The organism is Pseudomonas sp. NFACC14, assembly GCF_900106885.1.
Lineage (GTDB): Bacteria > Pseudomonadota > Gammaproteobacteria > Pseudomonadales > Pseudomonadaceae > Aquipseudomonas > Aquipseudomonas fluorescens_AA.
In genome coordinates this window covers 1-57,671 of the sequence record NZ_FNOA01000002.1, presented here as the reverse complement: position 1 = coordinate 57,671, position 57,671 = coordinate 1, and the positions used below count along the sequence as shown (strand labels likewise).

Here is a 57,671-nt window from a genome sequence, read left to right as displayed (position 1 = left end):
GTTTGGGTTTAAGAGCCTGATCGGCGAACCTTCGCGACTAGCCCCACCGCATCACTGCCAACAGCCACACCCAAGACAACGCGAACGCTATCCAGATGCTCCAGTCGGTGGCGCCGATCACCAGCAGGTGCAGGTAGGCGCTACCGAGAAGACCGATAAACAACCGATCGCCACGGGTGGTGGCAATCGGCAGGAAACCACGCCGAGGGATACTCGGCGAACGCAACTCCCAGGTGGTCATGCCCACCAGAAACAAGGCGATAACCCCGAAAAATACCGCCGTGGGGACGGTCCAGTTCATCCATTCCATCATCGACTCCTCAGACCCGGCCCAGGGCGAAGCCCTTGGCCACGTGGTTGCGAACGAACCAGATCACCAGCATGCCCGGCAGGATGGTCAACACCCCCGCCGCCGCCAGCACCCCCCAGTCGATACCGGACGCCGATACCGTACGGGTCATGACCGCCGCGATCGGCTTGGCATTCACCGAGGTGAGCGTGCGCGCCAGCAACAGTTCGACCCAGGAGAACATGAAGCAGAAAAATGCCGTGACACCGATGCCGGAGCCGATCAACGGAATGAAGATCTTGACGAAGAACTTGGGGAAACTGTAGCCGTCAATGTAGGCGGTCTCGTCAATTTCTTTCGGCACCCCGGACATGAACCCTTCCAGGATCCACACCGCCAACGGCACGTTGAACAGGCAATGGGCCAGGGCCACGGCGATGTGGGTGTCGAACAACCCGATGGACGAATACAGCTGGAAGAACGGCAACAGGAACACCGCCGGCGGGGCCATGCGGTTGGTCAACAGCCAGAAGAACAGGTGCTTGTCCCCCAGGAACCGATAGCGGGAAAACGCATAGGCCGCCGGCAGCGCCACGCCCAGGGAAATCACCGTGTTCAGGCTCACGTAGTACAGCGAGTTCAAGTACCCGGTGTACCAGCTCGGGTCCGTGAAAATCACCTTGTAGTTGTGAAAGGTAAAGTCCGCCGGCCACAGCGTCAGGCTGCCGAGAATTTCAGTGTTGCTCTTGAACGACATGTTCAGCAGCCAGTAGATGGGCACCAGCAGGAACAGGATGTAGATCAACAGCGGAATCAGCTTTTTCTTGCTCATTGTGCGGGCCTCAACGGTTGGCGTCGGAGTGCGTCATGGCGGTGTAGAACAGCCAGGACACCAACAGAATGATCAGGAAATACACCAGGGAAAACGCCGCCGCCGGGCCCAGGTCGAATTGGCCGATGGCCATTTGCGTCAGGGTCTGGCTGAGGAACGTGGTGGCGTTGCCCGGCCCGCCGCCGGTGAGTACGAACGGCTCGGTGTAGATCATGAAGCTGTCCATGAAACGCAGCATCACGGCGATCAGCAGCACGCTCTTCATCTTCGGCAACTGGATGTGACGGAACACTGCCCAGTTCGACGCCCGGTCGATCCGCGCGGCCTGGTAGTACACGTCGGGAATCGCTCGCAGCCCCGAATAGCACAGCAGCGCCACCAACGAAGTCCAGTGCCAGACATCCATCACCAGCACGGTGACCCAGGCGTCCATGGTGTTGGCCGCGTAGTTGTAGTTGATGCCCAGGCCGTTGAGGGTCGAGCCCAGCAAACCGATGTCGGCGCGGCCGAAAATCTGCCAGATGGTGCCCACCACGTTCCACGGGATCAGCAGCGGAATCGCCAGGATGATCAGCACCAGGGACGACCATTTGCCCTTGGTCGGCATGGTCAGGGCGATGGCGATGCCGAGGGGAATTTCAATCAGCAGCACGCACGCCGAGTAGATGAACTGGCGCAGCAGCGAGTCGTGTAGCCGCGGATCGAGCAGCACCTGCTTGTACCAGTCGGCGCCGACGAAGTAGCGGCTGGATTGGTCGAAGATGTCCTGCACCGAATAGTTGACCACGGTCATCATCGGAATCACGGCGCTGAAGGCCACCAGCAGGAACACCGGCAATACCAGCCACCAGGCCTTGTTGTTCTGCACCTTGTTCATGGCTGCACCTCGCTCAACGGTTCCAGCAGGTATTCATCGGCATAGACCATCAGCCATTGGGCCGGAAAACTGATGTACGCCGTGCCTTCCGGCACCGGCTTGTCTTCGGCCAGGCGGACCTTCAGCGGTGCGCCATCGAGGTTGAGGGTCAGGATCTTGTAGGTGCCCAGGTCTTCGACGTGCACCACATCAGCCTGCATCGCGTCGTCGTAAGGGCCATCCCAGACATGCACGAACTCGGGACGGATACCGACCTTCAGGCTTTTGCCTTCGGCTTCGGCGATACGACGTTGCAAGGTTTCCGACAGCGGCAAGTGGGTCGAGGCGAAACCGACACCGCCGGGCTGCGCCGTGACCTCGATCAGGTTCATCCCCGGGCTGCCGATGAAGTAGCCGACAAAGGTGTGGCTCGGACGCTCGAACAAGTCCCGGGGCGTACCGAACTGCACGATCTGGCCGCCGTACATCACCGCGATCTTGTCGGCGAACGTCGAGGCTTCCAACTGGTCGTGGGTGACGTAGACCATGGTGATGTTGAACTGCTCATGGATCTGCTTGAGCTTGCGCCGCAGTTTCCATTTCAGGTGCGGGTCGATCACCGTCAGCGGTTCGTCGAACAGGATCGCCGACACATCGTCGCGCACCAGCCCGCGGCCCATGGAGACTTTCTGCTTCTCATCGGCGGTGAGGTTGCGGGCCTTTTTGTCCAGCAGGTTCTGCAGGTCCAGGACCTCGGCGATTTCCTGCACCTTGGTGTGGATCCGCGCTTCGGCCATGCCCTGGTTACGCAGCGGGAATGCCAGGTTGTCGAACACCGTCATGGTGTCGTACACCACCGGGAACTGGAACACCTGGGCGATGTTGCGGTGTTCCGGGGTCAGGTCGTTGACGACTTTGCTGTCGAACATCACCTGCCCTTCGGAAGGGCTGAGCAAGCCGGAAATGATGTTGAGCAAGGTGGACTTGCCGCAGCCCGAAGGTCCGAGCAGCGCATAGGCGCCGCCCTGCTCCCAGATGTGGTTCATCTCGCGGATCGCGTAATCCTCGGGGCCCGCCGGGGTGCTGGTGTAGCTGTGGGCGAGGTTCTGCAAACGAATTTCAGCCATCAGGCAACCCTCGCGATACGCTGCCCAGGGGCTTGGACCAGCTTGCCCTGGGCGTCGAAAACAAACAGTTTATGGGTCGGAATGTAGATGCGAATCGGCGCATCCACGTCGTACTCATGTACCCCTGGCAAGTGCAGCACCAGCAGGAAATGTTCGTTGCGCACGTGCAGGAACGTCTCCGAGCCGCTGATCTCGGCCACTTCGACGGTCACCGCCAGTTCGAGGTCGTCGTCGTTGCTCGGCACCAGGGAAATGTGACTGGGGCGCACGCCGAAACGGAACTCGCCCTCGCCCACCGGGCGCAGGTCGACGTTCAGCGGGAAGTGCACGAAATTGGCGAAGCTGACTTCATTGCCGGCGATACGACCCGGCATGAGGTTGATCGGCGGTTCGGAAAACAACTCGGCGGCCAGCACGGTTTGTGGCTGGTGATAGACAGAAGACGACTTGCCACTCTGAATCACCCGGCCCTCATGCAGGATCGTGGTCGTGCCGCCCAGGGCCAGCGCTTCGTTAGGCTCGGTGGTGGCGTAGACAGCGATGGTGTGGCGGGCCTGGAACAGCTCGCGCATTTCCTGGCGCAGCTCTTCACGCAGCTTGTAGTCCAGGTTCACCAGGGGCTCGTCGAACAGGATCAGTTCGGCGTCCTTGACCAGTGCCCGGGCCATGGCCGTGCGCTGCTGCTGGCCGCCGGACAACTCCAATGGATGACGTTTGAGGAATTTCTCGATCCGCAGCATCCTGGCGGTTTCCAGCACTTTGCTCTGGATGACTTCGTCGGACACACCGGCCTGGCGCAACGGCGAGGCGATGTTTTCGAAAACAGTCATGGTCGGGTAGTTGATGAACTGCTGGTAAACCATCGACACGTTGCGCAGCCGCACCGGGCGGTTAGTGACGTCGACGCCGTTCATCAGGATGCGGCCACTGTCGGGCTTGTCCAGACCGGCCATCAGGCGCATGAGACTGGTCTTGCCGGACAGCGTGCGGCCCAACAGGACGTTGAAGGATCCGGGTTCGAAACTCAGATTGGCATCGTCGATCCAGGTCTGGCCTTCGACGGTGCGACAGATGTGCTCAAGCTTTAATGACATGGCTCGGCCTTTTTATTATTTGGAGTCAAGCGACCCGAGTTGCAAAGCGAAAGCCGTGCCAGAAATCACAAGCCATTGACCTGGCTTATTTTTTTTAAAAAACCTGAGAAAAACACGTTCGCAGATGAACACAAGTGAACAGCCACGACTGAACAACTGAACAATTCACGGGTTGACAATGAACAATTTTGAACAACACTGAATGAACGTTTTCGGTTAGCCTGGCCATGCCCTTTGTGGGAGAGAGCTTGCTCGCGATAGCGGTGTGTCAGTCACATCAATGCTGCTGATCCACCGCTATCGCGAGCAAGCTCGCTCCCACAAGGTCTGTGTATTACGTGCTATTCAGGCTTGCCCCAGCACAAGGAGTCTGTGCGAGACTTGCCACAACAATAAAAACAGCACCTGCGAGAGTGCCCCATGGCCGCACCTGCTCCTGCCTTGTCCCACGAGGCCATCATCCAGGCCTCCTGGTCCCGTTGCCGCGCCTTTGGCCTGAATCACCAGAGTGTGCCGGCCTTCGATCAGTTGCCCGCCCAAGGCATCGCCCAGTTGCTGGAGAGCCAGCATTCGCTGGTGCAGACCACCCATCAGGAAGTCTTGCCGTATTACGAGAACATCCTGAGCAACTCCAATTGCCTGATCATGCTGGCCGACAACCAGGGCCAAGTGTTGACCTCCTGGGGCACCCAGCGCTTCATCGAGCCGAAACTGGCCCATGGCTTCAGTGCCGGGGCGAGCTGGATGGAGCGTTGCACCGGCACCAACGCCATCGGCACCGCGCTGGCCTGCGAACAGGCAGTGCATATCGAGCACGATGAACACTTCCTCAAGGCCAACCGCTTCATGACCGGCTCCGCCGCGCCGATCTTCGACGCCGAGCGCAAGGTCATCGCCGTGCTGGACGTCTCCAGCGACAGCTACCTGCCGCCGTCCCATACCCTGGGCATGGTCAAGATGATGAGCCAGACCGTGGAGAACCGGCTGATCCTCAATCTGTTTCGCGGTGAACACTTCCAGCTGACCTTCAACACCGGCTTGAACAACCTCGACAGCCAATGGGCCGGGCTGCTGATCTTCGATGAGAGCGGCCAGGTGCTTTCCGCCAACCGCCGGGCCGACAACCTGCTGGGCCTGAGCCTGTCCCGGGTGAGCATTGAAAGCCTGTTCAAGGTTTCGCTGCTGGAACTGCTGAACCAACCCGACGGCCTGCCGTTCGCCCTGCAAGCGTCTGGCAGCAATCGATTCCAGTGCTTGCTCAGGCGCCCGAGCCAGGTGTCGATCAGGGCACGGGTCTTCACCGAGGCGACGCCTGCGCCAGCCCCCGCCAGCAACGCCATCAGCCTCAATACCCTGCACTTCGGTGACAGCCGTGTGGAAAAAGCCGTGCGCCAGGCCGAGCGCTTGCTGGAGAAGGATATTCCGCTGCTGATCCATGGCGAGACCGGCGTCGGCAAGGAAGTGTTCGTCAAGGCCCTGCACCAGGCCAGTTCACGCTGCAAGCAGCCGTTCATTGCCGTGAACTGCGCGGCGATTCCCGCCGAGTTGGTAGAATCGGAACTGTTCGGTTATGAAAAAGGCGCGTTCACCGGCGCCAACCAGAAAGGCAGCATCGGCCTGATCCGCAAGGCCGACCGCGGTACGCTGTTCCTCGACGAAATCGGTGACATGCCCCTGCCGACCCAGGCCCGGCTGTTGCGGGTCTTGCAGGAACGTTGCGTGCAACCGGTGGGCAGCGCCGAGCTGTTCCCGGTAGACATCCGTATCATCTCCGCCACCAACCGCTCGCTGCGCGAACAGGTGCAACTGGGGCGGTTCCGCGAAGACTTGTACTACCGCATCGGCGGCCTGACCCTGGAACTGCCGCCCCTGCGCGAACGCAGCGACAAGCAGGCGCTGTTCAAACGCCTCTGGGAACACCACCGCGAACCGACCCAATGGGCCGGCCTGAGCCGTGAGGTCCTGGACTTGTTCGAACGCCATCCCTGGCCGGGCAACCTGCGACAGGTCAGCAGCGTGCTGCAAGTGGCCCTGGCGATGGCCGAGGAACAGCCGATCCGCCCGGAGCACCTGCCCGACGACTTTTTTGTCGACCTGGAAATGGAGCCGGTGGAAACACCGGAGCCATTGAGGGTGGACCTCAACGACGCCGAAGACTTGAACCGTCAATTGCAGGCCGTGGGCGGAAACATTTCACACCTGGCGCGACGGTTGGGCGTCAGCCGCAATACCCTGTACAAACGCCTGCGACAACTTGAGAGCTGATACAAACCCTGTCCCACAAAGTCTTCGTGGTGAATGCCGATTGCTTGAACACCCGCGAAACCTGTGGGAGGTTCGCTTCACTGACTGGCACCGCTGCAAAGAGGTGCCAGTCAGTTGGAACACCGGGTCAGTCGAACGCGCCATTGAGCACTTCGTAGATGAGGCCGCTGGCGATCGCCACCAGGATCAGGTCCGTGCCGACCTGTTGCCATTCATAACCGTCATAGTGCGGCAACCGCCCCAGCAGCCGGCCATCAAGCTTCTTGGCGATGCCGGGGGGCAACGGTTTGCCGCGGGCCAGGTTTTTCTGGATGCCCGGCGGCAAGGGCGGGCCGGGGCTCCAATAATCGCGATGACCGCCGATCAGGCTGAGCACACCGCCCCGGTCGATGCTGGGACCGTTATGCCAATCGCCACCGGGGTCGCCCTTGCCACTCTGATTGCCTTTGTTGCCGGGATTTCCCTGCCCGCCCTTGTTGCCCTGCCCGCCTTTACCTCCCTGTCCATGACCGGGGCCTTGATCGAATTGAGCATTCCCCTTGCCGTTACCCGGGTCCGCGACAACAATGCCAGGGCCCACCGCCAGGGCGAAACAGGTCACTGCGGCAATCAACGAACGCGATTTGAACATGGCAGTTCTCTCAAGAAAGGGATGTCCCCTGTAAAGATATAGAGACTAACGGTGATGTTAGCTCCATATCACGCTGCGCGCCGCTGGCCGACTGGATTACACCTGAATACAGCGATCAAGGAGTTTCATGCGCAAGGATTACCTGGCTTTTTTCGTCTCGATGTTCCTCTCCCGGCTGGCCGACCAGATCTTGCTGTTCATCGTCCCGCTGATTGTTTTCCAGACCACCCACAGTGTCGCCTGGGCAGGCCTGGCCTTCTTCGTCGAATCCCTGCCGCGCTATCTGGCGTTCCCAATCTGCGGCGCGCTGTGCGACAAGTTTCCGCCGATTCGCATCCTGCACATCAGCCAGGTCTATCGCGCCGTGGCCTGCGGCGTGGCGGTGCTGCTACATGGCGTTTTCGGCGGCATCTATTGGATCGTGGCGCTCTCGGCTCTCTGCGGCGTGTTGACCACCCAGGGCATCATGGCTCGCGAAGTGGTGATGCCGTACATCTTCAGGCACTACACCTACACCAAGACCCTGTCCTACTCGCAAATCGCCGACCAGACCGGCTTGGTACTGGGCCCGCTTATCGCCGCACTGCTGCTTGAGGTGTGGGCATGGCACTGGGTGGTGCTGGCGATTGCCGGGCTGTTCCTGCTGGCGGACCTGGCCATGGGGTACTGGCAGCGCACCAGCTCGGCCACCCTGGAAACCTTCGAACAACATCACGACCTCTGGCTGAACTCGCTGCGCGTTGCCTTCGGCCACATTCGCAACCTGGCGGAACTGAAAAAGATCATCAGCCTGGCGGTGGGCGTCAACCTGATCATCGGCGTCACCCTCGCCACGTCGGCGGCCATGGTCATCGGCCACTACGGCGCGGGCAAGGATGATTACGCCGGGTTGCAGGCGGCCGGTGCGCTGACCACCATCGTCATCCTGTTTCTCCTGGCCCGGGTGACCTTGCCCTTGAAACTGCTGGGTGCACTCTCCTACACGCTGATTACCGTCGGCGCCTTCGTCACCGCCCTCAGCCCGAACACAGGGGGCTATGTCGTCGGTTTCTTGCTGATTGTCGGTTTCGACAAAATATTCAACGTCTACTTTCGCACCCTGCGCCAGCAAGTCATTCCACCCCAGGACTTCGGCAAGACTGTCGGCGTCATCACACTGCTCAACAACCTGTCGCAACCGCTCGCGGGCCTGCTCGTCGCGGTGCTGGCTGCGCCTGCTGGTACGCAGGAGGTGATTCTGCTGCTGGCGGTTATCACCGGTCTGATCGGCGCCGCAGTGGTCTTGGTGAACAGGCATTCAACGCACGGAGCAAGCGTCTACCGCACCGAGACCGACTGATCCGGCCGGAGCGTCGGTTTGTATTATCAGTGACTTATTGTTGAGGCATGGTTGAAACGTTGCCAGCGTCGAGGACGTCTGCCCCGCCATTCGTCACCTGTCAAATGTCGGGGCCAACAAGCGAACCTGTCTGGCTCAGGGTTTGCACTGGCCTGTCTCAGCAGCCAAGAACGACGTAATTCTGACGCGGCGGCAAATTAATCAATGCTTGGTCAGCAAACGGAGATGTACCGTGTCAACTCTCAACGAAATCGCAGCGAACCACGCGAGAATGGCAAAGTTAAAGGAAGAAGAGTCGATGCGGCTGAGTGCGCTTCAGGGGCAGGTGGTGGGGAGTTTTGAAATGCCACCCATCGAGGCGCCGCAGGAGATGTCGCTGCACTTCATGACGGGGGGACAGGATCACTCGTTTGGAGAAGCGGCTGCACTGAGTTTTTGACCAAAGTGTTGATAGGCTCCGTCGCCCGCTTGCGCGCGGGCGACTCGGTTGTTCAGAGCTGCCTGGCTAAAGCCGCCGCAAGTATGCCCGCCGCAATCGCCGGCAACGGTTTTTTCAGGATCAGCATGACGACTGCCGTGGTGAGCAACGCCAAGCGCGCGCCGTTATCTCCTTTAACGGCCAGCGGAGCCAGCACTGCCACCAACACCGAGCCCGACATGGCCGTGATGAACTGCTGCACCCGATAGTTGATCGGCACGAACGACATCACGAAAACACCACCCCACCGAGTCGCCAATGTCACGACGGCCATTATCAATATGACCAGCAAGGTGCCATACCCCGCCGTTTCAACGTTCATTGTTTTTCTCCATCCACAACGCTCCCAGAATGCCTCCCGCCAAAGCTCCCACCACGACATGACTGTTAGCCGGTAAATACCAATAGGCCAACAGCGATGAGCAAGCCGCCACAGTCCAGATGATGAGCATGCGCAGGTTCTTTTTCCCGCCCACGACCATCGCCAACAAGAAACAGCCCATCACCATATCGAGCCCGAAACTGACCGGGTTCTCGATAGCGCTGCCAAAATGAAGCCCCAGCCAACTCCCCAGGGTCCAAGTGACCCACAGTGCAATGCCACCGCCAAATAAAATCCCCAGCCCCGGCTTGCCCTGACTGAACGCCTGCATCGCCATGGCCCAGTTGGCGTCCGAGACAACCAGCATCACACCGTAGCGTTTGGCAACGGGTAACTCCCGCAACCACGGGTAAAGCGTCGCACCCATCAATAAGTGCCGGGCATTGATGGCGAAGACGGTGATCATCAGCGGAACGACCGGCACGTGCTGCCCCCACAGATCCAACGCGGCAAATTGAGAAGCCCCGGCAAAAACCAGGGTACTCATGAGCACAGCTGAGGTGTCACTCAAACCCGTTTGCGCAGCCGCCAGGCCGAAAGCAACGCCGAACACGACGACGAACAGGGAAATGGGGAGCAACTGTTTGAAACCGTCGTATATGTGGTTGAGCGTCAGCGCGTGCAGGTGGGGTTCGACGTTCGACAAGACATGCCTCTTTGGAATATTTGCAACAAAGGCGCCAGTATGTCCGATGCAGGGTTCATGCGACCACCTCACGGCCAATCACGAAGGGCTTGCAGCGTCGATACCGCCCCCGCTGATGACAGGCATCCACCGAAGCCAATAGGTGAAGCGTGTCACAGATCAGACGCCCGCTTGAGCGGCCGGTGCAGAATGTCCAACACAACCGTTTACAAAACGGCAAGATAACCACCCTGGGTGATCTACGTGAGCCCCACCACGATCAAAGCAATCAATGCCCTGGAAACAGAGCACAGGATTTCTTGGAAGAAAGACAAATTCATGGAAAACAGGAGCCTTGCAAATGAGCACCACTGAACAAGTACAAGCCACAGGTAAATACAGCGCCAAATGGCAGGAACGTTTTAATTTCTTTGATACCTACGGCGCACCGAGCGACCCGCGATTCAAAGAGGCAGTCAAGGCCCTCCCTGGTTTCAAGAAGAAACTACTGGTCAGCGCCAACGTCATTGCATTCTTCTTCGGCCCCATTTACCTGTTCGTCCTGGGCCTGTGGAAGAAAAACCTGGCCCTGCTCGGCATCATGGTGGCGATCAATATCGTGCTGAGCGTGATTTTTACTCTCCTGGGCATGGACTTCCCAAGACCGCTGAGTACCGGCCTGAGCGTTGCGTTCTCGATGACCTATGCGCTCATGGTCAACTACTCCTTCTACCTCAAAGAGGTGAAGGGCGAGCAAAGCTGGAACCCGTTCCAAGGCATGCGTTTCTGATTTCACACTTGGAAGCCCGTACCGCATAAGCATACGGGCTTCGTCTTCGTTGTAACGCCGGCATCCCACCTGCTGAAACGTCTTAATTCACTGTTTCAACAGCACCGCATAATTGTTTAAAACTTCAGATGCAGAAAGCGCGGAGACAATCTCGAGCAGTTTCTGATTATGCCCGAGATACAGAGCATTGTATTTCAAGTCGGCCGGAAATGTGAGATTGGCAATGGCGGCCGCGGGAAGTTCGAATGTCACGCTTGCAACCTCGCCATTTGTAGGTAACAGCGTGCCTATCTTATAAAACACTTTTCCGTCAGAGACCTGTACATCCGAACTGCCTTGCGCCCTATAGGTCAACTCAAGCGAAGCCCCCTTCTTCAGAGCGACCAACTCTTCAGCAGATTTTATTTCCACTCTGAAAGGTGCGTGATTGAACGCTCCCAACGCTTGGATAATCTTCCTGAAACTTGATGCTTTTTGTTTCGAGTCGTCATACGGTCCTGACCAGTTCATATCCGGAGACACGATAAGGCTTGCCTCACGAGTAATGTCGTGATCACCGGTCTGACCAAGAAGAATAGACCTGAAGATATCCTTTCCCGCCAACTTGATGGAAAAAATGTCTAGATCCTTTTGGGTCAAGTAGAAGCGAAATAGCAGATCGAGTCTTGCCGGCGCAAGAGAATACGCAGAAATCGGACCTGGGTAATCAGGACGATTGATCACATAGCTTTGGATATTTTTCTCAAGCCAAGCAACCGAGCGTCTGGCCAGCTGTAGAGGCTCAGTCCTTTTAGAGAATTCTGCATAATCGTACAAGGCGATAGTTGCAATCAGATTCCCGTTCAGAACGGCTATTCTTTCAGCCACCGGGTACTCTTCAAACACCACGTCGTCACCAACAAACCTGGTAAATCCCCCCTCATCCAATGGCAGAAGATAAGACAGATAAATTTCCTCAGCCTTGTTTGCGTAATAAGCATCACCGGTTTTTTTCGCCATTTCCACATAGAATTCAAGGGCAACACCTTGGGTAAAAGCAGAAACCCATGGTGCCCTGAGCTGGAAAGGCCATGCATCGATATAATCATCCTGAAAAGCAAAGAAGAGGCCGCCGCCGTTCATCTTTTCAAAATTCTTCAGTTTTTTTTCACACACCGCAGCGTTTGCGAGGTCTCCGGAAAACGCTGCCTCAAGCCCTCGTACTGCCACCTTGCTTGGTGACCTGAAGTTTTTTGTCCTGCTGGACGTCCCTACCAAGGGATCACAATCTTTACTACTTCCAAACGCCCAAGGGTAATTGGGGGAGCCTTCGCTGTAAAAGTTAAACATACTTGATTGTGGCGCTCCCGCTGTAGTGCAAGAAATCGCCATGCAGCAAAGAAGCAGCAGTACTTTTTTTGACTTCAGAAACATAACAATGTAGCGCCTTATGAGAAATTCCATGCCCAAGCACCAAGGTACCCAATCAAGCCAAAATCAGCCAGGAGATAATCGCCGTCTTGCGCACCATACGACCCTCAACAAGCAGGCGAAGGTTAGCGTCGACCTGTTCAGCCGTCCATTAGTACCCCATAGCGTCAGGGACGGATCTCATTGCCAATAGCGGGATCTTCAACTCCCATCCCCGCTGAAGCGCCTGTAGCATGTTGGAATTATAAGTACCCGCCCTCCGCCTCCGTTAAAAACTGCCCCCGCCAAGGCGTTTGATGTGGAAACCAACAACGAAGACGCTATTACTTCACAACAGCAAGACACTCTCGTCTGTCTTCCACACAACTGGCGAGAGCGCTTCAAGCATTACCATACTCGCCAGATCACCGTCGGTTGTTCGGATGCCGCTGTCTTTCGGCTTGACGCTCCCGGTTTACCTGCCCTATTCATCAAGACAGGACCGGCTCGCACCATAGCGAACTGCGTGACGAAACGGTAAGGCTGCGCTGGCTGGCGACTACCGATATCCCCTGCGCCCGAATACTGGATGAGGCGCATGGCCCTCACAGGGACTGGCTACTCTTGGGTGCAGTGCCAGGCACCGACCTACTCTCCGCCCCTTTCGACGAGGTCGCGAAGGTGAGCATCATGGCCGATGCACTGCGCCAGCTGCATCGACTAGATCCCACCCACTGCCCTTTTGACCACAGCCTCTCCCATCGACTGGCAACGGCTCGCGCCCGAATGGAAGCCGGCCTGGTCGACCAAGAGGATTTCGACGAAGAACATCAGGGATTGGAACCTGCCGAATGGCTGAGTTTTTCTAGCGAACAGCACTTCCCATCGGCTTGGCCAGGCATAAAGAAAAGACCAGCAGTTAAGGACTGAAGGGCGATCTGGTTTTGGCTTTGACTTAAGGTAGGCTAATGGGTGCCCTCCTCTAAACTCAACAAAGTGTTAAGTAAGCGATACATATCTGTAAACATTTCAAACACTCCCAACAACATCTGCCATTTTATCTCTAAAAGCATGGCAACCCCCAAAAGCTCGACTACTCTGACGCCTTGACATCTGCAAAAACAATATGAAGGAGCAGAAAATGAAGGCCAGGTCATTGATAATATCCGTATTGCTCTTGACTGGATGCAATGCAAACTGGAATAGCATATATAGAACCCATGATTTCCAGTTGCCTCAGATAGCTAAAGAAAGGCAGAAATCCGTATTCATAGATATTAATCAAAGGGCGATCGTAAGCGGCAACGACACCATTTGTGCGGAACCCAGCCCAGATGCCATGCAAGCCTATGCGGCTCAACTCGCTGCGTCCGGCACTCTTAGCGACCGGGCCAAGGCAGAGTTAGCAGCAGCGGTACAAACCTCGGCGGCCTACATTGGAGTCAGGTCAAAGAATATCCAGCTCTTCAGGGATGAGTTTTATCGACTCTGCGAAGCGCGCATGAACGACACGCTCGATGACGCACAATATAATTTTTTCCTGGCCCGACTACAGCGTTACTCAGTAGCATTGGCAGCCGTGGAAGAACTCAATCAAGGAGCCATTTCTCCGGCCGTATATTTGTCATCCTCCGGAAGCGCATCAGTAGCGGGACTTGCAGCCCAGCGACAAGAGTTGAGCGCTGTTCAGAGTGAGCTAGCGACGGCGAAAAAAAACCTGGCCGATACACCTTCTGAAACAGCCAAGGCGAAAGTAGCTGAACTCATCGGAAAAGAAGCCGAAATCAAGAAGGCTATCGATGCAAACAAAAACAATTCAGTCAGCGGTAACACCGCAGGTGAAATTGGAACACCCGCACAGGGTACGTCCCAGATAACGGCTGACGCCACTCAAGAAATCATCACAGCCGCCCTAACAGTCAACGACCTCCCCTATATGTGTCTAGAGCGTTTGAACGAATACGCTAAACGAAACATGAGTCTGGACGAGTCTGACTCGTGGTCTCAACTCCCAGACGGACGTATTATTTCCAAGGGTGGTCGTCCGTTGAATGAAGCCGATAGAGTCATCGTTTCATATTGCAAATCCATACTTCAAGCGGCGGGATCCAAAGCGCAATTCTGAGCGTTTGAGAGGACAGACCACATAATCAGTTACTCATTCAATCCGCCCACTGCAAAACTGCCTTCATAACATCAGGAGCACACACTTTTTTTATTCAACACCTCAACACTTATTGTGCAGGAAATGCAATCATGAATCTTAAACCTCAAGAATTGCCTGACGACTCAATTACCGAAGACAAACTCGCGCGCCGCCTGTCTGCACGTATTGGCGCTTTATTTAGCTCAGTCTCCGAAATGCTGGAAAATACCGACCTTGACTACTCGGCGATATCTGCTGGGGATACCCTCCTGGCGCAAGGTTTCCGATATGCAGTCGTGGCAGAAACGGCCGAACCTCATCTCGTGACCGCGGGAGGCCTGAAACTTCGCGTACTTCCCGACGTGTCGGAGCGACTATCGTTGGCAGCATTCGGCGCAGACCCCTCTGGCAGCGAAGATAGCCTGCCCGCCTTGCAGAAAGCAGCCATCGCGGCCAACGAAGCGCAATCTACGCTCGTGGCAAGGGGCCGCTTCAAGCTCAGCCACGACGGTCTCGTTGAACTCACCACTGATTGCGATTTCTCTGGCGCCATATTCGATTGTTCGACTTGGTCGGGGCGCTTTGTCTTTGGAAGAAAACACAGCGCAGTGACCTACGGGCCAGACTCGCCCGTCGTCAGGCTTTTGATGGCTTCTCAGGATCTCGAGGTAGGCTCGTCCAGATTCTCGGGCTGGTTCGGCCGTCCAGAAGTCAGCGACAGCTTTGTCATCATCTACACCGAACAGGATTTCTACACCTACCGCTCAGAGACAAAAAAACGGATCGAGTTGAACAGAGTCTACAAAGACGGAGTTGTATCCTCACCGTTAAGGTATTCCCTGGCCGGCGTCGCCATTTCCTCGGTGAAGGTGTTGCGAATGGAAGATCGACGATGCACAGTCAAGGGATTAACGCTGGACATCCGCAATAATACTATTTCAAATGAATATGTGCGCGTGAGCACCAGCTTGCTCGATCTGGATGTACGCTTCATTCAGGATGAGAATATCTATACGCCGAGAAATCCAACTTACATTTATTTTTTTGAATGTTGTCAGGTCAAAGCTCGCACGGAAATGCAATGGGCCATCCGGAACGAAAACTTCAACTACGCTTATAACTTCCAGCTCAATACATGCTACGACATTGAAATAACGCCGCATGCGGACGGTGAAGGATGGGGGGCGACCGGTAACAATCTTTGCCAGCGGGTGACCCTTCGAGATGGCGTGCTCAGCCGTGTGGATTTCCATCAACCCTTCATGGAATGGTTGCGGCTGCGTAACATGGTGGTGGGGCATAGCGGGATTCTTGTAACAGCGCTGGGTAATTTAGACCTGGACACGGTTACCTTCCATGCTCGTAGCATGGCGAGTCGCAGCGACGGGTTTGTAAAAGGAAGAGGTGATACGGGAGGATTCTGCGATGGCGACCTCCTGATGCGTAATATCAAGATCATCAGCAATAGAGGGGTGGGAGACCTGGAGCTTCTCCTGCACACGCAAAGCCTTGGTACGTCAAAGCCCGCAGGGACCCCTATCGAATATCGATTCTGGCGTAGGATCACCGTTGATGGTCTTGAATATCGATCCCAATTGAATGTGCCGCAACGGCTCTGGGTCAGGCCCGGTAAAATTCAACTTACCGACGCATCAATTGCAGTGTGCGAGGAACTCACTGTCCACAATGCTCATGGCTCCGGCTTGAATGTGGATGTCAATCTCGATGACAGACTGCCCTCGAAAGAATCCATGTTCGCGCTCAAGCTCGATCTGGAAAATATCGTTGGGGAAACTATTTCTATACAGGGTAATAATCCGAGTTTTCAAGTGATTGCATCCATCAGGAACTGTCGTGGCTTTGGCCAAGAAGACGGGATCGCCTTCGAGCCAAAGGCCCCAGGCGAATATACGTTGACCGGTGGATGCGTCTCGAGAATCGACTGTTCTGGCACTCGTCCTTCCACTGCGCCCGCCCAGCTCCAAGCCTATGGCACCGTTATTGTGGATGCCAACGATGATCATGACTTGATCACTGCTGGCCAGAATTGCGATATCCGTTTAATAGACTGCACATTCAGGGTGCCCGTGCAGGACCGGCTTGCCACGTTACTGGGCGCCCTGTTAGAGCGTCCCAGGTTCTTCATCAATGGCGCTAGAAAAGTCTGGCCTCTCGGTGAAGACTTGCATGGGAAGCCAGGAAACCTCGAACTACCTCATCCCCCACGTGAAGGGCAAAAAATCAGATTGGTCATGGGATACACCAGTAATTCGACCGCAACCGAAGTGGAATTGCTTATACCGGCTGTGGGAGGGCGAACGGTCTTTGCCGGCTTTCATGAGGACGATGAGCCTGGCTTGGGCATCTTGCACCGCACTGCCGAGGCTACTCTCGCTGTATCGGGGCGTGTCTGGTTCAGGTATATACGGCTCGGGTGACATGAAGCTCGTCACACGGCAGGGTGTTTAAACGGCTTTGTCAGTTTGCGCGACGTTCATCGGATGTTGGATACAGAACTCTGGTGCGGCTGCGCCGAAAGCGGAACATCGAACACCCGATCGAACCCCCACTGAAAAACCAGCGAGTAAAAAAAGAAAAAGGCAAAGAGCCCCAGGTTGGTCACCAGTGCCAGCCACAGACTGATGCCTAGCCATGCCCCAATCACGGGAGTCAGTATCAGCGTCAAGCCGCCTTCGAACCCCAGGGAATGGAGCAGTCGCCGCCGCCAGTCGCGATGGCGACTGTACTGGCGACGCTCCCACCACTCGAACAGACCATTGAAAATCATGTTCCAGGCCAGCGCGACAGCGGAAATCACCAGCGACAACAGGGTTGAATAGCCCATGCCCTGGTCGTAGATCAGCGCCAGCGTAGGGGCCACGAACAATACACCGCCGGCTTCGTAGAGCACGGCCTGAAGGATTTTGCGGGGCGTACCTTGCATAGGTGGTCTCCTGGTAACGGTGCGGGACCACAGCCTGGCAAGTTGAGCGTCGGCGGACAAATGAGCTAAATTGAGCCACGCTCAACTCGAGTAACCCTCTCGCCCATGTTTGCCAAACTGCCCCTCACCGCCTTGCGCGGCTTCGAGTCTGCCGCACGGCTGGGCAGTTTCAAGGCAGCGGCCCAGGAACTGAATGTCAGTCCGGCGGCGATTTCCCATCAGGTCAAAAGCCTCGAAGCCTTCCTCGGCGTGCGCTTGTTCGAACGCTCCAGCCAAAGCGTGCGCCTGAGCGCCGACGGCGAGCGCCTCCACCCGTCACTGCACCGCGCCCTGCTGGATATCCAGCAGAACCTGCAGGCGCTGTCACCGTCGTCTGCCGCGCGGTCCCTGGTAGTGAGCACAACACCGGCGTTCGCCAGCCTATGGCTGATTCCACGGCTCGGGAATTTTCATCGGTTGCACCCAGAGATCGACATCAGTCTGCACAGCAGTAACGAGGTGGTGGATCTGCGACGGGATGCCAGCATCGACCTGGCGATCCGAGCCCTTTTCACACCTGACCCACAGCTGTTCGAGCAGCCGTTGCTGGACGAGTATTTTGGCGCTTACTGCCGTCCCGATTGGCAACCGCCCGCATCAGCCTCGCCTATCGAGTTGATTGACGTGCCGTGGCTGAGCAGCGCGAGCGTCGCGGTTGACTGGCCAGCCTGGTGCGCCGAGGCGGGCACCTTGGGCTGGCTGGATAAGGCGCGCTTCAGGCGTTATGACGAGGAACAGCATGCACTGCAGGCGGCAATTGCCGGGCATGGGCTGGTGCTTGCCAGCAACGTGCTGGTGGCCGAGGCTGTCTCGCGTGGAGACCTGGTGGGCTATCGGCCTGAGGTTCGCCTGGTGGGCGCGCGATATACCGTGGTGTGTGTACCGGGGAGGGAGCGGCAAGCGGTGGTTCGGGCGTTTAGTGAGTGGTTGCTTGAACAGAGTAATGGCTGAATGGAAAAGACCCTACTCTGGAGGCCCACCTCTCGATCTGTGCCCCTCTTATCTCAGGCTTTCCGCCGACTGGCCCCATTGCCTCGGACTGCTATGCTGAGAAACCAAGTCATCAATGTAGACTGGAGAATGATTGGCCCCAAATAAATGTGCTGGATTCAAACCATGACGCGCGCCGAACGCTAGCCAGCACGGACTCTGGCAATGCGCAGGGTGTCGCGTATTGATTTTTTCTTCCGTAAGCAAGCCGTGACAGTGAATCATCGGCGGAAAGAATGAAAAACAATAAAGTTGCTGGATTGCAGCTTAGAGAATACAGAGGACGTATGAATTTTCGATTCGACATACAGGCACTCAGGGGCCTTGCTGTTGCTTTTGTAGTAATAGACCACTTAGGTTTCGAAATATTGAAATCTGGATTTCTGGGTGTAGATATATTTTTTGTTATTTCCGGCTATTTGATTACCGGCATCATCGCCAGCAAGATGCTCCACAAGGACTTCAGTCTCTCTGAATTTTATTACAAGCGTGCAAAACGACTGATCCCTGCAGCCTATATCACAATCCTGGCGACGTGCCTAGGTGCTTATTATGTATTAACCCCAATGGAAATCAGGGGCCTACTCCATCAGGTTGCCGGCGCCGTAACCTATACAACCAATCTTGTTCTATTGAGCCAAACTGGATATTTCGATGCGGACGCATCGACAAAACCACTGTTGCACTTATGGTCTCTTGCTGTGGAAGAGCAATACTACCTGATATTCCCGCTACTACTTATGCTCACCGCTCCTCGACACTGGTTAAAAATTGTTATTGCCTTACTCAGTGCCAGCCTTATGGCGTGCGTGTACTTAAACCAAACCCACCCCTCAGCGACATTTTATCTCCTCCCCACGCGTGCCTGGGAGCTTCTAATTGGTTCAGCCGGCTATCTCGCCGCTCAAAAATACACCATAAAAATTCCCACTCCATTTTTTTCAGCGGCAATCATTGCAATTCTGGTGGTGCCCACTCTGGAACTTAAATTGGGGCATCCAGGCCCAGCCGCGATTATAGTATGTCTTTCAACGCTGATCATTCTCTGGACCAATAGCACGCTGGCAAATACTTCACCTTTAATGAGCCCGCTTGTCAGGCTCGGCGACATCTCCTACTCACTCTACCTGGTTCATTGGCCAGTCATCGTTTTTGCACATGCGGTGGTCCACGGCACATTCACCACGCAGATGCAGATATCCTTGCTCTTGGCATCGCTCCTGTGTGCGACAGTCCTTTATATTTTTGTCGAGCGACCTAGCCGTCAGGCAAAAATTTCTCGATCCGGGCTTGCGTGGACGATCAGCATCGGGGCGGTAGTGCTACTTTCAACTCAATATACCGCAACCCGATACAACAATAACAAAATAGACTTCGAGAATATTTTGCGCCCCAATTATGGCCTGGATAAATCCTGCGATAACTACATATTCAAGGATAACGAAAAATGCCGAACATCGAACTCAGTTCGCAACATGGTCTGGGGGGACTCTTACGCCATGCACACCATCGAAGGCATCAAGAACCACAGAAAAGGAGGAGTTTCACAGGCCACGTACAGTGCTTGCCCACCCTTCTTGAATACCGCGCCTTATAACCCAACACGAGAAGATGCGGAGCAGGTAGCCAAATATTGCATATCGTTCAACGACAATGTGTTATCGGCGATCAAGAACAACCCGAATATTAAAACCGTAATACTCGCAGCTTCCTTCTGGCAATACACTGTCCCCACCAACAAAATGCTGACAAGGGACAACGAAGGTAAAACCCACATAGTCCCTACAAGCCTGGATCAAGTGCAAGCAGACTTGGGAAACACCATACAAGAGCTAAAACTACTCGACAAAGAAATTATTGTAATCGGACCGCCGCCCTCAGTCGGCAATGAGAACATAAGCTGCATGCAGAGACAGCTATCGGACAACTCAACCACACAAGCAGATTGCACGATACCTCTAAAAAATTACAAAGATTACAATTCAGGGGTTCTCACGCTTCTCGATACCATCGAAAACAAATATGCGATACAGGTCATCCGCTTAAGCGACGCATTATGCGACGAGAAAGTTTGCCGTACCGTTGTGGATGGCGTGCCCATGTACCGGGATTCGGGACACCTCTCATACGTCGGCTCCGCAAAAATCTTTGATATTTTGGCGAACGCGAAAAGCCTCTGGTAACTACGGACACCACCACACGTCATCACCCGCCAGGCCCAGCCTACCCGCTGGGCTTTTCATTCCGATGGGCAGGTGCATCGACTGCTTGGTACTCGATTGGAAAATGTGAAGAGCGTTTCGCCTTGTAGACCCAATAAGTTGTGCCGTGAAACTCTAGAGACTGCCCTGGAAGCCTGGAAGGTAAAGTCGGTCGAAACAGAACGCGCCTTCGTCTAGCCTTCAGACAAGAGGTGGGGTCGCTCCACATTCTGTTCGGATATTGAGAAAGGCATGCCAAGCATCTACAGCGTCATGATGCCGCTGGGTGGCATCCTCCCAAAAAGGACCGGATACCTCTTTGGCAGAAACCAGCATCATCATTTTTATCGTCGCGGCATCCAGCTCTTTGAGAAGCTCATGGGATGTAGCCCTGAATTCTTCAAACGACGTCATTGAATTTGCCTCGAGCGGTGTTCACCGCCATTGAGAAATATATATTCCTCGGGCAGTGGAGTCTCCCACACGGCATTAATTCCAAAGGGTCGGACCGCCGGTCAATTCATTTCGAAGCCAGCCTTACCGGGCCGCCCCCTGGCCGCTCACGACTTTGAATCCCCCTGTAATCAGTCCATCTCATAGCCGTGGCCCACACCCGCTTTCTCCTTCAATGAAGAACCCTGCGACTCTCTCCAATCCTGATCCGATCGAGCGCCCTGTTCAAAGCATCCAAGGCATCGATCAGGGCTTTCGCCTCGGCTTCCCGCCCATCGCCCCACAGACGCTCGGCCATTTTGTTCAGTGCCTGGATAGCGCGCTCAATGTCAGCAGCAGTCGGCGCTTTACTTTCCTGAAGTTTCTTTGGCATTGACTGACCTTCTTTCGGGCGTTGCCGCATGGAAATTGGGATAGACCACGATTTTTGAGCTATTGGCCCTTCTCACGATCATGTTCGGGTACGGAAGCTTTGCCTCGACGATCTCGGTGAACCGGCCAACGATTTGTTGTTCTGGTTCGCAGTGATCCGCCTTCGCCGCATGAGCCTATCGCAGATGGCCGGCGGTAGATCGATAGGGCGAGTGGTAGTCTTGCCATCATCCGCCTTGCCGAGCACATGCCGATAAGCGCAATGTCGCGGCGTCGGCTAATCTTCGATTTTTGGCAAGGAGCCAACCTGATGAACTTCAGAACCGCTTGGGCGTTTCTCGTAGCCACGTCAGTTTCGGGCTGTGGAACCATCAATACCACCTTCCGCGACGACATCATCGCAAGCAACAAGCTGGCCCGCTGGAACTCGCACTGCGACTCGGTGCCAAGAATCTATAGCGGCGCTGTTTTTGACTACTGCACGCTTGATGCTGCACCTCGTCAAAGCACTGGCTTCGACGGACATCCCTCTGCATCGCTCATTGTGCTGGATATGGGACTGTCCGGGCTCGCTGACACGCTTGTTTTGCCCTACACGATTTACTTACAAAACAAGCACGGGGATATCAAGAAGGCGATTGTTGAATAGCTGTCCTTGACAGATATCGCACAGCATCGGCCTCTCCATATCCGGGTCCGAACAGTGCCAGCAACAACGTCAGGGGGCATCCGACGTTTCCTGAATAGAGGACTGTTTCTTTTAAGCAATTAATTGTCCTGAGCGTACCTGGCTCGGCTTTTCATAAAAGTGTCCAGCGCAGAAAAAATCTGTCCCTTCTCCCTCACGAAATCAGCCCTTATACAGACACTTATGGACAAGTAACGGCCTTTCGAGACTGCTTCTTGGTCCACAGAAGACGACCGTTGATTCTTCCATCAGACCATGACTCGGTAACCAGAGCGCAATTGCCGCTCAGGTTCTCGACAAACGTCCTTGGATAACCTTCAGGCTTATCTCCACCCAGACGCATCCAGTTTGGATCTGGTGAGGTCACTGATTGATAAGGCATGCAGGCTACCAGTGTGACCAGCGAGAGTGCCAAAACTACTTTTTCCATATAAATCCCAATCATTTGGCAATAGGCTAGTCATCCAGCCATCAAACACACCAGTCGTCTGAACTCGAATTCACAACCCTCTCGCTCTTAGTGACAGCACTATTTAGCACCCTGACCATTCGCTTTTCGTCTTTTTGGAGCGAGTGTGCTGCTCGAAGCCATCGTCCGTGAAGGCGCCCAATGAGGGAGCGGGCAAAAAACGCGGAGTGTAGATCGATCGGATGCTTTCCCAGTGTGAGTTACGATGAGGACTTGCTGAAAGTGCCGCCATACCACTCACCTCAATCGGCGGAAACCAGAAAGCTGGTGACAGGCCGCAATTTGAGTTCACGTGCAATCGGACCGTCTCATCATCGTGGTCTGGCCCTGTTTTCCTTCCATCCGGAGCCCACAAGACCATTGTCGCGAGTGACGATGAGGAGATGGGGAAAGACTTCGACTTGAACTCATGCTCACTTTCCAACCCACTGTAACGCCCCCCTGGTGATGCTCGCCCCCTACGGGCTCGGCCAGCGAAGAAGGCACGGAAACGACGGAAGGGGTTTAAATCGGACCAGGCCATGTCCAAGCGTGCCTGCACCATCTCATTTTTCGCCTGGACGATCTGCCCTGCCAAACTTAGCGCCCTCCTTTTGAACTCCCTGTGAAGCGCCTGCTCCTCGGTCTCGTTTCCCAGTGGCTTAACTTTCATCTCGGAAAATGTGAAAAGCGTTTTGTCGCTGAGCACGTAAAACGTGCCGCGACATTTTTGTATATTGCCCTGAAAGATAAAATCGACCGAACAGAACGCATGTTCGTCCATGTCTATGTAGTACAGCGGCTCACCCAGGAGATTTCGAACTATTCCGTCCTGGTGAATCCGACCCAAGGGTGCCCCATCGCTGCCATTGCCTTTGAAGACCAGGTAGCGGCCGTTCGTGTAGTTGTACGGCATTAGCACTCCCAGTTGCCGATTCGCTGCATCCATGACCCTCTCCACAACGCTATCAGAGAAAAAGGGGTAGATACCTTGCGCTTTTGAATCTGTCGCAAATCTTATGCGTATCAATAGGCGCCTGCATTCACTCCGTTAGCATCCGCGCTGCTGCGAGTTCTAAAGATAATTATCTTGTGGTGCTTCGTGTTTAGCACTTGAAAAGCACATTGCACCAGGTACACCACCCTTCAGCTGCGCTTCGGTTCATTGGAAAACGGAAGGGAGAATGACGTGTATCGGCAACCGTCAAAACCAGTGAGAATTTTATGAATCTACGCCGAAGCTCGTCGGCTGGAACGCTCATGCCCGCTCCATCGACTATTTGAAGCACGCCGCCCGTCACCCTGCTGTCAATCCGTTGCCACTCACACTGCCAGCCTGTCACCCACGTGAAATCTCGAACTTGATAGTCGCCAGTGGCGCTTTGGCATTGAGCGAGTTTCTTGTTGGAAAGGTCAAAGACAAAAAACAGGGGGCTTGGATAGCCGAGCATCTGAGTATCGTCAAGGCTCAGACCTTCTTTCAGGTTGATGGATGCTACAAGTGCTTTCGCTCGTCTCTTGCGCCATATCAAGTACCCTATGGCGAGGCAAAAAATAGAACAGGAAGCCACGAAGAGCTGACGTCCTTCGACTGTAAGCTGATCGGGCCAAAACCGTACCACGCCCCACAAGATTCCTATCGTCGCAAGCCCCGATACCCAAGCGGCGGGGATCACTATGCTGTTAGCGAGGCTAGCCCCGAGCGTCCTCAAACAGCTTTTCATAACTGTATCCTTATAGGAGAGCTCGCAGGTTATCACTCACAGAGCGCTAACTTATAAGACTTGGCCCGCAATGCGTAGGTACGTGCCTTGAGCAGAGCTTCGTTTGCTTGGTTGCGCTGGGAACCTCACCGTTGGCTGGCTAACCTCTTCAGCCGTCCAGAGCCATCATCGACGTATGCAATTACGCCCAGAAACGCGGCGAGCTCACAGGCGAGCTGTTTCTGCTGATTGACTTTTTTCCCGACGACACGGCGAGCGATTAACAAGCGCCCGTTTTCATACTCGACATAATTACTGTAGGACGAGCGAAAAACAGCCGCGTGGCCGTCGGGCTTGAGCACTATTCGCAGCGGTGTACGTTTCGTTAGCCGATACCATCCGAGGAAAGCCACACCAGACGATCGCACAATCAGTGAAACACGCTCGCTGATATCCCTGCCCAGTTGATATACCCACCACATCACAACAAGGCTTGCGAGGATGATGCCCGGCCATTGCCTCCCAGGTAACGACAGCCCGGTCGATAAGCTGATGCAGAAGACTGCCGTGATGCCCCAGGGTGTCTGGCGAAGCAGTGGGACAAAGAGCAAACGACCGATGCCGATCTGCGGCCGGATGACGAAAACCTCGTTGGAGCCGAGTGATGTCATCCGTAATTTTCTATCGCAGTCTGGGCACGCAGCCATTCACTCACCAGCCTGAAGATCGACTTGGAGAACGGGAGTCTGCTGACTGTTTAGTCGCCAGGCTCTTCGTATGGAACCGAAGGTCTTCCAGAGCAACCGGTAAGTGCTGCAGCAAAAAAGTTACGAAAGCGACAACCCGCATGACCATGTCCTTGTACTCGATAAATCCAAAAAAAAACCGGCGCTATGGCCGGGCTTTTTGTGCACTCCTACGTACGCAAGAATGACAGGATGAATAGATGATGGCTTGTTGGCTCACCGGGAGTCAAACAGCTTTTGTGTGATCGCAACGAACGTCAGGGACGCCTTGGCAACGCTCGGTCAGAACGAGGCATTCATAAGGATGGCCCTGGCTGTTCTGATGACGACGCAGTGACGTCCTGATCGTCTGACGCAGCTTTCGGAGGGATCCAATAGGCATCTCTCACCTCATCTAAAGCCCGCCATGGTTCAGTGCCGAACCTCGCATTTGGACAGTCCGACTCATGACTAAACATGAGATGTCTGTCCAGCTCGGACTGTTCCATGCCGCAGCTTTTGCATTTCACGATCTGATTCTGAAGGGCCCATTTTTCGTGCCAGGAGATGAGCTTTTCGAGGGGTGTCATTTTCCAACATTCCGTCAAAACCTGTACAAAAATATAATTTATGTATAGGTTTTTCGCTACCCCCATCTCTCTAAATCCCTCTCGTTGGCTGCGCTATGTCGACGGAAAACCCAGCGTACCGCAGCTCATAAGATGGATTGAGGAAGGGGAACTGATCGGAGAGATAAAGGGGGATGTGCACTAGGATTTGCAGAAACGGCTCGAAGTTCAGCCGATGGGAGTCGTCGTTCCGATTGACTCGATTGAGCAATGCGGTGTGACTCATCCCCATCAGGTTGGAGGGCCGATTAACACAGGAATATCGATAAAACCGTCCTTACGCCAGACCTTAAGCAACATATTGGAACCAATCGGCATCTTACCCATGGCAACTAAAAAATCGATGTCATCGTCTACGGATATTGCATCAATGCTCACTATCACATCCGCAAATCTCAGACCGGCTTTTTCAGCGCTCCCATTCGGCATAATCTTTTCTACGGAGGTACCTTTAAGTGGCATGCCGAGGCGCGCTGCTTTAACAGGATCAATGCTACTGATCGCGGCACCAATTCGCCCATGGCCAGCAGTGCTAAGGGGTGGACAATCTCTGCCGTTCAAAATCTGACTTATGGCAGTTTTCTTACCCGCTCCCAAAGCCCGCCTTTCCGGCGAATCTGCTGCCAATAACTCCTCGCTACGAACATATGCCAGACGGAGGTATTCACAAGACTTCCCTTCATATTTCTCGGGTGTTTCTTGAGCTAATAACTGGGCAAACGATGTCTGTGGGAGACCAGAAACAAGGGACGTCGACCCAAAGCCAGACCCAATGCTAGGAGGCGGGCTAACAGTCGAGGCTTTTGGCTGAGGAGCCGTTACACCTGGCTGATGTGAATTGGCTGATGGCTGCGTTCCAGTTCCATCGCTCGAGCGAGAGCGGGCGCTCGGTGGTAGTCGTGACTCAAGCTCTTTTGCAGCTTCAGGGTGCTTAGCGACATAGTCAACAGTTGCTGCCTGGTCGAAAGTGGTACCCGCTAGACAGCCCTGCTCTCGCTCAACCTGTTCTACCGACGCCAGCCGCCAACGGCCATGTTTTTGCACATAATCAGCGTGCTCACCTGTATACGAAATTGAGGACTCCGCATGTTCTCGTTGGAGGGCAAGCTCAGGACAGGATTGGCCGCGAAAGTTAGCTGGCGCCAGGCCCACGCTTTCTGGCGTTTCGCTCGCGAAAGAAGCTTCCGCGATACTACCCGTGACCATCTCAACGACGCATCCAGAAAGATTGACTACAACTAACGATAACGCAGCGAACCTGACGGCCTTGTTCATATCTCGCCCATTGATGATGCTAATACGACATCATTGTCGAACAGCACCCCATTAGCAATACCGGTAGCGGCTTAGGTCCGAGATTGGTTGCTTGTCGAAATCCAGGCCTCCCGAGGGCTGCCCTGGCTGCAGTATATTTTAAGCAATAAAAAACCCGGCGCGGTGGCCGGGCTTTCTCTGCGGTGTCGCGCTTGAAAAGCTGAACACGTTGCCATGAAAACAGAGCCATTCCATATGGACAACTCTTTTTTACGCGGCCTCCCTCACCCGCTCTAGGACGCATATTACCTGATTTGGTCAAGTCACGACTCGACGCCAACGAAACACCTGTTCGAGTATCTCTCGACGATCTCATTGGCGAGGCCGAGGCAGATATCGCCAATGGCCGTTGAGTACGAAGTCGAGTGGGACCCGAAGGCGCTGAAAGAACTGCGAAAGCTCGACGGCACCATCCGCCTCCAGTTCTTGCGAAAGCTCCAGGAACAGCAAGCCGGGCCACGAGTGCCAGGCGATGCAATTCACAGCATGAAGGATTGCTACAAGATCAAATTGCGCGGTGCCGGCTATCGACTTGTGTATCGTGTTGAGGATGAACGGATTGTCATCCTGGTGCTGGCCGTCGGCAAGCGGGAACGAAGCAGCGTCTACGATTCGGCCAAGAATCGGGATCCTCAAGGACAGGCCACGATTTGAAATAACTTACTTGCCTCTCACAATCATGGCCGCCCCCCGGTTTTCTTAGTTTTTACAGGCCACCTGCGGAGGCGCAGCAGGCGTCAACTTTTGGGGAATCACAATCGAAGTACCAGGCAAAGTGGTAACTTCGAGAACCGCTAACATGCAAATAAGCGCTTGTTCGCCATCTTTGCTTGGCCTGCTATCCACCCCTACCACAGCTTCGTAGTCTTTTCCTGGTTCCAGCTTGTAAACGAGCGCATGACCATCACAGGACCGGTAAGAGCTGCCATTGCCCGCAATGGTCGCGCCCCGGGTTGCAATTTGGAATGGCAAATCCGCCCTGACGCGATACTCGGTCACGACTTCTTTGTAAGCCCCTTCCCCCATCCGAATTGCAGGGATGTACTGGATAAGACTGGGCCAAACTCTTTTCGGTATGCCAATGCTCGCCGACTTCTGGGGATACTGCGGATAGTTGATGCTCGCCGTACCGTCCTGCCCGAAACGTCCGGCTTCAGCCATCTTATGCCGGGTGGCGGGAGCACAACTGCCGACGATGCTATCTCCATACACATCGGAGTTCGTGATAACACGAACACGCGCCATTCCCTCTGATTGAGTCGGCTCTTCGTATGGAACTGAAGGTATTCCAGCACAACCAGCAAGTGCTATAGAAAGAAAAGTTACGGAAGTGACAACCCGCATGACCATGTCCTTATGTGAAAGCAAAAAAGGGCTCACCTCTCGGTGAACCCCTTCTAGACCGCCCAGCAGAGCGGATTTTGTTTGGTAGGCGCGATTGGACTCGAACCAACGACCCCCACCATGTCAAGGTGGTGCTCTAACCAACTGAGCTACGTGCCTGCTGTGAGGCGGCATTCTACGGAATTCCAAAGGGGTGTCAACACCTTTTTTTCACCTAACCCTATGAATATGCAAAATATTTAATTTCGTCGATGTCACGAAGATTCGGGGGTGGCTGGCGGCCGATTTTTATCTCGGGTAGGATCGCTGCATTCGTAAAAAATATAAAACAGAGGTTCCAGAATGGCGAACACACCGTACCCAGAGTCTTATTACGCCGCGTCGGCCAACCCGGTTCCTCCGCGCCCTGCCCTGCAGGATGACGTCGAGACGGATGTTTGCGTGATCGGCGCTGGTTACACCGGCCTGTCCTCTGCGCTGTTTTTGCTGGAGAACGGTTTCAAGGTCACGGTCCTTGAGGCGGCGAAGGTGGGCTTTGGGGCTTCGGGTCGTAACGGCGGGCAGATCGTTAACAGTTATAGTCGCGACATTGATGTAATCGAGCGCAGCGTCGGTCCTCAGCAGGCGCAGTTGCTGGGCAATATGGCGTTTGAGGGTGGGCGGATCATTCGCGAGCGGGTGGCGAAGTATCAGATTCAGTGTGATTTGAAGGACGGCGGTGTATTCGCCGCCCTCACCGCTAAACAGATGGGCCACCTGGAGTCGCAGAAGCGTTTATGGGAGCGTTTCGGGCATACCCAGCTAGAGCTGCTGGATCAGCGGCGTATTCGCGAGGTGGTGGCTTGCGAGGAGTATGTGGGCGGTATGCTGGACATGAGCGGTGGGCATATTCATCCGCTCAACCTCGCATTGGGCGAAGCGGCGGCGGTGGAGTCCCTTGGCGGAGTGATTTATGAACAGTCGCCGGCGGTGCGCATCGAGCGTGGCGCCAGCCCGGTGGTGCATACGCCACAAGGCAAGGTCAGGGCCAAGTTCATTATCGTGGCGGGCAATGCCTACCTGGGCAATCTGGTGCCGGAGCTGGCGGCCAAGTCCATGCCTTGCGGTACCCAGGTAATCGCCACCGAGCCATTGGGCGATGAGTTGGCTCATAGTCTGCTGCCTCAGGATTATTGCGTCGAAGACTGCAACTACTTGCTCGATTACTACCGGCTGACGGGCGACAAGCGTCTGATCTTCGGGGGCGGCGTGGTGTATGGCGCGAGGGATCCGGCGAACATCGAGGCGATCATTCGGCCGAAGATGCTCAAGGCATTCCCGCAGCTCAAGGACGTGAAGATCGATTACGCCTGGACCGGAAATTTCCTGCTGACACTGTCGCGTCTTCCCCAGGTCGGGCGACTGGGGGATAACATTTATTATTCCCAGGGCTGCAGCGGCCATGGCGTGACGTACACGCACCTGGCGGGCAAGGTCCTGGCCGAGGCGCTGCGTGGTCAGGCTGAGCGTTTTGATGCGTTTGCGGACCTGCCGCACTATCCTTTCCCCGGCGGTCAGTTGTTGCGTACGCCGTTTGCGGCGATGGGTGCCTGGTATTACGGGTTGCGGGATAAATTGGGGTTCTGAAACTGCCAACAACAAGGGCTGCTTCGCAGCCCTGCGGGGATAAATCCCCTCGCCACAGCAAGCTCCCTCGCCACGGGCTTGGCCCAATATCATTTCGCCAAAAACAAAAAACCCCGGTCTTTCGACCAGGGTCTTTGCTATCGACTAGAAGTAGCTTTGCAGCTTTCTTCTTAGCTTCAAGGCGTTCAGTGGGCCTCGAAGCAGATATGGCGCAGCGGACGGGACTCGAACCCGCGACCCCCGGCGTGACAGGCCGGTATTCTAACCGACTGAACTACCGCTGCGTATCGCTATGGACTTGCGTCCAGTTAACTCGTCTGATCAAAACCCTTGGGCTTCAATCTCGAATCAGGCGAACCTGCTTCTTCAGATATGGCGCAGCGGACGGGACTCGAACCCGCGACCCCCGGCGTGACAGGCCGGTATTCTAACCGACTGAACTACCGCTGCGCGTCGGTGGAGGCTTTTGACAGCTTCCATTTTGCTTTCGCAAAACTCTCGTAAAACATGGTGGGTGATGACGGGATCGAACCGCCGACATTCTGCTTGTAAGGCAGACGCTCTCCCAGCTGAGCTAATCACCCTTTGCTTCGTTGAGGCCGCGAAATTTACGCAGGTACCGAAGCTAAGTCAATAGCAGGGTTGAAGTTTTTTCAAAACAGTTTCAAACGGCACCTGCAACCACCCTCACTCATAAATCATTTTCTTGGTCATGCCACCGTCCACCACGAACTCCTGCCCCGTGACAAAACCGGCATTGCGCGACAACAGCCACGCCACCATCGCCGCCACATCCTCTACCGTGCCGACCCGGCCCGCGGGATGCTGGGCGTGATCGGCGTCGGTCAGCGGCTGTGCGCGACGTTGTGAGGGATCCCGCGCGTCGATCCAGCCAGGGCTGACGGCGTTGACCCGGATCTCCGGTCCCAAGCTGATTGCCAGGGCGTGGGTCAAGGCCAGCAGGCCGCCCTTGCTCGCCGCATAGGCTTCGGTGTCGGGCTCCGATTGCGCGGCGCGGGTCGAGGCCAGGTTGACGATGGCGCCGTTGTGCGCGCGCAGATACGGCGCGCAGTGCTTGGCCAGCAGCATCGGCCCGCCCAGGTTCACCGCCAGGACCCGATTCCAGTAAGCCAGGTCGAGGCTTTCCAGGGTGATGTTGTGCGGGTCGGCGATAGCCGCGTTGCACACCAGCGCGTCGAGCCGCCCGAACTGCCCGAGCACCTCGGCGATACCGGTGGCGACCTGCGCCTCGTCCGCCACGTCCATGGCGATGAACCAGGCATTGTCGCCCAAGGTCTTCGCCACCTTGGAACCGCGCTCGCGATCCAGGTCAGTCAGTACTACCTGCCAGCCTTCACAGATCAGCCAGGCAGCAATGCCCAGACCGATGCCCCGCGCGGCGCCCGTAACCAGTGCAACCCGGCCATGAGTGCCGCTCGGCGGCGTAGCCAGCTCAATCACAAGGCCGCCAACCCGCGGGTCAGGTCGGCTTGCAGGTCCGCGACGTCTTCCAGGCCGACCGCGACGCGGATCAGGCTGTCACGAATACCCGCCGACTCACGTTCCTGAGGCGACAGGCGCCCGTGGGACGTGGTGCTCGGGTGGGTGATGGTGGTTTTGCTGTCACCCAGGTTGGCCGTGATGGAAATCAATCGGGTCGCATCAATGAAGCGCCAGGCGCCCTCCTTGCCTCCCTTGACCTCGAAGCTCACCACCGCACCGAAACCGCGCTGCTGACGCAAGGCCAGGTCATGTTGCGGATGGCTCTTGAGGCCGGCGTAATGCACTTTCTCGATGCCGTCCTGCTGCTCCAGCCACTCGGCCAGGCCCTGGGCATTGGCGCAATGGGCCTTCATGCGCAGGCCGAGGGTTTCCAGGCCCTTAAGGAAGATCCAGGCGTTGAATGGGCTGAGGGTCGGCCCGGCGGTACGCAGAAAGCCCACGACCTCTTTCATCTGCTCGCCACGACCGGCCACCACGCCGCCCATGCAACGGCCCTGGCCGTCGATGAACTTGGTCGCCGAATGCACCACCACGTCCGCGCCCAGCTTCAGCGGTTGCTGCAGTGCCGGGGTGCAGAAGCAGTTATCGACCACCAGCATAGCGCCCTTGGCGTGAGCGATTTCCGCCAACGCGGCGATGTCCACCAGCTCGGCCAGAGGGTTGGAAGGCGATTCGACGAAGAGCAGCTTGGTATTGGCCTTGATTGCCGCATCCCAACCGGACAGATCCGCCAGGGGCACGTAATCGACTTCCACGCCGAAACGCTTGAAGTACTTTTCGAACAGGCTGATGGTCGAACCGAAGACGCTGCGCGACACCAGCACGTGGTCGCCGGCGCTGCACAGGCTCATCACCACGGCCATGATCGCGGCCATGCCGGTGGCGGTCGCCACGGCTTGCTCGGCGCCTTCCAGGGCGGCGATACGCTCCTCGAACGCCCGCACGGTTGGGTTGGTGTAGCGCGAGTAGACGTTACCCGGCACCTCGCCAGCAAACCGCGCGGCAGCGTCGGCGGCCGTGCGAAACACGTAACTGGAGGTAAAGAACATCGGATCGCCATGTTCGGCTTCCGGTGTACGGTGCTGACCCGCGCGAACCGCCAGGGTATCGAACGCTACACCTTCAAGGTCGCTGTCCAGCCGACCGGCATCCCAATCCTGACTCATGCTGCCACTCCTTAATCGGTTAAACGCAAACCGGCCCCTCGGGGCCGGTTCGTACTCAGTTGTTGTACAGATCGATGATCGCACTGACCGCCTGGGTCTTGGCCTTGGACGCATCGTTACGCGCGTTCTCGATCTTGTTCAAGTACGCATCGTCGATATCGCCGGTGACGTACTTGCCATCGAATACCGCGCAATCGAACTGTTCGATCTTGATCTTGCCGCCGCCCACCGCTTCGATCAGGTCCGGCAGGTCCTGGTAGATCAGCCAGTCGGCGCCGATCAGGTCGGCCACGTCCTGGGTGGTGCGGTTATGAGCGATCAGCTCATGGGCACTCGGCATGTCGATGCCGTAGACGTTCGGGTAGCGCACGGCTGGGGCCGCGGAGCAGAAATACACGTTCTTGGCGCCGGCTTCACGGGCCATCTGGATGATCTGCTTGCAAGTGGTGCCACGGACGATGGAGTCGTCCACCAGCATCACGTTCTTGCCGCGGAACTCCAGCTCGATGGCGTTGAGCTTCTGGCGTACGGATTTTTTCCGTGCGGCCTGGCCCGGCATGATGAAGGTCCGGCCGATGTAGCGGTTCTTCACGAAGCCTTCGCGGAACTTGACGCCCAGGTGGTTCGCCAGCTCCAGGGCGGCGGTGCGGCTGGTGTCCGGGATCGGGATGACCACGTCGATGTCGTGTTCCGGACGCTCGCGCAGGATCTTGTCGGCGAGTTTCTCGCCCATGCGCAGGCGCGCCTTGTAGACCGAGATACCGTCGATGATCGAGTCCGGACGCGCCAGGTAGACGTGTTCGAAGATGCACGGGGTCAGGGACGGGTTGGTCGCGCACTGACGGGTGTGCAGCTTGCCGTCTTCCGTGATGTAGACCGCTTCGCCCGGGGCCAGGTCGCGAATCAGGGTGAAGCCCAGCACGTCCAGGGACACGCTTTCGGAAGCGATCATGTACTCGACGCCTTCGTCGGTGTGACGCTGGCCGAACACGATCGGGCGGATGCCATGGGGATCGCGGAAACCGACGATGCCGTAGCCGGTGATCATCGCCACCACCGCATAGCCACCCACGCAACGGTTGTGCACGTCGGTCACGGCGGCGAACACGTCTTCTTCGGTAGGCTGCAGCTTGCCACGCTGGGCCAGCTCGTGGGCAAACACGTTGAGCATCACTTCTGAGTCGGAACTGGTGTTGACGTGGCGCAAGTCAGATTCGTAGATCTCCTTGGCCAGTTGCTCGACGTTGGTCAGGTTGCCGTTGTGCGCCAGGGTGATGCCGTAAGGCGAGTTGACGTAGAACGGCTGAGCTTCAGCCGACGTCGAGCTGCCCGCGGTCGGGTAGCGCACGTGGCCGATACCCATGTGACCGACCAGGCGCTGCATGTGACGCTGGTGGAACACGTCACGCACCAGGCCGTTGTCCTTGCGCAGGAATAACCGGCCGTCATGGCTGGTCACGATACCGGCAGCGTCCTGGCCGCGGTGCTGGAGCACGGTTAGCGCGTCATACAGCGCCTGATTGACGTTCGACTTACCGACGATACCGACGATGCCACACATGCGACGCAACCCCTACTTAATGGATCTGAACTGAACAACACTCACTGCGGCGTTTTGGCCGTCGGCAAGAGGTGTTCCTTGAACGGTATTTCAGCGGGTACGCTGATACCGCTGGCAAGCCACTGACTGCTCCAACCCAGGATCAGGTTTTTGGACCAGTCTGCGACCAATAGAAATTGTGGCACGAGCCGGGACTCCTGCCACCACGTATCCTGCTGCACCGGCCCCAGGCTCAAGAGCCCGACGGCCACGACCACCAGCAACGCGCCGCGCGCCGCGCCAAAGGCCATGCCCAGGAACCGATCCGTCCCGGAAAGCCCGGTAACGCGAATCAGTTCGCCGATCAGATAATTGATCATTGCGCCAACCAGCAAGGTGGCGATAAACAAGATGGCACAGCCCGCGATCACGCGGGCCGAGGGAGTTTCGATGTATCCGGCGAGGTACTGGGACAGCGAACCACCAAACATCCAGGCTACGACTCCCGCGATGATCCAGGTCAGCAGCGAGAGGGCTTCCTTGACGAAGCCGCGGCTCAGACTGATCAATGCGGAGATGGCGACGATCGCAACGATCGCCCAGTCAACCCAGGTAAATGGCACGGTGCAGCCTACATACGGATAAGGCGGCGCATTTTAGCAGAGCCCAGGGCTGTCGGTAAGCTGCGTGATTCAAATCAGCTAAATCGCCGTCAACCACGCTCTGGCTGGAAGCGCACGACGAACCCCTTGAGGTTTTGCTGGCGGCTGAGCAGGTCACGCAGGCGGTCGGCCTCGGCGCGCTCGATCAGCGGACCAACAAACACCCGATTCTTGCCATCGGCAGAACGGATGTAGGCGTTATAGCCCTGGCTGCGCAAGGTTTTCTGCAAGTTCTCGGCACTTTCGCGACTGGTCAGGCTGGCCAATTGCACCGACCAACTGACTGACAGGCCATTGGCATCCACACGACTCTGGGTCGTGTCCGGCTTGGCCGGAGCGGCGGTGATCGGCTGGCTCGGCGCCGGCTTGATCGCCGGTGCCGCTGGAACAGGCACGGGTGCGACAGCCGGTTTGCTCGGTGCGGCGGGAGCCGGCGTGGCAGGCACCGATGCAATCGGCGTGGAAGGCGCGGCAGGTTGCCCAGCCAGTTCCTCGTCGCTTGGCACCGGTTCCTGAGGCAACGCCTGGGGCTCGGGCACGGCTACCGGATCGACCTGCACAGGCGGCACCGAAGGCGCCTGGGGAGCGGCTGGGGCGTCGACCGTGACCTGGCGCTGCTCGTCCTGGCGGGAAAACAGCATCGGCAGGAAAATCACCGCCAGGGCCACCAACACCAGGGCCCCGACCATGCGCTGCTTGTACGCCTTATCCAGCAATGCCATCTGCAGCTTCCTCCGTGGAGTGCCGGGCCAACCATTGAAGGGCCTCGGCAACACAAAAAAATGATCCGAACAGCAGGATTTCATCATCAGCCGTCGCCAGGGCGCACTGCCCTTCCAGGGCGGCGGCCACACTGGCATAGGCTTGCACCGGAGCACCGTGACGCTGCAAGGCCCCCTGCAGCTCAGCCGCCGTACGCGAGCGTGGCGAATCCAGTGGCGTTACCGCCCAGTGCTGGACACTATCATCCAACGCCTCGACAACGCCATCCAGATCCTTATCGGCCAGCAGCCCGAACACCGCCAGGCGCCGCCCTGCCACGGGCCGCCGCGCCAGGCGCTCGGCCAGGTACTGCGCCGCATGGGGGTTATGGCCGACGTCCAGCAACAGGTTCAAGCGTTTGCCTTGCCAATCGAACTGACGGCGGTCGAGGCGACCGACCACATGGGTCGCCTGCAGCGCCTGGACGATTTGCCCGGCTTCCCAGGGCAAGCCCAGCAACAAGTACGCCTGGAGCGCCAGTGCGGCGTTTTCCATCGGCAGGTCCAGCAGCGGCAGGTCGCGCAACTCTACCGGATTGCCGCGCAGATCGCTGCCGCGCCACTGCCAATGCTGCTCGGTCATCGCCAGGTCGAAATCCCGCCCCCGCAGAAAGAACGGGCAGCTCAGCTCGCGAACCTTGTCCAGCAATGGCTGGGGAGGATTGAGATCGCCACAGAGCGCAGGCGCGCCTTGGCGGAAGATGCCGGCCTTCTCGAAGGCCACGGATTCGCGGGTATCGCCCAGGTAATCGGCATGGTCCACGCCAATGCTGGTGACCAGTGCAATGTCGGCGTCCACCAGGTTGACCGTATCCAGCCGTCCGCCCAGGCCGACTTCCAGCACAACCGCATCGAGACCGGCACGGGCAAACAACCAGAACGCCGCCAGGGTGCCCATCTCGAAATACGTAAGGGTTGTATCGCCTCGCCCGGCTTCCACCGCGGCAAAGGCTTCGCACAGCTGGGCGTCAGTGGCTTCGACGCCGTTCACTTGCACCCGCTCGTTGTAGCGCAGCAGGTGCGGCGAGCTGTAGACACCGACGCTCAGCCCCTGGGCCCGCAGCAGCGAGGCCAGGAAGGCGCAGGTGGAACCCTTGCCATTGGTGCCGGTGACAGTGATGACCCGGGGCGCCGGCTTGGCCAGTCCCATGCGGGACGCTACCGTTTGCGAGCGCTCCAGCCCCATGTCGATGGCCGATGGATGCAACTGCTCGAGGTAGGCAAGCCAGTCGCCCAGGGTGCGTTGGGTCATAGCCCGGCAGGCACTGGCGGAACCACGATCGGCTCGACCGGTGCGGCGACGAATGTCGGCGTCGGCAGGCCCATCAGTTGCGCCAGCAGATTGCCCAGGCGCGGACGCAGCTCCTGGCGATGGATGATCATGTCGATGGCGCCGTGTTCCAGCAGGAACTCGCTGCGCTGGAAGCCTTCCGGCAGCTTTTCACGCACGGTCTGCTCGATCACACGCGGGCCGGCAAAGCCGATCAGCGCTTTCGGCTCGCCGACGATGACGTCGCCCAGCATGGCCAGGCTCGCGGAAACACCGCCGTAGACCGGGTCGGTCAGCACCGAGATGAACGGAATGCCTTCTTCACGCAGACGCGCCAGCACCGCGGAGGTCTTGGCCATTTGCATCAGGGAGATCAGCGCTTCCTGCATCCGCGCACCGCCGGAAGCGGCGAAGCAGATCATCGGGCAACGGTTTTCCAGCGCATGGTTGGCGGCGCGAACGAAACGCTCACCGACGATGGCGCCCATGGAACCGCCCATGAAGGAGAACTCGAAGGCCGAAACCACCACCGGCATGCCCAGCAAGGTGCCGCTCATGGACACCAGGGCGTCTTTTTCACCGGTCTGCTTCTGGGCAGCGGTCAGGCGATCCTTGTATTTCTTGCCGTCGCGGAATTTCAGGCGGTCCACCGGCTCCAGGTCGGCACCCAGCTCCACACGGCCTTCCGCGTCCAGGAAAATATCGATACGGGCACGCGCGCCGATGCGCATGTGGTGGTTGCACTTGGGGCAAACGTCCAGGGTCTTTTCCAGCTCGGGACGGTACAGCACCGCCTCGCAGGATGGACATTTGTGCCAAAGACCTTCAGGCACCGAGCTTTTCTTCACCTCGGAACGCATGATCGAAGGGATCAGTTTGTCTACCAACCAGTTGCTCATGCTTTCTTTCTCCAGTACCGGCGGCCCGAACGCTCTGGTTCGCGGCCCCGCGTATGCCCTTGAGCTAAATTCATTGTGCGGCGAGGGTCGAACGGCCACCACGGTCAGCGCGAAACATGACCTGCGTGCAGCCCAATCCCCTCAGCCATCCCGGCAACCGCTGCACTGCGGTTGCCCCTACGCTATCGGCCCACCCGGAGGCGGTGCCTGCCTGCTTTGTACAGTGCAGGTATGGACGGCGGCAGTCTGCCAGCCGTCACATTGACTACTGGCTGTTGCGAACAGCAGCCATGAACGCACGAATCTTTGCCGGATCCTTGATGCCCTTGCCCTGCTCCACCCCGCCGCTCACATCCACCGCATAGGGGCGAACCTGGCGAATGGCCGCGGCGACGTTTTCCGCCGTCAGACCACCGGCCAGGACGATCGGCTTGTTCAGGCCTTGTGGCACCAGCGACCAGTCGAACGCTTCGCCGGTACCGCCGTGTACGCCTTCCACATAGGTGTCCAGCAAGATACCGCTGGCACCGGCAAAGGCTTCGCAACCGGCGGCGATGTCGTCACCGGCCTTGACCCGCAACGCCTTGATGTACGGACGATGCCAGCCTTCGCAATCGGCCGGGGTTTCGTCGCCATGGAACTGCAACAAGCCCAGCGGCACCGCATCGAGGATCTCGCCCAGCTCGCAACGACTGGCATTGACGAACAGCCCTACGGGCGTCACGAACGGCGGCAAGGCCTGGACGATCGCCCGCGCCTGCTGCACCGTCACCGCCCGCGGGCTCTTGGCGTAGAACACCAGCCCGATGGCATCGGCCCCGGCCTCGACCGCCGCCAACGCGTCCTCGACGCGGGTGATCCCGCAAATCTTGCTGCGAACGACGGACATGGTGGCTAAAACCTCAGGCAATTGCGTGAAAGTCCCGGATGGTAACAAATGCTGCGGAGGGCGTCAGCCGTCGAGTTCCGAGAAGCCGGTGAGGAAATGTGGCCCGATGTAACGCTCCGGCAGCTCGAATTCATCGCGATACTCGACCTGTACCAGGTACAGGCCAAACGGATGCGCCGTGACACCACCGGAACGGCGGATGCGACTGTCGAGCACTTCCTTGACCCACTCCACCGGCCGCTCGCCGGCGCCAATGGTCATCAGCACGCCGGCAATGTTGCGCACCATGTGATGCAGGAAGGCGCTGGCGCGGATGTCGAGCACGATCATCTTGCCGTGCCGGGTCACGCGCAGGTGATGCAGCTCCTTGATCGGCGACTTGGCCTGGCACTGGCCTGCACGGAATGCGCTGAAATCGTGGACACCGACCAGGTATTGCGCGGCCTCGGCCATGCGCTCGACGTCCAGCGGGCGGTGGTTCCAGGTGATTTCTTCGTTCAGGTGCGCCGGACGGATCTGATCGTTGTAGATCACGTAGCGATAACGCCGGGCGATGGCCTTGAAGCGTGCATGGAAATGCGCCGGCATCACCTTGGCCCAACTGACGCTGACGTCATGGGGCAAGTTGATGTTGGCGCCCATGACCCAGGCTTTCATCGAGCGCTCGACCTGGGTGTCGAAATGCACCACCTGGCCGCAGGCATGCACGCCGGCATCGGTCCGGCCGGCGCAATGCAGCGACACGGGCGAGTCGGCGACTTTGGACAGCGCGTTTTCGAGGGTTTCCTGCACCGTCAATACACCGGACGCCTGGCGCTGCCAGCCACGGTAGCGCGAGCCTTTGTATTCAACGCCCAAGGCGATCCGGAAAAAGCCGTCGGCCGCCATTTCGGCGGCCGGGTTGTCTATGTTTGCCAAGGAATTACAGCCTGCTGAGTACGCAAAGGCGGGCATTATAAAGCCGGCGGGGCGGGATGCCAGTGTAACCGGTGGTCCTGGGTTGGTTCGACGGGGCGCCATCGCGAGCAAGCTCGGCCCCCACAAGGGCTTGCCCCCAGATCCCTGTGGGGGCAGATCCCTGTGGGAGCCGAGCTTGCTCGCGATGAAGCCAGCCCAGTCACCATAACGCCCGCTGCAAACAAAAACGGCAGCCTCACCGGCTGCCGTTTTGCCTAACTACTGACTTACACCAAACGCGACAACATCTCCTGCGCTTCGCTCTTCTGGGTCGCATCGCCTTCGCTGAGGACTTCGCCGAGGATGTCGCGGGCGCCGTCGTGGTCGCCCATGTCGATGTAGGCCTGGGCCAGATCGAGCTTGGTCGCCACCTCGTCGGTACCGCTGAGGAAGTCGAAGTCGGGCTCGTCTTCAGCACCAACCAGGGCATCTTCAGCGGTGAAGGTCGGCTGGGCCAGGCTGTCGGACAGGCGATCCAGTTCGGCGTTTACATCGTCCAGCTCGGATTCAAAGGCATCCTTTGGCCGGTCATGGGCATCCATCTCGTCGGCAAGGGACAGGTCAAAATCTGCCGGCAGCTCGAGATCGTCGGCCGGCGCATCGTCCAGGGCCGGCATTTCGGTTGCTGGAACGTCCAGGCCCTTGAGATCGTCACCCAGGTCCAGCAGGAAGTCTTCATCATCGAGCGCCGCGACCGGGGTCGGCGCGTCGGCACCCAGGTCCAGGTCGAATTCCGACAGATCGTCCAGGCTTTCCTTGGCTTCAGTCTGCTGCTTGAGCACCGACTCGAAACTCAGGTCGTCGTCTTCCGGGAATGCGTCCAGCTCGGCGACAGGCTCCGGCGCTGGCGCGACCGGAGCTTCCAGGTCATCCAGGCTCAGGTCGAAGGCACTGTCCAGTTCCTCGTCGGTGGGCGACTTGTCTTCCAGCAGATCCTTGACGTACTGCGCGTCCAGCTCCGCAGCCACTGCCGCCGCGGCCAGGCCGGCGGCGGTAGCGACCACCATGGCCGGGAAACGGCTTTTCAGCTGTTCGACCTGGGCGAAGTTGTCGCCATTGGCCACCAGTTGGCGTTCCTGGGCGACAAAGGCGTCGCGGTCGCCCTGCTGACCGTAGACTTCCATCAATTTCAGGCGCAGGTCGCTTCGCTGGGGTTCGGCCTTGATGCCCTGCTCGAGCAGGTCAGCGGCCTGGTTCAAGCGACCTCGGTCCATATGGGACTGGGCCTGGGGCAGCACGTCGTCGAAGCGATCGGCGGCCGGAGCCACCAATGGCGCGGCGATAGGCGGCGTGACCACCACAGGCGCGACCACCGGGGCCGGCTTGGGTGCTGGCGCGGGGGCCGGCGCGGGTTTTGGCTCAAGCTTTACGCTAGGTGGTGGAACATCAATGCCCTCGAAGCTGCTCGGGGGCAGATCGAACTCCGGGGAGAAGTCAGCCTCCTCCTCGAGGGCTCGGGCCATGCGCAAGTGTTTTTCCGCTTCCTGCTGGGCCTTGCGTCGACGGGCGAGCAACAACAGCAGCAACAGTAAAAGCAGCGCGCCACCGCCAATCAACCCCAACAGGATCGGGTTGGTCAGCAGGTCATTGTATTTTTGCTCGTTGGACGCGGCAGGCGTCGGCTCGACCGGTGTGGCAGGTGGCGTCGCTTCCGGGGTCGCTTCTGGCGCAGGTGCGGCAGCAGGTGCAGTCGCCGGGGCCTGTGCCGCCGGCGCTGGGGTCAGCTCCGCGGACATCGCCGCAGGCGCCTCGCCAGCAGGCGGAACCGCGGCACCTTCGGCCTGCATCTTGGCCAGTTGATTGTTCTTCAGCTCGATCAGGCGCTGCAGTTTGTCCAGTTGGCTCTGCAGATCCGCCATGCGGCTTTTCAGTTCTTCGTTATCCCGGCGAGCCGAATCGAGGCTTTCCTGGGTAACCGCAAGCTTGTTGGTCAGCGCCTGGGCATCGCCAGCAGCGCCCTTGCCCTTGCCACCCGCTTTCGCCGAATCGGCCGACACCAGGCTCAAGTTGTCGCGACCGGCCGCCTGTGCCGGCGCGCCTTCGCCACGGCCACGCCTGGTGGCATCCAGTTGCTGCTTGCCAGCACCCGCCACGGCACGACGCCCCGAGCGCCAGGCGGCGTTCTGCGCAGCCACTTCGGCGATGGCCTGGGGCTGTGGCAGCGCCGTGCTCTGCACCGGGTCCGGCAGGCGCAACACCTGGCCGGTCTTGAGCAGGTTGATGTTGCCGTTGATGAACGCGTTAGGGTTCAACGCCTGGATCGCCAGCATGGTTTGCTGGACCGACCCACCGTTGCGTACCTTGGCGGCGATTTCCCACAGGGTATCGCGCGGCGTGGTGGTGTATTGGGAAGGCTTGGTGGCCCCGGTGACTGGCGTGGCCACGACCTGGGGCGGTTTCGCCCGGGCCGCGTCGGCGGCCTGTGGCGAGAATTTGGAGGGATCGAGCAATACGCTGTAGTCGCGCAGCAGACGGCCGTTGGGCCACATCACCTGCACCAGGAACTTGACCATGGGCTCGGACAGCGGGCGGCTGGACGTGACCCGCAGGACACTCTTGCCGTTGGCGTTGATCACCGGGGTGAAGCTCAGGTCATTGAGAAAGGCCTGGCGGTCGACCCCGGCCTTGGCGAAGTCGTCGGGCGAGGCCAGGCTCGGCACGACTTCGGCGGCGGTCAGTTGCTGGACGTCGAGCAACTCGATCTCGGCGACCAGGGGCTGGTTCGGCGTCGACTTCAGGGTCAATTCCCCGAGCCCGAGCGCTTGCGCCATACCGGAGGACAGCGCCGAGGCGGCCGCTATTGCTAACACCAGTTTGCGAACTTGAACCATAGCCTCTTCCTTTGTTTGAACATTCCTCGGCCAGCGAGAAGGTATTGATGCCGCTGCCGTAAGGCATTGCGCGCAGCCCCGAAGCGACGGTGCGCGCGATCATTTCACTCATGCCCCGGGAAAGTCCCCCAGAGGGATGTTCGCCTTCAGCATTCCGGCCAAGCATAGCGCCCAGCTAGAATCATTCGACAAATTGATGCCAAGTATCTTTTACAGCAAGTCTTTTATCAACAACTCAGCCACCTGCACGGCATTGAGTGCCGCGCCCTTGCGCACGTTATCTGACGTCAGCCACATATTCAGTTCCGTCGGATCGTCGATCCCACCGCGTACACGACCAACGTAGACCACATCCTGCCCCACCGCATCACCCACCGCAGTCGGGTAGTCGCCCGCCTCCACCAGTTCGATACCGGGCGCCGCTTCCAGGGCCGCGTTGACCTTGGCCAGGTCGACGGCGTTCGCAGACTGCACGGTCACGCTAAAGCTATCGCCAAAAAACACCGGGGCTTGAATGCAAGTGACGGAAATCTTTAACAAAGGTTGATTCAGCACCTGGCGCAACTCACGAACCAGACGCTTTTCCAGCGACGTATGGCCCTGCTCGTCCGGAGCGCCGACCTGGGCCAGCAGGTTGAACGCCATCTGCCGGTCAAAGAACTTCGGTTCCAGCGGACGGGCGTTGAGCAGCTCGGCGGTCTGGCGCGCCAGCTCGCTCACGGCCACGCGGCCCTGGGCCGACACCGCGAGGCTGGCGGTCAGGCTGATGCGTTGCAGATCGAGGCACTCGCGCAGTGGCGCCAGCACGACCGCCAGGGCCGTGGCCGATGCGCTGGGGCTGCTGACCTGCAACGGCTTGCCCAAGCCGGCCAGGACCTGGGCGTTGGCTTCCGGCACGATCTGTGGCGCCTGCTCGGGCGGCAAGGCCCCGGACAAGTCGATCAGCGCACAGCCGGCCTCCGTGGCCCGCGGGGCGAAACTCAGGGTCACCGCCGGGCCGGCGGCGAAGAACACCAGTTGGACTTTACTGAAGTCGAACTCGTCGACCTCACGCACCCGCACGTTTTTGCCGCGAAACATCACCGAGCTGCCTGCCGATTCGCTGCTGGCCAGCAGGTGCAGGTTGCCGACCGGAAAGTCCCGCTCTTCGAGAATCTGGACGAGGGTTTCGCCGACAGTACCGGTGGCGCCGATCACGGCAATATCAAAGGACTGGCTCATGGGTCTACCTCAGGTAAAACGTGGGGAGCGGCACTTTATCGGGTGGTGGGTACGCAGGCAATTGGCTAGGGAGTTGCAGTACCTGGACTGGCCCCATCGCGAGCAAGCTCGCTCCCACAGGTTTTGCGGTCACTGAAAATCCTGTGTGGGAGCGAGCTTGCTCGCGATGAGGCCAGCCCTGACACACAACCGTCTCCCAATAAAAAACCCGCGCCTCTCACAAGGCACGGGTTCTTTCACAACAACAGTCGATCAACGCTCGAGCAGGATCCGCAGCATGCGGCGCAGCGGTTCGGCCGCGCCCCACAGCAGCTGGTCGCCGACGGTGAAGGCACCGACGAACTGCGACCCCATGTTCAATTTGCGCAGACGGCCCACCGGTACATTCAGGGTGCCGGTGACCTTGGTCGGGCTCAGCTCCTGCATGCTGGTTTCGCGATTGTTCGGCACCAGCTTGACCCAAGGGTTGTGCTGGCTGATCAATCCTTCGATGTCGGCGATCGGCACGTCTTTGTTCAGCTTGATGGTCAGCGCCTGGCTGTGGCAGCGCATGGCGCCGATGCGCACGCAGATGCCGTCCACCGGGATCGGGCTCTTGAAGCGACCGAGGATCTTGTTGGTTTCGGCCTGGGCCTTCCACTCTTCCCGGCTCTGGCCGTTGGGCAGTTCCTTATCGATCCAGGGGATCAGGCTGCCGGCCAGCGGTACGCCAAAGTTCTCGGTCGGATAGGCATCGCTGCGCATCGCCTCGGCGACCTTGCGGTCGATGTCGAGGATGGCACTGGCCGGGTTGGCCAGGTCATCGGCGACGGCGGCGTGGGTGGCGCCCATCTGCTTGATCAGCTCACGCATGTTCTGCGCGCCGGCACCGGACGCGGCCTGGTAGGTCATGGCGCTCATCCACTCCACCAGACCGGCTTCGAACAGGCCGCCCAGGCCCATCAGCATCAGGCTGACGGTGCAGTTGCCGCCGATGTAGTTCTTGGTGCCCGCGTCCAGCTGCTGGTCGATGACCTTGCGGTTGACCGGGTCGAGGATGATCACCGCGTCGTCCTGCATGCGCAGGCTGGAGGCGGCGTCGATCCAGTAACCCTGCCAGCCGGCTTCACGCAGCTTGGGGAACACTTCGCTGGTGTAGTCGCCACCCTGGCAAGTCAGGATCACGTCGAGGGTCTTGAGCTCTTCGATGCTGTAGGCATCCTTGAGCGCACCGGTGTCCTTGCCCACGGACGGGCCCTGGCCACCGACATTGGAAGTGGTGAAAAACACCGGCTCAATGAGATCGAAATCCTGCTCTTCCAGCATTCGCTGCATGAGCACGGAACCGACCATGCCGCGCCAACCGATCAGACCTACACGTTTCATCGCAACTACACCTATACAAAAGTGGGCCACCGTCGAAGCGGTGGGCCCGAAAGATTACAGATTCCGCAGCGCGGCGACTACTGCATCGCCCATTTGCTGCGTACCGACTTTGGTACAACCTTGCGACCAGATATCACCGGTGCGCAAGCCTTGGTCCAGGACCACGCTGACGGCTTTTTCGATCGCGTCGGCGGCATCGTTCAAGTTGAAGCTGTAGCGCAGCATCATCGACACCGACAGGATGGTCGCCAATGGGTTGGCAATGCCCTGCCCGGCGATGTCCGGCGCCGAACCGTGGCATGGCTCGTACATGCCCTTGTTGTTGGCGTCCAGGGAGGCCGACGGCAGCATGCCGATGGAGCCGGTGAGCATCGACGCTTCGTCGGACAAGATGTCGCCGAACATGTTGTCGGTGACGATCACGTCGAACTGCTTGGGCGCACGCACCAGTTGCATGGCGGCGTTGTCGACGTACATGTGGCTCAGCTCGACGTCCGGGTAATCCTTGGCCACCTGCTCGACCACTTCACGCCACAGTTGGCTGGAAGCCAGCACATTGGCCTTGTCCACCGAGCACAGCTTCTTGCCACGCACGCGGGCCATGTCGAAGCCGACCCGGGCGATACGGCGGATTTCACTCTCGCTGTACGGCAGGGTGTCGTAGGCCTGGCGCTCGCCATTATCCAGCTCACGGGTGCCACGCGGGGCGCCGAAGTAGATACCGCCGGTCAGCTCACGCACGATGAGGATGTCCAGGCCCGAGACGATTTCCGGCTTCAGGCTCGACGCATCGGCCAGTTGCGGATAAAGAATCGCCGGACGCAGGTTGCCGAACAGGCCCAGTTGCGCGCGAATCTTCAGCAGGCCACGCTCAGGGCGGATGTCGCGTTCGATCTTGTCCCATTTCGGGCCGCCCACGGCGCCCAGCAGCACGGCATCGGCGGCACGGGCACGGTCCAGGGTTTCGTCGGCCAGGGGCACGCCGTGCTTGTCGATGGCGGCGCCGCCGATCACGTCGTGGCTGAGTTCGAAGCCCAGGCCGTACTTGTCGTTCGCCAATTCCAGGACCTTGACCGCCTCGGCCATGATTTCCGGGCCGATGCCATCACCTGGGAGAATCAGAATCTGCTTGCTCATGCTTTCCTCGTTTGCTCTGTCGACACCGGCCTGGGTTGCGCACCCAAGGCCAGGCCGGGAAAAATGCTATCGCTCGGCCCACAGCACCAGTACATCAGTACTGAACGAACCATCGGCCTCAATCTCAAAATATTCTCGCACTTCATCGCCCATCGAACGCTGCAGCTGGAGAATCGCCCCGCGCATCACCTCGGGTGTCCGCATGCGTTCGACCCAGGAGTGGTACTCCAGGCGCAGGCGCTGGCGCGAGGTGCTGCGGGTGTGCAACCCCGCTTCGCTGACCTGGCGCAACCACTCGTCGGCCGAATAATCGCGCACATGGCTGGTGTCACGCAGCACTTCGATGCTTTGCAGGTAGGTGTCCAGCAACGGCGTACCCGGCGACAGGATGTCGATGAACGCCATCGCCCCGCCCGGCTTGAGCACCCGTCGCACTTCCCGCAACGCCAGGCCCAGGTCGCTCCAATGATGCGCCGAATAACGGCTGAACACGAAGTCGAACTCAGCGTCGGCGAACGGCAGGCGCTCGGCGGCGCCCCGTACCGTGCTGATGTTGTCCAGGCCACGCTCGGCCGCTGCTGCGGTCACAACGTCCAGCATCTGTTGGGACAGATCGTAGGCCACCACTTCACCGGCCAGCGGCGCCACGTGGAAACTCACATGACCGGCGCCACAGCCCAGGTCCAGCACACGGGCATCGCCACGACCGGCCAACGCAGCCTGTAGCAGCGCGAACTCAGCGCCCTGGGCGTGCACGGCACTGCTCAGATAGGCCGAAGCCTGTTCACCGAATTGCTTTTGTACAACCTGACTGTGGGCGGTGCTGGTCATGGGATGTCCTTGTATTTGATTGCCTGGGCGGCCCCCATCGCGAGCAAGCTCGCTCCCACAGGGGATTTGGGTGCTCACAAAACACCTGTGGGAGCGAGCTTGCTCGCGATGAAGCCGGTACTGCCTACATCAATCCATCAAGCATCGCGAAACAACCAAGGCTGGCTCGCCCGGTGCCTGGCCTCGAACGCGGCAATCGCCTCGCCGTCCTGCAGCGTCAAGCCGATGTCATCCAGGCCGTTGAGCAGGCAGTGCTTGCGGAACGCATCGATCTCGAAACCCAGCACCTTGCCGTCGGGACGGGTCACCGTCTGGGCGGCCAGGTCGATCTGCAGTTGATAGCCAGGGTTGGCCTCGACCTGCTGGAACAGCTCATCCACGTCAGCATCGCTGAGGATGATCGGCAGCAAGCCGTTCTTGAAGCTGTTGTTGAAGAAGATGTCGGCATAGCTCGGCGCGATGATGCTGCGGAAACCGTACTCTTCCAGGGCCCATGGCGCGTGCTCGCGGCTAGAACCGCAGCCGAAGTTCTCCCGGGCCAGCAACACGCTGGCGCCTTGATAACGCTCGGCGTTGAGCACGAAATCCTTGTTCAACGGCCGCTTGGAGTTGTCCTGGTACGGCTGGCCGACATCCAGGTAGCGCCATTCGTCGAACAGGTTCGGGCCGAAACCGGTGCGCTTGATGGACTTCAGGAATTGCTTGGGAATGATCTGGTCGGTGTCGACGTTGGCGCGATCCAAAGGCGCGACAAGACCGGTGTGCTGGGTAAAAGCTTTCATGCTGCGCTCCTTCAGATCAATTCGCGGACGTCGACGAAACGGCCGTTGACGGCCGCCGCGGCGGCCATGGCCGGGCTCACCAGGTGCGTACGGCCACCGGCGCCCTGACGGCCTTCGAAGTTACGGTTGGAGGTGGAGGCGCAATGCTCGCCCGACTCCAGTCGGTCAGGGTTCATCGCCAGGCACATCGAGCAGCCCGGCTCACGCCATTCGAAACCGGCCTCGAGGAAAATCTTGTCCAGCCCTTCCGCTTCGGCCTGGGCCTTCACCAGGCCCGAGCCCGGCACCACGATGGCCTGCTTGATGGTCGAGGCCACCTTGCGGCCCTTGGCGATCACCGCCGCGGCGCGCAGGTCTTCGATCCGCGAGTTGGTGCAGGAGCCGATGAACACGCGATCGAGCTGGATGTCGGTGATCGCCTGGTTGGCGCTCAAGCCCATGTACTTCAAGGCGCGGACGATGGAGTCGCGCTTGACCAGGTCCATTTCCTTGGCCGGATCCGGTACGTTCTGGTCCACGGCCAGGACCATTTCCGGGGAAGTGCCCCAGCTGACTTGTGGCTTGATCTGCGTCGCGTCGAGCTCGACCACCGTGTCGAACTTGGCATCGGCATCGGAGACCAGGTCTTTCCAGGCCTCGACCGCCATGTCCCATTCCGCGCCTTTGGGCGAGAACGGACGGCCCTTGACGTATTCCACGGTTTTTTCATCGGCGGCCACCAGGCCGACGCGGGCACCGGCCTCGATGGACATGTTGCAGATGGTCATGCGGCCTTCGACGGACAAGTCGCGGATCGCGCTGCCGGCGAACTCGATGGCATGGCCGTTACCGCCAGCGGTGCCGATCTTGCCGATCACGGCCAGGACGATGTCCTTGGCGGTCACGCCGAACGGCAACTTGCCTTCGACGCGCACCAGCATGTTTTTCATTTTCTTGGCGACCAGGCACTGGGTGGCGAGCACGTGCTCGACCTCAGACGTGCCGATGCCATGGGCCAGGGCGCCGAAAGCACCGTGGGTCGAGGTGTGCGAGTCGCCGCAGACCACGGTCATGCCAGGCAAGGTCGCACCCTGCTCCGGGCCGATGACGTGGACGATGCCTTGGCGCACATCGTTCATCTTGAATTCGACGATGCCGTATTCGTCACAGTTATCGTCGAGGGTCTGGACCTGCAGGCGCGAAACCTGGTCGGCAATGGCTTCGATGCCGCCCTTGCGCTCCGGCGTGGTCGGTACGTTGTGGTCCGGGGTCGCGATGTTGGCATCGATGCGCCACGGCTTGCGCCCGGCCAGGCGCAGGCCTTCGAAGGCTTGCGGCGACGTCACTTCGTGAATGATGTGACGGTCGATATAGATCAGCGCCGAGCCATCGTCGCGCTGCTTGACCAAATGCGAATCCCAGAGCTTGTCGTAGAGCGTTTTGCCGGCCATCAGACGGTTTCCTCATCAGCTTGTTTCTATGCCCCGGGCCTTGAACGAATCAATAACCCCTTGGCTTGTGAGGCTGATCCTATGGGGTTACATTAAATAACTCAAATTCATATTTTTCATGCTTTGCATAACCAACTGGAATCCGACCGGAACCGCCATGGACCTCGCCAACCTCAATGCCTTTATTGCCATCGCCGAGACGGGCAGTTTCTCCGGCGCCGGCGAACGCCTGCACCTGACCCAGCCGGCCATCAGCAAGCGAATTGCCGGCCTCGAACAACAACTCAAGGTGCGCCTGTTCGACCGCCTGGGCCGAGAGGTGGGCCTGACCGAGGCCGGCCGGGCCCTGTTACCGAGGGCCTACCAGATCCTCAACGTGCTGGACGACACCCGTCGCGCCCTGACCAACCTGACCGGCGAGGTGACCGGGCGCCTGACGCTCGCCACCAGCCATCACATCGGCCTGCACCGCTTGCCACCTTTATTACGGGAGTTCACCCGGCGTTATCCCCAGGTGGCGCTGGATATCCAGTTCCTGGATTCGGAAGTGGCCTACGAAGAAATCCTCCATGGCCGGGCGGAACTGGCCGTCATCACCCTCGCCCCCGAGCCCCACACGCTGGTCAGGGCCACGCCAGTGTGGGACGACCCCCTGGATTTCGTGGTCGCCCCGGAGCATGCGTTGCTGGAAAACAGCGCGGTGAGCCTAGCGGACATTGCCTTGCATCCGGCGGTGTTCCCGGGCGGCAACACCTTTACCCACCACATCGTGCAACGGTTGTTCGAGGCCCAGGGCCTGACGCCAAACATCGCCATGAGCACGAATTATCTGGAAACCATAAAGATGATGGTTTCCATCGGCCTGGCCTGGAGCGTTCTGCCGCGCACCATGCTCGATGAACAGGTTGCGCGCATTCCTTTGCCGGGCATACAGCTCAGTCGCCAGCTAGGCTATATCTTGCACACCGAACGGACGCTATCGAATGCCGCACGGGCTTTCATGGCCTTACTGGACGCACAAATCGATTTGCCAGGGACAGAGGCATAGGTTGTGCCGCGCCTGTAGGGCCTTGAATGCTTGTGCTTAATGCCCAAAACCGCTCAAGGTTCGCTAGAAATGCCCAAACCTGCTGACCATCTCCCGCCCCTGCCGCGCATTCAGGCGCTCGACCCGAAGCGGTCCGAGCAAAGCTGGGACAGCGCGCCACAGTTGCTGGCCGCCCTGAACGGTGCGCGGCTGGGCGCCTGGTCGTGGGACATCGACAGCGGCCAGATCAGCTGGTCCCGCGGCACCCAGGCGTTGTTCGGCTTCGATCCGCGCCAACCCTTGCCAGCGGACGTGGACTACCTCGACCTGCTGTTGCCCGAAGACCGGGCCAGGGCCGTGCGCGCCTTTCACGCGGCAGTGTCCGGAGCGCCGCTGGACCAGGCGATGCATCACCGCATCGTCTGGCCCGACGGCAGCCTGCACTGGGTGGAAATCAGTGGCAGCGTGCTACCCGACAAACATGGCCGGCCGCGCATGATCGGGGTGATTCGTGAAATCACCCATCAGCGCGAGCGGGAACAGGCGCTGCGCAGCTCGGAAAAACGCTTCGCCACGCTCTTTCATCTGTGCCCGAACATGGTCTTGCTGACCCGCCAGGAAGACGGGCTGATCAGCGAGGCCAACCAGTATTTCGAAAGCCTGTTCGGTTGGCCGGTGCATGACGTGATCGGCCGTACCACCCTGGAACTGGGCCTGTGGGTTGACCCCAAGCAGCGGGCGGAACTGGTGGAGGCGACCAAGGCCAAGGGCGAACTGGTCAGCATGGAGGTGGAGTTCCGGGCCAGCAACGGCCAGATACATAACGGCATTCTGAGTGCGCAGAAAGTCGAGCTAGAAGGCCAGCCGTACCTGCTGAGCACGTTCCTCGACACCACCGAGCGCAAGCTCGCCGAACAGGCCCTCAAGGACAGCCAGGAACGCCTGGACCTGGCCCTCGACTCGGCGCAACTGGGCACCTGGGACTGGCACATTCCCAGCGGCATGCTCTACGGCTCGGCCCGGGCCGCGCAGCTCCACGGCCTGGAACCCAAGCCGTTCCACGAATCATTCGATGCGTTTTTCGAGGGGGTTCCCACAGAAGAACGCAACAACATGCGCAACGCCTATCGCAGCCTGCGGGAAGGCCCGGCGGGCAACTATCAATTGACCTACCGCGTGCAACTGCCCGATGGCACCTCGCGCTACCTGGAAAGCCGCGCCCGCCTCTACCGCAACGACGACGGCAGCCCCTCGCGCATGGCCGGGACCTTGTTGGACATCACCGACCAGGTGGAGCGCGAACAAAGCCTGGCCGCCTCGGAAGAGAAATTCGCCACGCTGTTCCAGGTCAGTCCAGACCCGATCTGCGTCACCCACCAGGACAGCGGGCGCTTCCTTGAGATCAACTCCAGTTTCACCCAGACCTTCGGCTGGACCACCAGCGACGTGATTGGCCTCAGCGCCGACGAAATCGGCCTCTGGGATGGTTCGGGCAGCAGTCTGCAACGCATCGAACGGGTGATCCGCGAACAATCGCTGAACAATGTCGCCATCGTCGTTCACCACAAGAATGGCCAGCCACTGACCTGTGTGATTTCCAGCCGGCAAATCAACGTCGGCAACCAGCCGTGCATCGTCACGACCTTGCGCGACATCACGCAGCAGCAACGCTCCGAGGCCGCCCTCAAGGCCAGTGAAGAGAAATTCGCCAAGGCGTTTCATTCCAGCCCCGACGCCATCACCATCACCGAACACCAAAGCGGTCGCTACCTTGAGGTCAACGACGGCTTCTGCCGGTTGACCGGCTACCGCGCCGACGAAGTGATCGGGCATACGGTCTACGAGATAGGAATCTGGGCCGAAGAAAAGCAACGCGCCGCCCTGCTGGCCGAATTGCAACTCAAGGGCCGCGTGCACCACCAGGAGATGCTCGGGCGCAATAAACGTGGGGAACTCCTCACGGTGGAGGTCTCGGTCGAGCCCATCACCCTCAATGAAACCGAGTGCCTGCTACTGACCGCCCGAGACGTGAGCCTGCTGCGCAATGCCGAAGCCCAGATCCGCCACCTGGCCTACCACGACTCGCTGACCAACCTGCCCAACCGGGCCTTGCTGATGGACCGCCTGAGCCAGCAGATCGCCCTGCTCAAGCGCCACAACTTGCGCGGCGCCCTGCTATTTCTCGACCTGGACCACTTCAAGCACATCAACGATTCCCTCGGTCACCCGGTGGGCGACACCGTGCTGAAAATCATCACCGCGCGCCTGGAAGCCAGCGTACGCCTGGAGGACACCGTGGCGCGGCTGGGTGGCGATGAGTTCGTGGTGCTGCTCAGCGGCCTGGAGGGCTCGCGAAACGAGGTCAGCAAGCAAGTACAGGCCCTGGCCGACACCCTGCGTGAACTGCTCTCGGAACCGATGTTTCTCGATGGCCAGCGGTTGCAGGTCACGCCGAGCATCGGTATCGCGTTGATCCCCGACCACGGCTCCACCCCTACCGATTTGCTCAAGCGCGCCGACATTGCGCTGTATCGCGCCAAGGACTCGGGACGCAACACCTCGCAGATGTTCCACACCACCATGCAAAAAGCCGCCAGCGAACGGTTGCGCATGGAAACCGACCTGCGCCTGGCCCTGGCCCGTGGCGAGTTCAGCGTGCATTTCCAGCCTCAGGTCGATGCCCGGGACAACCGCATCATCGGCGCCGAAGCCTTGGTGCGCTGGCATCACCCGGACCTCGGCGCCCAATCGCCCAACGAATTCATCAAAGTGCTGGAGGACAGTGGCCTGATCCTCGAAGTCGGGACCTGGATCCTCGATGAAGCTTGCGACGGCTTCAAGCAATTGATCGCCAAGGGCAAGATCGATCCGCAGCAATTCAGCCTGTGCGTGAACATCAGCCCGCGACAATTCCGCCAGAGCGACTTCGTCGAACGCATCGAAAGTAGCCTGGCCACCCACGGCCTGCCCTGCTCGCTGCTGAAACTGGAGATCACCGAAGGCATCGTGATCCAGAACCTGGACGACACCATCGCCAAGATGCGCCGGCTCAAGAAACTGGGGGTGAGCTTCGCCATGGACGATTTCGGCACCGGTTATTCGTCGCTGACCTACCTCAAGCGCCTGCCGGTGGACACGCTGAAAATCGACCAGTCATTCGTACGCGACGCCACCAGCGACCCCAACGACGCCGAAATCATCCGCGCCATCGTCGCCATGGCCCGCAGCCTCAACCTGGTGATGATCGCCGAGGGCGTGGAGACCCTGGAGCAATTGCATTTTTTGCAGGGACTCGATTGCCATTTGTACCAAGGTTACCTGCACAGCCGGCCGTTGCCGCTGGAGGCGTTTGAGCGGTTGTTGCCGTGAAGCGAGTTGGCTCCCGCTGGGCCCTGCAGGAGCTGGCGAAGCCTGCGATCTTTTGATCTTTCACTTGAGATTCAAGTGTCTAGGGAAAGATCGCAGCCTCGTTACACTCGACAGCGCCTACGGACGCAGTCCAGCGCCACAGTCACTCTCAGTGTTTCAAAATGAAAAAGGGCGCCATCAGGCGCCCTTCTTCAGTTGCGATGCATCAGTTTTGCAGCGCGGGTTGCTGCTGCGCACCGTTGATCGGGATGCGCTTGGCTTTCGCCTCTTCCGGAACCACTCGCAACAGGTCGATGCTCAACAGACCGTTACGCAGGCCGGCGGACTTGATCTCGATATGATCGGCCAACCGGAAGGACAGCTTGAACGCACGCTGGGCAATGCCCTGGTGCAGGAAGGTGACGCTGTCGTTGCTGGCTTCACGCTTGCCGCCACTGATGGTCAGCACACCTTTTTCCACTTGCAGGTCCAGGTCTTCTTCCTGGAACCCGGCGGCGGCGACCACGATGCGGTACTCGTCATCACCATGTTTTTCCACGTTATAGGGTGGATAGCTGCTGCCTGGTTCGTTGCGCAGGGCGCTTTCGAACAGATCGTTGAAGCGATCGAAGCCCACCGAGGAACGGAACAGAGGGGCCAGCGAAAATGCAGTACTCATGATTCAAATCTCCTGAAAAATTCAGCAAGTTTTTTTGTCTCCGCGACCCGAATTCGGCATCGCGTAACCCCTATCTAGGGTCCACCAAAAACTTTTCAAGAGGTTTTTTCGAATTTTTTTCAGGCCGCTTCGGTGCGCCGCACACCCAATACATGACCCACCGCGTCCAGGTCGGTTTCCCGGCGCAGCACGGTAAACAACTCCACCGCTTCGGGGTAATTGCGGGTCAGCATCGCCAGCCACTGCTTCAACCGGCCCGGGGCCTGGCGCGGCGTCAACTGTTCGACCACTTGCTGCCAAAAGTCATGGAGCATCGGCTGCAACTCGGCCCAGGACATCTCGACCACGTCCTCGCCAGCCCGGGCGGCAGCGATCTGCCGGGCCAGGTCAGGGCGGGAAACGAGGCCGCGACCGAGCATGATGTCTTCGACACCGCTGATTTCGCGGCAACGGCGCCAATCCTCCACGCTCCAGATATCGCCATTGGCGAACACCGGCACCTTGACCACTTCCTGCACGCGGGGGATCCACTCCCAATGGGCCGGCGGCTTGTAGCCATCGACCTTGGTCCGCGCATGCACCACGATGTGCGCCGCGCCGCCTTCGGCCAACGCCGTGGCACAGACCAGGGCGCCGTCCGGGCTATCGAAACCCAGGCGCATCTTGGCGGTGACGGGAATGTGTTTCGGCACCGCGCGGCGCACGTGTTCGACGATTTCGTTGAGCAGTTCCGGTTCCTTGAGCAACACAGCCCCGCCCCGGGACTTGTTCACGGTCTTGGCCGGGCAACCGAAATTGAGGTCGATCACCTCCGAGCCCAACTCGCACGCCAACGCCGCGTTTTCCGCCAGGCACACCGGATCGGAGCCGAGCAACTGTACTCGCAACGGCACGCCGGCAGCGGTCTGGGCACCGGTCAGCAACTCAGGGGCGAGCTTATGGAAATAGGCCGGCGTGAGCAGACGATCGTTGACGCGGATGAACTCGGTGACGCACCAGTCGATACCGCCAACACGGGTCAGGACGTCCCGCAGGATGTTGTCGACCAACCCCTCCATGGGCGCCAGGGCAATTTGCATGGAAACACACACTCAACGAAAAAACGTGTGGCAGTTTACCGGATTTTGCCCATGACATCGGAATTCACCACCAATCCCTGTGGAAGCTGAGATTGCTCGCGATGACGGTGGGTCAGATTGCGCAAATGTTGAATGCAGCGCCGCGATCGCGAGCAAGCTCGCTCCCACATGGGTTCCAGGGTACTCATGGAACTGAAGTCCACCACCAAACCCTGTGGGAGCTGAGCTTGCTCGCGATGACGGTGGGTCAGATTGCGCAAATGTTGAATGCAGCGCCGGTATCGCGAGCAAGCTCGCTCCCACATGGGTTCCAGGGTGTTCATGGAACTGAAGTCCACCACCAAACCCTGTGGGAGCTGAGCTTGCTCGCGATGACGGTGGGTCAGTCCACGAGGATGCCGGACGGTTCCAGGGCGGGGCCATACCCCTCGATGAATTCCTGCGGCATGCGCTTGGGCCGGCCAGTGGACAGTTCGATGCAGACGAAAGTGGTCTGGGCCCGCAGCAACGTGGCGTTGTCGCTGGGACGGACCAGCTGGAAATGCCGGGTCATTTTCAGGCGCTGGTCCCAGTCGACGATCCAGGTCGCCAATTGCAGTTCGTCGCCTTCATAGGCGGCCGCCAGGTAATCGATTTCATGCCGCACCACCGCCATGGCCCGATCCAGGCGTCGATACTCCACCAGATCCAGGCCCAGGCGCTGGGAGTGGCGCCAGGCACAGCGCTCGAGCCAGGTGACGTATACCGCGTTGTTGGCGTGGCCCAGCCCGTCGATGTCTTCGGCATTGACCTGAAGATCAATGATGAATGGCGTTGCCCGATCCCAGCCCATGACCCTCTCCCGGTCGAATTTGGATGGGGCAGTGTAACGGATCCGAGCTCGACCGCCATCGCGGGCAAGCCTTGCTTCCACCGCTCAGGCCGATTGCCGGGCTTGCAGGCTGCGACCGGCCAACAGCGATAACACCCCATCAATGACCCGAGGATCGGCCAGCACCCGCTGATGCCCGCCCTGTGGCAGTCGCAGCAGCCGACTGTCGAACCAGGCCTCATGAATCAATTGCGACTCCTTGACCGAGACCGATGTGTCGTCCTCGGCATGGACGATCAACCCCGGCACGTCCAGCTGGTAATGCGCCACGTCCATCTTCGAGGCAGGCATGCCCACGTCGCTTTCCACCTGGCGAATGAAGGCCGAACGCGCCTTGGGCGGCAGGCCCATCATCCGGGAGAAACCGCGCAGCACCCCAAGAATGCGAGCGGGCGCGGCGATGCTGACCAGCGTTTCGGTACGCAACCCCAACTGAACCGCCAGCATGGCGCTGGCACCCCCCATGGAATGCCCGATCACCGCCTGCAACGGCGGCAGCTCGGCGGCGGCTTCGAGCATGGCCCTGGCGAACAACAGGACATTCGCCTCGCGCCCCGGCGAACGACCGTGGGCCGGACCGTCCAACGCCACGACCATGTAACCAGCGCCCACCAGAGCCGTGATCAGCGCCGCGAACTGGGTTGGCCGCCCTTCCCAACCGTGCATCAACAAGACCACCGGGCCTTTGCCCCAGCGCAAGGCCGAGAGACCGAAACGCAAGGTGATACGCTCGGACGTTGCCAGCAACGGCAGTTCCCAATCCCGCGGCGGCAAGTTTCGAGGGCGCATGAACAGCGAACGCATCTGCTTCGCCACCAGGCGCGGAGCCACCCAGCCAAGCGTGCCATTGACACTACGTACCCAGCTCAACCTGTCCATCGCTCATCTCCAGGGCTCGCGCCTCAGCTCAACGCACCGCCGTCTTGGCGGCGCGCAGCAAACGATCCGATAACTCTCCCGGGCCCAATGCCCGCGCCAGGGCCAGGCCACCGACCATCAAGGCGATGTCGGCCAGGGCCTTGTCGGCGTCCTCCGGGCTGGCCGCCAATTGCGCGACCATCAATTCGATATGCTCATTGAGCACCTCACGAAACGCATCCGGCAGTCGCCCGAGTTCGCCCACCGACGCCGGAATCGGGCAGGCTTGCTCGGTGGAGTCGCGGTGCTTTCGGGACAGATAGAACGCGGCGACCAACGCCCGCCGCTCTTCGCCTGTCAGCTCACCGTCCATATCGGCGATCAAGCCGCGACGCCGATTGAGCAATTGCTTGAAAGCCTCCAGCATCAAGGCATCCTTGCTTTCGAAATGGGCGTAAAAGCCGCCCACCGTCAGCCCGGCCGCGCCCATCACCTCGCCCACGCTCGGCTCTGCCGGCCCACGCTGGATCAGCGCATCGCTGGCAGCCTTGAGAATGCGTTCACGGGTTTGTGCCTTTTTATCGCTCATCGTCGCCTCCGAATATTACGACTGAAATATTATCCATGTAATAATTTTCCGCAAGCGGAAATATTCACCGCTGGTCAGAAGACTTTTTCAAAGGATAAGGAAATTGGCCAAACGCCAGACAAACAAAAGGGCCATTCAAGAATTGAATGACCCTTATAAAATCCCGCAGAGCGGGTAATCGTGGCGTCCCCTAGGGGACTCGAACCCCTGTTACCGCCGTGAAAGGGCGGTGTCCTAGGCCACTAGACGAAGGGGAC

51 protein-coding genes, 5 tRNA genes and 1 pseudogene are annotated in these 57,671 nt (G+C 58.8%); 14 read left to right on the top strand and 43 right to left on the bottom strand.

Going from position 1 to position 57,671, the window contains the following annotated elements; genetic code table 11:
- Positions 1–37: 37 nt before the first annotated feature.
- Genes BLU85_RS04785 through BLU85_RS04765 form a run of 5 tightly spaced genes read right to left on the bottom strand, consistent with a single transcriptional unit; the run spans position 38 to position 4,198 of the window.
- Positions 38–310 carry a DUF2160 domain-containing protein gene (locus tag BLU85_RS04785; protein ID WP_024776455.1) on the bottom strand — a complete coding sequence of 91 codons (273 nt, stop codon included), beginning with the start codon at positions 308–310 and terminating at the stop codon, positions 38–40.
- Between the two features lie 10 nt (positions 311–320).
- Positions 321–1,121, bottom strand: a complete 801-nt coding sequence (locus tag BLU85_RS04780) for a carbohydrate ABC transporter permease (protein ID WP_092203748.1) — start codon at positions 1,119–1,121, stop codon at positions 321–323.
- Between the two features lie 10 nt (positions 1,122–1,131).
- Positions 1,132–1,998 carry a carbohydrate ABC transporter permease gene (locus BLU85_RS04775; RefSeq protein ID WP_030142069.1) on the bottom strand — a complete coding sequence of 289 codons (867 nt, stop codon included), beginning with the start codon at positions 1,996–1,998 and terminating at the stop codon, positions 1,132–1,134.
- Positions 1,995–3,104, bottom strand: a complete 1,110-nt coding sequence (locus tag BLU85_RS04770; RefSeq protein ID WP_092203751.1) for an ABC transporter ATP-binding protein — start codon at positions 3,102–3,104, stop codon at positions 1,995–1,997. The genes BLU85_RS04775 and BLU85_RS04770 overlap by 4 nt, the downstream gene beginning before the upstream one ends.
- On the bottom strand, positions 3,104–4,198 hold the full coding sequence (locus BLU85_RS04765; RefSeq protein WP_072406974.1) for an ABC transporter ATP-binding protein: 1,095 nt from the start codon (positions 4,196–4,198) through the stop codon (positions 3,104–3,106). Before BLU85_RS04765 ends, BLU85_RS04770 begins: the two co-directional genes overlap by 1 nt.
- Positions 4,199–4,618: 420 nt before the next feature.
- Here BLU85_RS04765 and BLU85_RS04760 point away from each other — a divergent pair, with 420 nt between their 5' ends.
- Positions 4,619–6,463 carry a sigma-54-dependent Fis family transcriptional regulator gene (locus BLU85_RS04760; RefSeq protein WP_092203753.1) on the top strand — a complete coding sequence of 615 codons (1,845 nt, stop codon included), beginning with the start codon at positions 4,619–4,621 and terminating at the stop codon, positions 6,461–6,463.
- A gap of 127 nt (positions 6,464–6,590) precedes the next feature.
- Here the strand turns inward: BLU85_RS04760 and BLU85_RS04755 are convergent, their stop codons facing one another.
- Positions 6,591–7,094: an anti-virulence regulator CigR family protein gene (locus tag BLU85_RS04755; RefSeq protein WP_092203755.1), complete on the bottom strand. Its 504-nt coding sequence runs from the start codon at positions 7,092–7,094 to the stop codon at positions 6,591–6,593.
- Between the two features lie 127 nt (positions 7,095–7,221).
- Between BLU85_RS04755 and BLU85_RS04750 the strand changes: the two genes are divergently transcribed.
- Positions 7,222–8,433: an MFS transporter gene (locus BLU85_RS04750; RefSeq protein WP_092203757.1), complete on the top strand. Its 1,212-nt coding sequence runs from the start codon at positions 7,222–7,224 to the stop codon at positions 8,431–8,433.
- 232 nt (positions 8,434–8,665) lie between these two features.
- Entirely contained in the window at positions 8,666–8,872 is a 207-nt protein-coding gene (locus BLU85_RS04745) for a hypothetical protein (RefSeq protein WP_092203759.1), read from the top strand.
- A gap of 52 nt (positions 8,873–8,924) precedes the next feature.
- On the opposite strand, the gene BLU85_RS04740 is transcribed toward BLU85_RS04745, so the two are convergent.
- On the bottom strand, positions 8,925–9,233 hold the full coding sequence (locus BLU85_RS04740) for an AzlD family protein (protein WP_092203762.1): 309 nt from the start codon (positions 9,231–9,233) through the stop codon (positions 8,925–8,927).
- Complete coding sequence (locus tag BLU85_RS04735; protein WP_092203765.1) at positions 9,223–9,939, bottom strand: AzlC family ABC transporter permease; 717 nt, start codon at positions 9,937–9,939, stop codon at positions 9,223–9,225. Before BLU85_RS04735 ends, BLU85_RS04740 begins: the two co-directional genes overlap by 11 nt.
- A 340-nt stretch (positions 9,940–10,279) precedes the next feature.
- Between BLU85_RS04735 and BLU85_RS04730 the strand changes: the two genes are divergently transcribed.
- On the top strand, positions 10,280–10,708 hold the full coding sequence (locus tag BLU85_RS04730; protein WP_092203767.1) for a DUF2628 domain-containing protein: 429 nt from the start codon (positions 10,280–10,282) through the stop codon (positions 10,706–10,708).
- An 87-nt stretch (positions 10,709–10,795) separates the two neighbouring features.
- Here BLU85_RS04730 and BLU85_RS04725 read toward each other — a convergent pair whose 3' ends face one another.
- Positions 10,796–12,151, bottom strand: coding sequence for a D-glucuronyl C5-epimerase family protein (locus BLU85_RS04725; protein WP_092203769.1), 1,356 nt, complete (start codon positions 12,149–12,151; stop codon positions 10,796–10,798).
- A gap of 289 nt (positions 12,152–12,440) precedes the next feature.
- Between BLU85_RS04725 and BLU85_RS04720 the strand changes: the two are divergent.
- From BLU85_RS04720 to BLU85_RS04710, 3 genes and pseudogenes are all read left to right on the top strand, one after another.
- Positions 12,441–12,949 (top strand): annotated as a pseudogene (locus BLU85_RS04720) (phosphotransferase); the annotation flags it as partial.
- Positions 12,950–13,238: 289 nt separating this feature from the next.
- Positions 13,239–14,222, top strand: a complete 984-nt coding sequence (locus BLU85_RS04715) for a hypothetical protein (RefSeq protein ID WP_092203771.1) — start codon at positions 13,239–13,241, stop codon at positions 14,220–14,222.
- A 131-nt stretch (positions 14,223–14,353) separates the two neighbouring features.
- Positions 14,354–16,681: a hypothetical protein gene (locus BLU85_RS04710; RefSeq protein WP_092203773.1), complete on the top strand. Its 2,328-nt coding sequence runs from the start codon at positions 14,354–14,356 to the stop codon at positions 16,679–16,681.
- A gap of 56 nt (positions 16,682–16,737) precedes the next feature.
- On the opposite strand, the gene BLU85_RS04705 is transcribed toward BLU85_RS04710, so the two are convergent.
- Complete coding sequence (locus BLU85_RS04705; protein ID WP_092203775.1) at positions 16,738–17,187, bottom strand: PACE efflux transporter; 450 nt, start codon at positions 17,185–17,187, stop codon at positions 16,738–16,740.
- 105 nt (positions 17,188–17,292) lie between these two features.
- Between BLU85_RS04705 and BLU85_RS04700 the strand changes: the two genes are divergently transcribed.
- Together BLU85_RS04700 and BLU85_RS04695 are read left to right on the top strand one after the other, a co-directional pair.
- A complete protein-coding gene (locus BLU85_RS04700; protein WP_092203777.1) occupies positions 17,293–18,177 on the top strand; it encodes a LysR substrate-binding domain-containing protein in 885 nt (294 codons plus the stop codon).
- 275 nt (positions 18,178–18,452) lie between these two features.
- Positions 18,453–20,399: an acyltransferase family protein gene (locus BLU85_RS04695; protein ID WP_092203779.1), complete on the top strand. Its 1,947-nt coding sequence runs from the start codon at positions 18,453–18,455 to the stop codon at positions 20,397–20,399.
- 219 nt (positions 20,400–20,618) lie between these two features.
- Here the strand turns inward: BLU85_RS04695 and BLU85_RS04690 are convergent, their stop codons facing one another.
- Together BLU85_RS04690 and BLU85_RS04685 are read right to left on the bottom strand one after the other, a co-directional pair.
- The gene (locus BLU85_RS04690; RefSeq protein ID WP_092203781.1) at positions 20,619–20,831 is read right to left on the bottom strand and encodes a hypothetical protein; all 213 of its coding nucleotides are present in this window, start codon (positions 20,829–20,831) and stop codon (positions 20,619–20,621) included.
- A gap of 211 nt (positions 20,832–21,042) precedes the next feature.
- Entirely contained in the window at positions 21,043–21,243 is a 201-nt protein-coding gene (locus BLU85_RS04685; protein WP_092203783.1) for a hypothetical protein, read from the bottom strand.
- 309 nt (positions 21,244–21,552) lie between these two features.
- Here BLU85_RS04685 and BLU85_RS04680 point away from each other — a divergent pair, with 309 nt between their 5' ends.
- Positions 21,553–21,891 (top strand): YceK/YidQ family lipoprotein, encoded by a 339-nt coding sequence (locus tag BLU85_RS04680; protein ID WP_092203785.1) that lies wholly within the window; start codon positions 21,553–21,555, stop codon positions 21,889–21,891.
- Positions 21,892–22,463: 572 nt separating this feature from the next.
- On the opposite strand, the gene BLU85_RS04670 is transcribed toward BLU85_RS04680, so the two are convergent.
- The 4 genes from BLU85_RS04670 to BLU85_RS30250 form a co-directional block, all read right to left on the bottom strand.
- Complete coding sequence (locus BLU85_RS04670; protein WP_170847623.1) at positions 22,464–23,327, bottom strand: hypothetical protein; 864 nt, start codon at positions 23,325–23,327, stop codon at positions 22,464–22,466.
- Positions 23,328–23,484: 157 nt separating this feature from the next.
- Positions 23,485–24,102, bottom strand: coding sequence for a hypothetical protein (locus tag BLU85_RS04665; RefSeq protein ID WP_092203787.1), 618 nt, complete (start codon positions 24,100–24,102; stop codon positions 23,485–23,487).
- Positions 24,103–24,227: 125 nt separating this feature from the next.
- Positions 24,228–24,752, bottom strand: coding sequence for a hypothetical protein (locus tag BLU85_RS04660; RefSeq protein ID WP_092203789.1), 525 nt, complete (start codon positions 24,750–24,752; stop codon positions 24,228–24,230).
- A gap of 914 nt (positions 24,753–25,666) precedes the next feature.
- On the bottom strand, positions 25,667–26,710 hold the full coding sequence (locus tag BLU85_RS30250) for a PDZ domain-containing protein (protein ID WP_139208017.1): 1,044 nt from the start codon (positions 26,708–26,710) through the stop codon (positions 25,667–25,669).
- A gap of 381 nt (positions 26,711–27,091) precedes the next feature.
- Here BLU85_RS30250 and BLU85_RS04635 point away from each other — a divergent pair, with 381 nt between their 5' ends.
- On the top strand, positions 27,092–27,403 hold the full coding sequence (locus tag BLU85_RS04635; protein ID WP_092203793.1) for a type II toxin-antitoxin system RelE family toxin: 312 nt from the start codon (positions 27,092–27,094) through the stop codon (positions 27,401–27,403).
- 45 nt (positions 27,404–27,448) lie between these two features.
- Here the strand turns inward: BLU85_RS04635 and BLU85_RS04630 are convergent, their stop codons facing one another.
- The gene (locus BLU85_RS04630) at positions 27,449–28,093 is read right to left on the bottom strand and encodes a hypothetical protein (protein ID WP_092203795.1); all 645 of its coding nucleotides are present in this window, start codon (positions 28,091–28,093) and stop codon (positions 27,449–27,451) included.
- An 82-nt stretch (positions 28,094–28,175) separates the two neighbouring features.
- Positions 28,176–28,252 (bottom strand) — tRNA-Val (locus BLU85_RS04625).
- Between the two features lie 183 nt (positions 28,253–28,435).
- Here BLU85_RS04625 and BLU85_RS04620 point away from each other — a divergent pair.
- The gene (locus BLU85_RS04620; RefSeq protein ID WP_060741450.1) at positions 28,436–29,719 is read left to right on the top strand and encodes an NAD(P)/FAD-dependent oxidoreductase; all 1,284 of its coding nucleotides are present in this window, start codon (positions 28,436–28,438) and stop codon (positions 29,717–29,719) included.
- A 207-nt stretch (positions 29,720–29,926) separates the two neighbouring features.
- On the opposite strand, the gene BLU85_RS04615 is transcribed toward BLU85_RS04620, so the two are convergent.
- The 19 genes from BLU85_RS04615 to leuC form a co-directional block, all read right to left on the bottom strand.
- Positions 29,927–30,003 (bottom strand) — tRNA-Asp (locus BLU85_RS04615).
- A gap of 89 nt (positions 30,004–30,092) precedes the next feature.
- Positions 30,093–30,169 (bottom strand) — tRNA-Asp (locus tag BLU85_RS04610).
- Between the two features lie 58 nt (positions 30,170–30,227).
- A tRNA-Val gene (locus tag BLU85_RS04605) sits at positions 30,228–30,303 on the bottom strand.
- A gap of 103 nt (positions 30,304–30,406) precedes the next feature.
- A complete protein-coding gene (locus tag BLU85_RS04600) occupies positions 30,407–31,180 on the bottom strand; it encodes an SDR family oxidoreductase (protein ID WP_063320321.1) in 774 nt (257 codons plus the stop codon).
- On the bottom strand, positions 31,177–32,388 hold the full coding sequence (locus BLU85_RS04595) for an O-succinylhomoserine sulfhydrylase (protein ID WP_092203797.1): 1,212 nt from the start codon (positions 32,386–32,388) through the stop codon (positions 31,177–31,179). Before BLU85_RS04595 ends, BLU85_RS04600 begins: the two co-directional genes overlap by 4 nt.
- Positions 32,389–32,443: 55 nt before the next feature.
- A complete protein-coding gene (gene purF / locus BLU85_RS04590; protein ID WP_053123453.1) occupies positions 32,444–33,949 on the bottom strand; it encodes an amidophosphoribosyltransferase in 1,506 nt (501 codons plus the stop codon).
- A 41-nt stretch (positions 33,950–33,990) separates the two neighbouring features.
- A complete protein-coding gene (locus BLU85_RS04585; protein WP_030142022.1) occupies positions 33,991–34,551 on the bottom strand; it encodes a CvpA family protein in 561 nt (186 codons plus the stop codon).
- 89 nt (positions 34,552–34,640) lie between these two features.
- A complete protein-coding gene (locus tag BLU85_RS04580) occupies positions 34,641–35,312 on the bottom strand; it encodes an SPOR domain-containing protein (RefSeq protein WP_092203799.1) in 672 nt (223 codons plus the stop codon).
- Entirely contained in the window at positions 35,296–36,603 is a 1,308-nt protein-coding gene (gene folC, locus BLU85_RS04575) for a bifunctional tetrahydrofolate synthase/dihydrofolate synthase (protein ID WP_092203801.1), read from the bottom strand. The genes BLU85_RS04580 and folC overlap by 17 nt, the downstream gene beginning before the upstream one ends.
- Positions 36,600–37,520, bottom strand: a complete 921-nt coding sequence (gene accD, locus BLU85_RS04570) for an acetyl-CoA carboxylase, carboxyltransferase subunit beta (protein WP_072407026.1) — start codon at positions 37,518–37,520, stop codon at positions 36,600–36,602. Before accD ends, folC begins: the two co-directional genes overlap by 4 nt.
- 265 nt (positions 37,521–37,785) lie before the next feature.
- Positions 37,786–38,409 carry a phosphoribosylanthranilate isomerase gene (locus BLU85_RS04565; protein ID WP_092203805.1) on the bottom strand — a complete coding sequence of 208 codons (624 nt, stop codon included), beginning with the start codon at positions 38,407–38,409 and terminating at the stop codon, positions 37,786–37,788.
- Positions 38,410–38,472: 63 nt separating this feature from the next.
- Positions 38,473–39,297 carry a tRNA pseudouridine(38-40) synthase TruA gene (gene truA / locus BLU85_RS04560; RefSeq protein WP_030142027.1) on the bottom strand — a complete coding sequence of 275 codons (825 nt, stop codon included), beginning with the start codon at positions 39,295–39,297 and terminating at the stop codon, positions 38,473–38,475.
- A gap of 296 nt (positions 39,298–39,593) precedes the next feature.
- Positions 39,594–42,197, bottom strand: a complete 2,604-nt coding sequence (locus BLU85_RS04555) for a FimV/HubP family polar landmark protein (protein WP_092203807.1) — start codon at positions 42,195–42,197, stop codon at positions 39,594–39,596.
- Between the two features lie 210 nt (positions 42,198–42,407).
- Positions 42,408–43,418, bottom strand: a complete 1,011-nt coding sequence (locus tag BLU85_RS04550; RefSeq protein WP_092203809.1) for an aspartate-semialdehyde dehydrogenase — start codon at positions 43,416–43,418, stop codon at positions 42,408–42,410.
- 252 nt (positions 43,419–43,670) lie between these two features.
- Positions 43,671–44,783, bottom strand: a complete 1,113-nt coding sequence (asd, locus tag BLU85_RS04545; protein ID WP_024779161.1) for an aspartate-semialdehyde dehydrogenase — start codon at positions 44,781–44,783, stop codon at positions 43,671–43,673.
- Between the two features lie 54 nt (positions 44,784–44,837).
- Positions 44,838–45,920: a 3-isopropylmalate dehydrogenase gene (leuB, locus tag BLU85_RS04540; protein WP_092203811.1), complete on the bottom strand. Its 1,083-nt coding sequence runs from the start codon at positions 45,918–45,920 to the stop codon at positions 44,838–44,840.
- 66 nt (positions 45,921–45,986) lie between these two features.
- Complete coding sequence (locus BLU85_RS04535) at positions 45,987–46,751, bottom strand: class I SAM-dependent methyltransferase (protein ID WP_092203813.1); 765 nt, start codon at positions 46,749–46,751, stop codon at positions 45,987–45,989.
- Between the two features lie 137 nt (positions 46,752–46,888).
- Positions 46,889–47,533, bottom strand: a complete 645-nt coding sequence (leuD, locus tag BLU85_RS04530; protein ID WP_060741439.1) for a 3-isopropylmalate dehydratase small subunit — start codon at positions 47,531–47,533, stop codon at positions 46,889–46,891.
- An 11-nt stretch (positions 47,534–47,544) separates the two neighbouring features.
- Positions 47,545–48,963 (bottom strand): 3-isopropylmalate dehydratase large subunit, encoded by a 1,419-nt coding sequence (gene leuC / locus BLU85_RS04525; RefSeq protein WP_003203866.1) that lies wholly within the window; start codon positions 48,961–48,963, stop codon positions 47,545–47,547.
- A 157-nt stretch (positions 48,964–49,120) separates the two neighbouring features.
- Between leuC and BLU85_RS04520 the strand changes: the two genes are divergently transcribed.
- On the top strand, positions 49,121–50,011 hold the full coding sequence (locus BLU85_RS04520) for a LysR family transcriptional regulator (protein WP_092203815.1): 891 nt from the start codon (positions 49,121–49,123) through the stop codon (positions 50,009–50,011).
- 69 nt (positions 50,012–50,080) lie between these two features.
- Positions 50,081–53,359 carry a sensor domain-containing protein gene (locus BLU85_RS04515; protein WP_092203817.1) on the top strand — a complete coding sequence of 1,093 codons (3,279 nt, stop codon included), beginning with the start codon at positions 50,081–50,083 and terminating at the stop codon, positions 53,357–53,359.
- Between the two features lie 205 nt (positions 53,360–53,564).
- Here the strand turns inward: BLU85_RS04515 and BLU85_RS04510 are convergent, their stop codons facing one another.
- The 6 genes from BLU85_RS04510 to BLU85_RS04485 all read right to left on the bottom strand — a co-directional run bounded on the left by BLU85_RS04510 (position 53,565) and on the right by BLU85_RS04485 (position 57,671).
- Entirely contained in the window at positions 53,565–54,017 is a 453-nt protein-coding gene (locus BLU85_RS04510; RefSeq protein WP_092203819.1) for an Hsp20 family protein, read from the bottom strand.
- Positions 54,018–54,136: 119 nt separating this feature from the next.
- Entirely contained in the window at positions 54,137–55,096 is a 960-nt protein-coding gene (locus tag BLU85_RS04505; protein ID WP_092203821.1) for a tRNA dihydrouridine synthase, read from the bottom strand.
- Between the two features lie 382 nt (positions 55,097–55,478).
- Positions 55,479–55,928, bottom strand: a complete 450-nt coding sequence (locus tag BLU85_RS04500; RefSeq protein ID WP_060741435.1) for an acyl-CoA thioesterase — start codon at positions 55,926–55,928, stop codon at positions 55,479–55,481.
- Between the two features lie 84 nt (positions 55,929–56,012).
- On the bottom strand, positions 56,013–56,846 hold the full coding sequence (locus tag BLU85_RS04495) for an alpha/beta fold hydrolase (protein ID WP_092203823.1): 834 nt from the start codon (positions 56,844–56,846) through the stop codon (positions 56,013–56,015).
- Between the two features lie 28 nt (positions 56,847–56,874).
- Complete coding sequence (locus BLU85_RS04490) at positions 56,875–57,414, bottom strand: TetR/AcrR family transcriptional regulator (protein WP_092203825.1); 540 nt, start codon at positions 57,412–57,414, stop codon at positions 56,875–56,877.
- Between the two features lie 181 nt (positions 57,415–57,595).
- Positions 57,596–57,671, bottom strand: a tRNA-Glu gene (locus BLU85_RS04485).

Coding starts and splice junctions, on each gene's coding strand:
- BLU85_RS04715 (WP_092203771.1), top strand. CDS start 13,239: ATGAAGGCCAGGTCATTGATAATATCCGTATTGCTCTTGACTGGATGC.
- BLU85_RS04755 (WP_092203755.1), bottom strand. CDS start 7,094: ATGTTCAAATCGCGTTCGTTGATTGCCGCAGTGACCTGTTTCGCCCTG.
- BLU85_RS04670 (WP_170847623.1), bottom strand. CDS start 23,327: ATGGATGCAGCGAATCGGCAACTGGGAGTGCTAATGCCGTACAACTAC.
- BLU85_RS04515 (WP_092203817.1), top strand. CDS start 50,081: ATGCCCAAACCTGCTGACCATCTCCCGCCCCTGCCGCGCATTCAGGCG.
- BLU85_RS04760 (WP_092203753.1), top strand. CDS start 4,619: ATGGCCGCACCTGCTCCTGCCTTGTCCCACGAGGCCATCATCCAGGCC.
- asd (WP_024779161.1), bottom strand. CDS start 44,783: ATGAAACGTGTAGGTCTGATCGGTTGGCGCGGCATGGTCGGTTCCGTG.
- folC (WP_092203801.1), bottom strand. CDS start 36,603: ATGACCCAACGCACCCTGGGCGACTGGCTTGCCTACCTCGAGCAGTTG.
- BLU85_RS04785 (WP_024776455.1), bottom strand. CDS start 310: ATGGAATGGATGAACTGGACCGTCCCCACGGCGGTATTTTTCGGGGTT.
- BLU85_RS04505 (WP_092203821.1), bottom strand. CDS start 55,096: ATGCAAATTGCCCTGGCGCCCATGGAGGGGTTGGTCGACAACATCCTG.
- BLU85_RS04555 (WP_092203807.1), bottom strand. CDS start 42,197: ATGGTTCAAGTTCGCAAACTGGTGTTAGCAATAGCGGCCGCCTCGGCG.
- BLU85_RS04770 (WP_092203751.1), bottom strand. CDS start 3,104: ATGGCTGAAATTCGTTTGCAGAACCTCGCCCACAGCTACACCAGCACC.
- BLU85_RS04665 (WP_092203787.1), bottom strand. CDS start 24,102: ATGAAAAGCTGTTTGAGGACGCTCGGGGCTAGCCTCGCTAACAGCATA.
- BLU85_RS04685 (WP_092203783.1), bottom strand. CDS start 21,243: ATGCCAAAGAAACTTCAGGAAAGTAAAGCGCCGACTGCTGCTGACATT.
- leuB (WP_092203811.1), bottom strand. CDS start 45,920: ATGAGCAAGCAGATTCTGATTCTCCCAGGTGATGGCATCGGCCCGGAA.
- BLU85_RS04565 (WP_092203805.1), bottom strand. CDS start 38,409: ATGTCCGTCGTTCGCAGCAAGATTTGCGGGATCACCCGCGTCGAGGAC.
- BLU85_RS04765 (WP_072406974.1), bottom strand. CDS start 4,198: ATGTCATTAAAGCTTGAGCACATCTGTCGCACCGTCGAAGGCCAGACC.
- BLU85_RS04550 (WP_092203809.1), bottom strand. CDS start 43,418: ATGAGCCAGTCCTTTGATATTGCCGTGATCGGCGCCACCGGTACTGTC.
- BLU85_RS04495 (WP_092203823.1), bottom strand. CDS start 56,846: ATGGACAGGTTGAGCTGGGTACGTAGTGTCAATGGCACGCTTGGCTGG.
- BLU85_RS04620 (WP_060741450.1), top strand. CDS start 28,436: ATGGCGAACACACCGTACCCAGAGTCTTATTACGCCGCGTCGGCCAAC.
- BLU85_RS04775 (WP_030142069.1), bottom strand. CDS start 1,998: ATGAACAAGGTGCAGAACAACAAGGCCTGGTGGCTGGTATTGCCGGTG.
- leuC (WP_003203866.1), bottom strand. CDS start 48,963: ATGGCCGGCAAAACGCTCTACGACAAGCTCTGGGATTCGCATTTGGTC.
- leuD (WP_060741439.1), bottom strand. CDS start 47,533: ATGAAAGCTTTTACCCAGCACACCGGTCTTGTCGCGCCTTTGGATCGC.
- BLU85_RS04780 (WP_092203748.1), bottom strand. CDS start 1,121: ATGAGCAAGAAAAAGCTGATTCCGCTGTTGATCTACATCCTGTTCCTG.
- BLU85_RS04520 (WP_092203815.1), top strand. CDS start 49,121: ATGGACCTCGCCAACCTCAATGCCTTTATTGCCATCGCCGAGACGGGC.
- BLU85_RS04700 (WP_092203777.1), top strand. CDS start 17,293: ATGTTTGCCAAACTGCCCCTCACCGCCTTGCGCGGCTTCGAGTCTGCC.
- BLU85_RS04660 (WP_092203789.1), bottom strand. CDS start 24,752: ATGACATCACTCGGCTCCAACGAGGTTTTCGTCATCCGGCCGCAGATC.
- truA (WP_030142027.1), bottom strand. CDS start 39,297: ATGGCGGCCGACGGCTTTTTCCGGATCGCCTTGGGCGTTGAATACAAA.
- BLU85_RS04580 (WP_092203799.1), bottom strand. CDS start 35,312: ATGGCATTGCTGGATAAGGCGTACAAGCAGCGCATGGTCGGGGCCCTG.
- BLU85_RS04725 (WP_092203769.1), bottom strand. CDS start 12,151: ATGGAATTTCTCATAAGGCGCTACATTGTTATGTTTCTGAAGTCAAAA.
- BLU85_RS04535 (WP_092203813.1), bottom strand. CDS start 46,751: ATGACCAGCACCGCCCACAGTCAGGTTGTACAAAAGCAATTCGGTGAA.
- BLU85_RS04710 (WP_092203773.1), top strand. CDS start 14,354: ATGAATCTTAAACCTCAAGAATTGCCTGACGACTCAATTACCGAAGAC.
- BLU85_RS04730 (WP_092203767.1), top strand. CDS start 10,280: ATGAGCACCACTGAACAAGTACAAGCCACAGGTAAATACAGCGCCAAA.
- BLU85_RS30250 (WP_139208017.1), bottom strand. CDS start 26,710: ATGAACAAGGCCGTCAGGTTCGCTGCGTTATCGTTAGTTGTAGTCAAT.
- BLU85_RS04510 (WP_092203819.1), bottom strand. CDS start 54,017: ATGAGTACTGCATTTTCGCTGGCCCCTCTGTTCCGTTCCTCGGTGGGC.
- BLU85_RS04740 (WP_092203762.1), bottom strand. CDS start 9,233: ATGAACGTTGAAACGGCGGGGTATGGCACCTTGCTGGTCATATTGATA.
- BLU85_RS04630 (WP_092203795.1), bottom strand. CDS start 28,093: ATGCGGGTTGTCACTTCCGTAACTTTTCTTTCTATAGCACTTGCTGGT.
- BLU85_RS04500 (WP_060741435.1), bottom strand. CDS start 55,928: ATGGGCTGGGATCGGGCAACGCCATTCATCATTGATCTTCAGGTCAAT.
- accD (WP_072407026.1), bottom strand. CDS start 37,520: ATGAGCAACTGGTTGGTAGACAAACTGATCCCTTCGATCATGCGTTCC.
- BLU85_RS04695 (WP_092203779.1), top strand. CDS start 18,453: ATGAAAAACAATAAAGTTGCTGGATTGCAGCTTAGAGAATACAGAGGA.
- BLU85_RS04595 (WP_092203797.1), bottom strand. CDS start 32,388: ATGAGTCAGGATTGGGATGCCGGTCGGCTGGACAGCGACCTTGAAGGT.
- purF (WP_053123453.1), bottom strand. CDS start 33,949: ATGTGTGGCATCGTCGGTATCGTCGGTAAGTCGAACGTCAATCAGGCG.
- BLU85_RS04680 (WP_092203785.1), top strand. CDS start 21,553: ATGAACTTCAGAACCGCTTGGGCGTTTCTCGTAGCCACGTCAGTTTCG.
- BLU85_RS04705 (WP_092203775.1), bottom strand. CDS start 17,187: ATGCAAGGTACGCCCCGCAAAATCCTTCAGGCCGTGCTCTACGAAGCC.
- BLU85_RS04635 (WP_092203793.1), top strand. CDS start 27,092: ATGGCCGTTGAGTACGAAGTCGAGTGGGACCCGAAGGCGCTGAAAGAA.
- BLU85_RS04750 (WP_092203757.1), top strand. CDS start 7,222: ATGCGCAAGGATTACCTGGCTTTTTTCGTCTCGATGTTCCTCTCCCGG.
- BLU85_RS04690 (WP_092203781.1), bottom strand. CDS start 20,831: ATGACGTCGTTTGAAGAATTCAGGGCTACATCCCATGAGCTTCTCAAA.
- BLU85_RS04490 (WP_092203825.1), bottom strand. CDS start 57,414: ATGAGCGATAAAAAGGCACAAACCCGTGAACGCATTCTCAAGGCTGCC.